This window comes from Streptomyces sp. NPDC037273 (genome assembly GCF_055603625.1).
In genome coordinates this window covers 111,844-167,599 of the sequence record NZ_JBVJVO010000015.1, presented here as the reverse complement: position 1 = coordinate 167,599, position 55,756 = coordinate 111,844, and the positions used below count along the sequence as shown (strand labels likewise).

At 72.9% G+C, this 55,756-nt stretch carries 50 protein-coding genes (1 of these 50 cut by a window edge); 32 read left to right on the top strand and 18 right to left on the bottom strand.

All coding sequences use genetic code 11. From position 1 onward, the window contains the following. Together ACZ7G1_RS31495 and ACZ7G1_RS31490 are read right to left on the bottom strand one after the other, a co-directional pair. Nucleotides 1-2,248, bottom strand: the 5' portion of a protein-coding gene (locus ACZ7G1_RS31495; RefSeq protein WP_470880549.1) for an HAD-IC family P-type ATPase. It extends 161 nt beyond the left edge of the window; 2,248 of the gene's 2,409 nt are visible here — the first part of the coding sequence; the start codon lies at nt 2,246-2,248; the stop codon falls past the left edge of the window. 88 nt (nt 2,249-2,336) lie between these two features. Beyond that, nucleotides 2,337-2,624 (bottom strand): DUF2530 domain-containing protein, encoded by a 288-nt coding sequence (locus tag ACZ7G1_RS31490; RefSeq protein WP_470880551.1) that lies wholly within the window; start codon nt 2,622-2,624, stop codon nt 2,337-2,339. A gap of 163 nt (nt 2,625-2,787) precedes the next feature. Here ACZ7G1_RS31490 and ACZ7G1_RS31485 point away from each other — a divergent pair, with 163 nt between their 5' ends. Beyond that, nucleotides 2,788-4,233 carry an NCS2 family permease gene (locus ACZ7G1_RS31485; protein ID WP_470880552.1) on the top strand — a complete coding sequence of 482 codons (1,446 nt, stop codon included), beginning with the start codon at nt 2,788-2,790 and terminating at the stop codon, nt 4,231-4,233. Here ACZ7G1_RS31485 and ACZ7G1_RS31480 read toward each other — a convergent pair. Further along, nucleotides 4,203-4,430, bottom strand: coding sequence for a hypothetical protein (locus ACZ7G1_RS31480; protein WP_470880554.1), 228 nt, complete (start codon nt 4,428-4,430; stop codon nt 4,203-4,205). The genes ACZ7G1_RS31485 and ACZ7G1_RS31480 overlap by 31 nt on opposite strands. Nucleotides 4,431-4,573: 143 nt before the next feature. Between ACZ7G1_RS31480 and ACZ7G1_RS31475 the strand changes: the two genes are divergently transcribed. The 3 genes from ACZ7G1_RS31475 (at nt 4,574) to ACZ7G1_RS31465 (ending at nt 8,019) form a co-directional block, all read left to right on the top strand. Then, nucleotides 4,574-5,035, top strand: coding sequence for a MarR family winged helix-turn-helix transcriptional regulator (locus ACZ7G1_RS31475; protein WP_402459514.1), 462 nt, complete (start codon nt 4,574-4,576; stop codon nt 5,033-5,035). A gap of 50 nt (nt 5,036-5,085) precedes the next feature. Then, on the top strand, nt 5,086-6,492 hold the full coding sequence (locus ACZ7G1_RS31470) for an MFS transporter (RefSeq protein ID WP_470880556.1): 1,407 nt from the start codon (nt 5,086-5,088) through the stop codon (nt 6,490-6,492). Between the two features lie 111 nt (nt 6,493-6,603). Continuing rightward, the gene (locus ACZ7G1_RS31465) at nt 6,604-8,019 is read left to right on the top strand and encodes a phage baseplate protein (protein WP_470880558.1); all 1,416 of its coding nucleotides are present in this window, start codon (nt 6,604-6,606) and stop codon (nt 8,017-8,019) included. A gap of 38 nt (nt 8,020-8,057) precedes the next feature. Here the strand turns inward: ACZ7G1_RS31465 and ACZ7G1_RS31460 are convergent, their stop codons facing one another. Next, nucleotides 8,058-8,558: a GNAT family N-acetyltransferase gene (locus tag ACZ7G1_RS31460; RefSeq protein ID WP_470880560.1), complete on the bottom strand. Its 501-nt coding sequence runs from the start codon at nt 8,556-8,558 to the stop codon at nt 8,058-8,060. A 215-nt stretch (nt 8,559-8,773) separates the two neighbouring features. On the opposite strand from ACZ7G1_RS31460, the gene thpR reads away from it, so the two are divergent. Continuing rightward, on the top strand, nt 8,774-9,364 hold the full coding sequence (gene thpR / locus ACZ7G1_RS31455; protein ID WP_470880562.1) for an RNA 2',3'-cyclic phosphodiesterase: 591 nt from the start codon (nt 8,774-8,776) through the stop codon (nt 9,362-9,364). Nucleotides 9,365-9,540: 176 nt separating this feature from the next. Next, nucleotides 9,541-10,530 (top strand): aldo/keto reductase, encoded by a 990-nt coding sequence (locus ACZ7G1_RS31450; RefSeq protein WP_470880564.1) that lies wholly within the window; start codon nt 9,541-9,543, stop codon nt 10,528-10,530. 25 nt (nt 10,531-10,555) lie between these two features. On the opposite strand, the gene ACZ7G1_RS31445 is transcribed toward ACZ7G1_RS31450, so the two are convergent. Further along, on the bottom strand, nt 10,556-11,086 hold the full coding sequence (locus ACZ7G1_RS31445; RefSeq protein ID WP_470880566.1) for a MarR family winged helix-turn-helix transcriptional regulator: 531 nt from the start codon (nt 11,084-11,086) through the stop codon (nt 10,556-10,558). A gap of 47 nt (nt 11,087-11,133) precedes the next feature. On the opposite strand from ACZ7G1_RS31445, the gene ACZ7G1_RS31440 reads away from it, so the two are divergent. Next, entirely contained in the window at nt 11,134-11,535 is a 402-nt protein-coding gene (locus tag ACZ7G1_RS31440) for a carboxymuconolactone decarboxylase family protein (protein WP_470880623.1), read from the top strand. 14 nt (nt 11,536-11,549) lie between these two features. On the opposite strand, the gene ACZ7G1_RS31435 is transcribed toward ACZ7G1_RS31440, so the two are convergent. Beyond that, nucleotides 11,550-12,239 (bottom strand): GDSL-type esterase/lipase family protein, encoded by a 690-nt coding sequence (locus ACZ7G1_RS31435; protein ID WP_470880568.1) that lies wholly within the window; start codon nt 12,237-12,239, stop codon nt 11,550-11,552. Between the two features lie 63 nt (nt 12,240-12,302). Then, on the bottom strand, nt 12,303-13,148 hold the full coding sequence (locus tag ACZ7G1_RS31430; RefSeq protein ID WP_470880570.1) for an alpha/beta fold hydrolase: 846 nt from the start codon (nt 13,146-13,148) through the stop codon (nt 12,303-12,305). Between the two features lie 71 nt (nt 13,149-13,219). Here ACZ7G1_RS31430 and ACZ7G1_RS31425 point away from each other — a divergent pair, with 71 nt between their 5' ends. Then, on the top strand, nt 13,220-14,206 hold the full coding sequence (locus ACZ7G1_RS31425) for an SdiA-regulated/phytase-like domain-containing protein (RefSeq protein ID WP_470880572.1): 987 nt from the start codon (nt 13,220-13,222) through the stop codon (nt 14,204-14,206). Nucleotides 14,207-14,299: 93 nt separating this feature from the next. Beyond that, the gene (locus ACZ7G1_RS31420) at nt 14,300-15,262 is read left to right on the top strand and encodes an AraC-like ligand-binding domain-containing protein (RefSeq protein ID WP_470880574.1); all 963 of its coding nucleotides are present in this window, start codon (nt 14,300-14,302) and stop codon (nt 15,260-15,262) included. A gap of 73 nt (nt 15,263-15,335) precedes the next feature. Here the strand turns inward: ACZ7G1_RS31420 and serC are convergent, their stop codons facing one another. After that, nucleotides 15,336-16,454, bottom strand: a complete 1,119-nt coding sequence (serC, locus tag ACZ7G1_RS31415) for a phosphoserine transaminase (RefSeq protein ID WP_470880575.1) — start codon at nt 16,452-16,454, stop codon at nt 15,336-15,338. 51 nt (nt 16,455-16,505) lie between these two features. Here serC and ACZ7G1_RS31410 point away from each other — a divergent pair, with 51 nt between their 5' ends. After that, nucleotides 16,506-19,268: an FAD-binding and (Fe-S)-binding domain-containing protein gene (locus ACZ7G1_RS31410; protein WP_470880577.1), complete on the top strand. Its 2,763-nt coding sequence runs from the start codon at nt 16,506-16,508 to the stop codon at nt 19,266-19,268. Between the two features lie 61 nt (nt 19,269-19,329). Here ACZ7G1_RS31410 and ACZ7G1_RS31405 read toward each other — a convergent pair whose 3' ends face one another. Continuing rightward, nucleotides 19,330-20,247 carry a LysR family transcriptional regulator gene (locus tag ACZ7G1_RS31405; protein ID WP_470880578.1) on the bottom strand — a complete coding sequence of 306 codons (918 nt, stop codon included), beginning with the start codon at nt 20,245-20,247 and terminating at the stop codon, nt 19,330-19,332. Nucleotides 20,248-20,458: 211 nt separating this feature from the next. Between ACZ7G1_RS31405 and ACZ7G1_RS31400 the strand changes: the two genes are divergently transcribed. The 3 genes from ACZ7G1_RS31400 to ACZ7G1_RS31390 all read left to right on the top strand — a co-directional run bounded on the left by ACZ7G1_RS31400 (nt 20,459) and on the right by ACZ7G1_RS31390 (nt 22,461). Beyond that, the gene (locus ACZ7G1_RS31400) at nt 20,459-21,424 is read left to right on the top strand and encodes an EamA family transporter (RefSeq protein WP_470880625.1); all 966 of its coding nucleotides are present in this window, start codon (nt 20,459-20,461) and stop codon (nt 21,422-21,424) included. 45 nt (nt 21,425-21,469) lie between these two features. Then, the gene (locus ACZ7G1_RS31395; RefSeq protein ID WP_470880580.1) at nt 21,470-21,847 is read left to right on the top strand and encodes a VOC family protein; all 378 of its coding nucleotides are present in this window, start codon (nt 21,470-21,472) and stop codon (nt 21,845-21,847) included. Between the two features lie 68 nt (nt 21,848-21,915). After that, nucleotides 21,916-22,461, top strand: coding sequence for a GNAT family N-acetyltransferase (locus tag ACZ7G1_RS31390; RefSeq protein WP_470880582.1), 546 nt, complete (start codon nt 21,916-21,918; stop codon nt 22,459-22,461). A gap of 61 nt (nt 22,462-22,522) precedes the next feature. Here ACZ7G1_RS31390 and ACZ7G1_RS31385 read toward each other — a convergent pair whose 3' ends face one another. Further along, nucleotides 22,523-23,116, bottom strand: coding sequence for a VOC family protein (locus ACZ7G1_RS31385; protein ID WP_470880583.1), 594 nt, complete (start codon nt 23,114-23,116; stop codon nt 22,523-22,525). Between the two features lie 206 nt (nt 23,117-23,322). Here ACZ7G1_RS31385 and ACZ7G1_RS31380 point away from each other — a divergent pair, with 206 nt between their 5' ends. From ACZ7G1_RS31380 to ACZ7G1_RS31365, 4 genes are all read left to right on the top strand, one after another. Continuing rightward, nucleotides 23,323-23,508 carry a DUF1272 domain-containing protein gene (locus ACZ7G1_RS31380; protein ID WP_470880585.1) on the top strand — a complete coding sequence of 62 codons (186 nt, stop codon included), beginning with the start codon at nt 23,323-23,325 and terminating at the stop codon, nt 23,506-23,508. A 101-nt stretch (nt 23,509-23,609) separates the two neighbouring features. Further along, entirely contained in the window at nt 23,610-25,370 is a 1,761-nt protein-coding gene (locus ACZ7G1_RS31375; protein ID WP_470880587.1) for an aminotransferase class I/II-fold pyridoxal phosphate-dependent enzyme, read from the top strand. A 59-nt stretch (nt 25,371-25,429) separates the two neighbouring features. Further along, on the top strand, nt 25,430-27,034 hold the full coding sequence (locus ACZ7G1_RS31370) for a class I adenylate-forming enzyme family protein (RefSeq protein ID WP_470880588.1): 1,605 nt from the start codon (nt 25,430-25,432) through the stop codon (nt 27,032-27,034). A 69-nt stretch (nt 27,035-27,103) separates the two neighbouring features. Further along, nucleotides 27,104-28,297, top strand: a complete 1,194-nt coding sequence (locus ACZ7G1_RS31365; protein ID WP_470880590.1) for a DMT family transporter — start codon at nt 27,104-27,106, stop codon at nt 28,295-28,297. A gap of 271 nt (nt 28,298-28,568) precedes the next feature. Here ACZ7G1_RS31365 and ACZ7G1_RS31360 read toward each other — a convergent pair whose 3' ends face one another. Next, nucleotides 28,569-29,171 carry a ScbR family autoregulator-binding transcription factor gene (locus ACZ7G1_RS31360; RefSeq protein WP_470880592.1) on the bottom strand — a complete coding sequence of 201 codons (603 nt, stop codon included), beginning with the start codon at nt 29,169-29,171 and terminating at the stop codon, nt 28,569-28,571. A gap of 120 nt (nt 29,172-29,291) precedes the next feature. On the opposite strand from ACZ7G1_RS31360, the gene ACZ7G1_RS31355 reads away from it, so the two are divergent. From ACZ7G1_RS31355 to ACZ7G1_RS31345, 3 genes are read left to right on the top strand one after another with little or no spacing between them, the layout of a single operon-like run. Next, the gene (locus tag ACZ7G1_RS31355; RefSeq protein WP_470880595.1) at nt 29,292-30,425 is read left to right on the top strand and encodes a ScbA/BarX family gamma-butyrolactone biosynthesis protein; all 1,134 of its coding nucleotides are present in this window, start codon (nt 29,292-29,294) and stop codon (nt 30,423-30,425) included. Nucleotides 30,426-30,484: 59 nt separating this feature from the next. After that, on the top strand, nt 30,485-30,751 hold the full coding sequence (locus ACZ7G1_RS31350; protein ID WP_470880597.1) for a LysR family transcriptional regulator: 267 nt from the start codon (nt 30,485-30,487) through the stop codon (nt 30,749-30,751). Beyond that, nucleotides 30,748-31,848: an HAD-IB family hydrolase gene (locus tag ACZ7G1_RS31345; RefSeq protein WP_470880598.1), complete on the top strand. Its 1,101-nt coding sequence runs from the start codon at nt 30,748-30,750 to the stop codon at nt 31,846-31,848. Before ACZ7G1_RS31350 ends, ACZ7G1_RS31345 begins: the two co-directional genes overlap by 4 nt. A 403-nt stretch (nt 31,849-32,251) precedes the next feature. On the opposite strand, the gene ACZ7G1_RS31340 is transcribed toward ACZ7G1_RS31345, so the two are convergent. Next, nucleotides 32,252-32,851 carry a TetR family transcriptional regulator gene (locus ACZ7G1_RS31340; protein ID WP_470880600.1) on the bottom strand — a complete coding sequence of 200 codons (600 nt, stop codon included), beginning with the start codon at nt 32,849-32,851 and terminating at the stop codon, nt 32,252-32,254. A gap of 127 nt (nt 32,852-32,978) precedes the next feature. Here ACZ7G1_RS31340 and ACZ7G1_RS31335 point away from each other — a divergent pair, with 127 nt between their 5' ends. Further along, nucleotides 32,979-34,193, top strand: a complete 1,215-nt coding sequence (locus ACZ7G1_RS31335) for an acyl-CoA dehydrogenase family protein (protein WP_470880602.1) — start codon at nt 32,979-32,981, stop codon at nt 34,191-34,193. A 447-nt stretch (nt 34,194-34,640) separates the two neighbouring features. Here ACZ7G1_RS31335 and ACZ7G1_RS31330 read toward each other — a convergent pair whose 3' ends face one another. Then, complete coding sequence (locus ACZ7G1_RS31330) at nt 34,641-37,298, bottom strand: FtsX-like permease family protein (protein WP_470880604.1); 2,658 nt, start codon at nt 37,296-37,298, stop codon at nt 34,641-34,643. A gap of 371 nt (nt 37,299-37,669) precedes the next feature. Between ACZ7G1_RS31330 and ACZ7G1_RS31325 the strand changes: the two genes are divergently transcribed. Genes ACZ7G1_RS31325 through ACZ7G1_RS31305 form a run of 5 tightly spaced genes read left to right on the top strand, consistent with a single transcriptional unit; the run spans nt 37,670 to nt 44,879 of the window. After that, nucleotides 37,670-38,458, top strand: a complete 789-nt coding sequence (locus ACZ7G1_RS31325) for a TIGR03084 family metal-binding protein (protein ID WP_470880606.1) — start codon at nt 37,670-37,672, stop codon at nt 38,456-38,458. After that, nucleotides 38,458-40,197, top strand: coding sequence for an acyclic terpene utilization AtuA family protein (locus tag ACZ7G1_RS31320; protein WP_470880608.1), 1,740 nt, complete (start codon nt 38,458-38,460; stop codon nt 40,195-40,197). The genes ACZ7G1_RS31325 and ACZ7G1_RS31320 overlap by 1 nt, the downstream gene beginning before the upstream one ends. After that, a complete protein-coding gene (locus tag ACZ7G1_RS31315) occupies nt 40,194-41,792 on the top strand; it encodes an acyl-CoA carboxylase subunit beta (protein ID WP_470880609.1) in 1,599 nt (532 codons plus the stop codon). Before ACZ7G1_RS31320 ends, ACZ7G1_RS31315 begins: the two co-directional genes overlap by 4 nt. 7 nt (nt 41,793-41,799) lie before the next feature. Beyond that, nucleotides 41,800-43,749: an acetyl/propionyl/methylcrotonyl-CoA carboxylase subunit alpha gene (locus ACZ7G1_RS31310; RefSeq protein WP_470880610.1), complete on the top strand. Its 1,950-nt coding sequence runs from the start codon at nt 41,800-41,802 to the stop codon at nt 43,747-43,749. Then, nucleotides 43,746-44,879: an acyl-CoA dehydrogenase family protein gene (locus tag ACZ7G1_RS31305; RefSeq protein WP_470880611.1), complete on the top strand. Its 1,134-nt coding sequence runs from the start codon at nt 43,746-43,748 to the stop codon at nt 44,877-44,879. Before ACZ7G1_RS31310 ends, ACZ7G1_RS31305 begins: the two co-directional genes overlap by 4 nt. Before the next feature lie 454 nt (nt 44,880-45,333). On the opposite strand, the gene ACZ7G1_RS31300 is transcribed toward ACZ7G1_RS31305, so the two are convergent. Further along, the gene (locus tag ACZ7G1_RS31300; RefSeq protein WP_470880612.1) at nt 45,334-46,206 is read right to left on the bottom strand and encodes a sporulation protein; all 873 of its coding nucleotides are present in this window, start codon (nt 46,204-46,206) and stop codon (nt 45,334-45,336) included. Between the two features lie 124 nt (nt 46,207-46,330). Between ACZ7G1_RS31300 and ACZ7G1_RS31295 the strand changes: the two genes are divergently transcribed. From ACZ7G1_RS31295 to ACZ7G1_RS31280, 4 genes are all read left to right on the top strand, one after another. Beyond that, nucleotides 46,331-46,954: an excalibur calcium-binding domain-containing protein gene (locus tag ACZ7G1_RS31295; RefSeq protein WP_470880614.1), complete on the top strand. Its 624-nt coding sequence runs from the start codon at nt 46,331-46,333 to the stop codon at nt 46,952-46,954. 133 nt (nt 46,955-47,087) lie between these two features. Further along, nucleotides 47,088-48,665 carry a 4-coumarate--CoA ligase family protein gene (locus tag ACZ7G1_RS31290; protein ID WP_470880616.1) on the top strand — a complete coding sequence of 526 codons (1,578 nt, stop codon included), beginning with the start codon at nt 47,088-47,090 and terminating at the stop codon, nt 48,663-48,665. Then, the gene (locus tag ACZ7G1_RS31285) at nt 48,662-49,405 is read left to right on the top strand and encodes an enoyl-CoA hydratase family protein (protein ID WP_470880618.1); all 744 of its coding nucleotides are present in this window, start codon (nt 48,662-48,664) and stop codon (nt 49,403-49,405) included. The genes ACZ7G1_RS31290 and ACZ7G1_RS31285 overlap by 4 nt, the downstream gene beginning before the upstream one ends. Then, on the top strand, nt 49,393-50,037 hold the full coding sequence (locus ACZ7G1_RS31280; protein ID WP_470880620.1) for a TetR/AcrR family transcriptional regulator: 645 nt from the start codon (nt 49,393-49,395) through the stop codon (nt 50,035-50,037). Before ACZ7G1_RS31285 ends, ACZ7G1_RS31280 begins: the two co-directional genes overlap by 13 nt. Nucleotides 50,038-50,204: 167 nt before the next feature. On the opposite strand, the gene ACZ7G1_RS31275 is transcribed toward ACZ7G1_RS31280, so the two are convergent. Next, nucleotides 50,205-51,242 (bottom strand): M36 family metallopeptidase, encoded by a 1,038-nt coding sequence (locus tag ACZ7G1_RS31275; RefSeq protein ID WP_470876710.1) that lies wholly within the window; start codon nt 51,240-51,242, stop codon nt 50,205-50,207. 435 nt (nt 51,243-51,677) lie between these two features. Here ACZ7G1_RS31275 and ACZ7G1_RS31270 point away from each other — a divergent pair, with 435 nt between their 5' ends. Next, entirely contained in the window at nt 51,678-52,721 is a 1,044-nt protein-coding gene (locus ACZ7G1_RS31270; RefSeq protein WP_470876712.1) for an isopenicillin N synthase family dioxygenase, read from the top strand. 7 nt (nt 52,722-52,728) lie between these two features. On the opposite strand, the gene ACZ7G1_RS31265 is transcribed toward ACZ7G1_RS31270, so the two are convergent. Beyond that, on the bottom strand, nt 52,729-53,829 hold the full coding sequence (locus ACZ7G1_RS31265) for a citrate synthase 2 (protein WP_470876714.1): 1,101 nt from the start codon (nt 53,827-53,829) through the stop codon (nt 52,729-52,731). A 221-nt stretch (nt 53,830-54,050) separates the two neighbouring features. Between ACZ7G1_RS31265 and pdxH the strand changes: the two genes are divergently transcribed. Then, nucleotides 54,051-54,677 carry a pyridoxamine 5'-phosphate oxidase gene (gene pdxH / locus ACZ7G1_RS31260; protein WP_470877091.1) on the top strand — a complete coding sequence of 209 codons (627 nt, stop codon included), beginning with the start codon at nt 54,051-54,053 and terminating at the stop codon, nt 54,675-54,677. A 288-nt stretch (nt 54,678-54,965) separates the two neighbouring features. Here the strand turns inward: pdxH and ACZ7G1_RS31255 are convergent, their stop codons facing one another. After that, complete coding sequence (locus ACZ7G1_RS31255; protein ID WP_470876716.1) at nt 54,966-55,472, bottom strand: hypothetical protein; 507 nt, start codon at nt 55,470-55,472, stop codon at nt 54,966-54,968. Continuing rightward, on the bottom strand, nt 55,469-55,702 hold the full coding sequence (locus ACZ7G1_RS31250) for an HNH endonuclease (RefSeq protein WP_470876718.1): 234 nt from the start codon (nt 55,700-55,702) through the stop codon (nt 55,469-55,471). The genes ACZ7G1_RS31255 and ACZ7G1_RS31250 overlap by 4 nt, the downstream gene beginning before the upstream one ends. Between the last annotated feature and the right edge of the window lie 54 nt (nt 55,703-55,756).

Genomic DNA, 55,756 nt, shown 5'->3' with positions numbered 1-55,756 from the left:
CGGCCATGGTGGCGACGAGGGCGAGGCGCCACCAGGTGTAGGGGCGGGCGATGATCGCGAGGACCCAGAGGGAGACGAGGAAGAGGGTGAGGGTGGCGGCGCTGGTCTCGGCTTCGAGGGCGCCTTCGCCGCTGTAGTGGTGGCGGGCGAGGAGGTAGGTGGCGAAGGTGGCGGCCGCGGCGATGACGCCGCTGGGGATGGCGTACCGCATGACGCGGCGGACGAAGTTCGGTTTGGCGCGTTCCTTGTTGGGGGCGAGGGCGAGGAAGAAGGCGGGGATGCCGATGGTGAGGGTGGAGAGCAGGGTGAGGTGGCGGGGGAGGAAGGGGTATTCGACCTGGGAGCAGACGACGAGGACCGCGAGGAGGACGGAGTAGACGGTCTTGGTGAGGAAGAGGGTGGCGACCCGGGTGATGTTGCCGATGACGCGGCGGCCTTCGGCGACGACGGAGGGGAGGGTCGCGAAGCTGTTGTTCAGCAGGACGATCTGGGCGACGGCGCGGGTGGCCTCGGAGCCGGAGCCCATGGAGACGCCGATGTCGGCGTCCTTGAGGGCGAGGACGTCGTTGACGCCGTCGCCGGTCATGGCGACGGTGTGGCCGTGGGACTGGAGGGCGGCGACCATGTCGCGCTTCTGCTGGGGGGTGACGCGGCCGAAGACGGCGTTGGCGTCGAGGACCTTCGCCATCTCCTCCTGGTCGGTGGGGAGGGTGCGGGCGTCGACGGTGTTCGCGGCGCCGGGCATGTCGAGTTTGCCGGCGACGGCGCCGACGGAGACGGCGTTGTCGCCGGAGATGACCTTGGTGGCGACGTTCTGGTCGGCGAAGTAGGCGAGGGTGTCGGCGGCGTCGGGGCGCAGGCGCTGTTCGAGGACGACGAGGGCGGTGGGCCGGGTGTCGGCGGCGACGTCGGGGGAGTCGAGGTCGTGGGCCGTACGGGCGAGGAGGAGGACGCGGAGGCCCTGCTCGTTGAGGTGGTCGATCTCGGTGAGGGTGGGGTCGCCGGACGGCAGGAGGACGTCGGGGGCGCCGAGGAGCCAGGTGGAGTTCTCGCCGTCTCCTTCGCTGAAGGCGGCGCCGCTGTACTTGCGGGCGGAGGAGAAGGGCAGTGACTCGGTGCAGCGCCACTCCACGGTCTCGGGGAAGGCGTCGATGATGGCCTGGAGCGAGGCGTTGGGGCGCGGGTCGGATTCGCCGAGGGCGCCGAGCACCTTGCGTACGTAGGCCTCGTCGGCGTCCTGGAGGGTACGCAGCTCGGTGACGTCCATGCCGCCTTCGGTGAGGGTGCCGGTCTTGTCGAGGCAGACGACGTCGACGCGGGCGAGGCCCTCGATGGCGGGCAGCTCCTGGACGAGGCACTGTTTGCGGCCGAGGCGGATGACGCCGATCGCGAAGGCGACGGAGGTGAGGAGGACGAGGCCTTCGGGGATCATCGGGACGATGCCGCCGACGGTGCGGGCGATGGCGTCCTTGAAGTTGTTGTCCTTGACGACGAGCTGGCTGATGACGAGCCCGATGGCGGTGGGGATCATCATCCACGTCACGTACTTGAGGATCGTGGAGATGCCGGTGCGCAGCTCGGAGTGGACGAGGGTGAAGCGGGAGGCCTCTTCGGCGAGCTGGGCGGCGTAGGCCTCGCGGCCGACCTTGGTGGCGGTGAAGGCGCCGCCGCCGGCGACGACGAACGAGCCGGACATGACGGGGTCGCCGGGCTGTTTGACGACGGGGTCGGCCTCGCCGGTGAGGAGGGATTCGTCGATCTCCAGGCTGTCGGCCTCGGCGACGACTCCGTCGACGACGGCCTTGTCGCCGGGCCCGAGCTCGATGAGGTCGCCGAGGACGATCTCGGAGGTGGAGAGTTCGGCGGCGACGCCGTCGCGCCGGACGGTCGGTTTGGCCTCGCCGATGACGGCGAGGCTGTCGAGGGTCTTCTTGGCGCGGAGTTCCTGGATGATGCCGATGCCGGTGTTGGCGACGATGACGAAGCCGAAGAGGCTGTCCTGGATCGGCGCGACGATCAGCATGATCACCCAGAGGACGCCGATGATGGCGTTGAAGCGGGTGAAGACGTTGCCCCGGACGATGTCGGCGGTGGAGCGTGAGCTCCGCAGGGGCACGTCGTTGATCTCGCCGCGCGCGACGCGCTCGGCGACCTCGGCGGAGGTGAGCCCGGCCGGGCGGTGCACGACGGGCGGCTCCACCGCCCCGGTTCCGCCGCCGCCCGTGTCGATCTTCGCCCGCTGAGTCATGTTTTCGACGGTACGACCGGTTCGGGTCGTTCACCTGCCGAGAAGGGTGAAGATCAGACCGGGGGAGGACCGGAATCCTCCCCTGGCACTACGCGTCCCCTGGCGCCTGCCCGGTCGCGGCCGCCGCCGTCGCCGCCGCGTGCCGCTTGATCGCCGCGTCGCGCTTCCGGACGTACCAGATGCCGATCAGGCCGAGGCCGGCGCCGGCCAGGCAGGTCCAGATCCACCAGGTGAGGTCCCGGTCGTCGAACCAGCCGTAGAAGGGGAGCTGGGCGAGGAAGAGGACGAACCAGAGGATCGTTCCGCCGGTGATGGTGGCGACGACGGGCCCTTCAAGGGGCTCGGGTGCCTCGTGCTTCGGTGTCCACTTCGCCATGGGGTCAGTCTAGGTGGCGCGAATTCGTACCCACGCATGGTCTACGCGCGGAGATGGACGCTCCCTCGTTCATGTGTTCATACTGAAACGGTTTGCCTCTGGCGGGTTCCCTTCGTATGAACCGCCAAGAAGGACTTCTCTGAACCTCCGAAGAGGAACCCCCATGAGCACGACGGCCACCGCCAAGGCCACGCCGCCGGAGACGCCTGGAACCCCCGTCTCGGCCCTCGACCGCTACTTCAAGATCTCCGAGCGCGGTTCGACCGTCGCCCGCGAGGTCCGGGGCGGTTTCGCCACGTTCTTCGCGATGGCCTACATCATCGTGCTGAACCCGATCATCCTCGGCAGCGCCAAGGACATGTACGGGCACCAGCTCGACAGCGGCCAGCTCGTCACCGCGACCGTCCTGACGGCCGCGTTCACGACGCTCCTGATGGGCGTCATCGGCAATGTGCCGATCGCCCTCGCCGCCGGCCTCGGCGTCAACACGGTCGTGGCGCTCCAGCTCGCACCGAAGATGTCCTGGCCGGACGCGATGGGCATGGTCGTCCTCGCGGGCATCGTGGTGATGCTGCTGGTCGCCACGGGCCTGCGCGAGCGCGTGATGAACGCGGTGCCGGTCGGCCTGCGCAAGGGCATCGCGATCGGCATCGGCCTCTTCATCATGCTGATCGGCCTGGTCGACTCGGGCTTCGTCTCCCGCATCCCGGACGCCGCGCACACCACCGTCCCGCTCCAGCTGGGCGCCGACGGCCACCTGAACGGCTGGCCGGTCCTGGTCTTCATCCTGGGCGCGCTGCTCACCCTGGCCCTGATCATCCGCAAGGTGCCGGGCGCGATCCTGATCTCGATCGTCGCGATGACGGTCGTGGCGATGGTCATCAACGCGGTGGCGACCGTCCCGTCCTGGGGCCTGACCACCCCGAAGTGGCCGGGCAACCCGGTCGCCTCGCCCGACTTCGGTCTGGTCGGCGAGGTCAGCGTCTTCGGCGGCTTCGAGAAGGTCGGCGTCCTGACCGGCGTCCTCTTCGTCTTCACCGTGCTGCTGTCCTGCTTCTTCGACGCGATGGGCACGATCCTCGGCGTCGGCGACGAGGCCAAGCTGATCGACAAGGACGGCAACTTCCCGGGCATCAACAAGGTCCTGCTCGTCGACGGCCTGGCCGTCGCCTCGGGTGGCGCGACCTCCTCGTCGGCCACCACGTGCTTCGTGGAGTCCACGGCGGGCGTCGGCGAGGGGGCCCGTACGGGCCTGGCCTCGGTCGTGACCGGTGGTCTCTTCTCGGTGGCGCTGTTCCTCACGCCGCTGGCGACGATGGTCCCGTCCCAGGCGGCCACGCCCGCGCTGCTCGCGGTCGGCTTCCTGATCCTGGCCGGTTCGGTCAGGGACATCGACTGGAGCGACTTCACCATCGCGGTGCCGGCGTTCCTGGCCATGGTGATGATGCCGTTCACGTACTCGATCACGAACGGCATCGGCATCGGCTTCATCGCGTTCAGCGTGCTGCGGCTCGCGACCGGCCGGGGCCGTGAGGTCCCGGTGGCCATGTACGTCGTGTCGGCGGTGTTCGTCTTCTACTACGCGATGCCGGCGCTCGGCCTGACCTGATCGTCGCGGGGCGCGTCGGAGGCCCCGTAGAACTTCTCCGTCTCCTCTACGGCGGTCTTGAACCGCGCGTCGAAGTCCTCCCGAATGAGCGTCCGGACGACATAGTCCTGGACGCTCATTCCTCTTTTCGCGGCGTGACTCCTGAGCCGGTCGAGCAGCTCACTGTCGATACGCAGGCTGAGCACTGTCGATCCCATGCGGAACAGGGTCGGGGCAGCAGGTGCCTCTTTGCGTCACTTTCCGGATCCGACTCACTCATTTGGGTGATACATGGATGCGTGCCCGTGACCCGCGTGGCGCGATTGGTCTTTAGCTAGAGTAATGAGTTAGGCTAAGAATCATGCCAGACCTGTCCCACGGCACCGCCGACGACGCCGCCGCCGTGAACGCGCTCCGCTCCTCCGTCATGCGACTGGGCCGACGCCTCAAGCACCAGCGCGTCGACGAGTCGCTGAGCCCGACCGAGATGTCGGTACTCGGCACCCTGTCGCTCTGCGGCTCGGCCACCCCCGGTGAGCTGGCCCGCAAGGAGCACGTACAGCCTCCGTCGATGACCCGCATCGTCGCGCTGCTCGAAGCCAAGGGACTGGTCCGGCTGGAGCCGCACCCCGACGACCGCCGGCAGAAGGTGGTCAGCCAGACCGAGCAGGCCACGACCATGCTCGAAGAGTCCCGCCGCAAGCGGAACGCCTGGCTGGCAGCCCTCGCCGAAGGCCTGGACGAGGACGAATGGGCCAAGCTGCGCGCGGCCGCCCCGGTCCTGGAGAAGCTCGCCCACCTACCCCCGGCACCCCGGGGGTAGCCCCAGGCCGGGGCACTCCCCGGACCGATGCGCCAAGGAGGCGACGCACTTTGAGTACGGGACACGGAGCAGACTCCGCACCCGTCCATAAACCCACCCTCGACACCCCCGGGCGAGGAGGAACCGCCCGACGACGAACCCTCCGGCGAGGGACCCCCCGCCGAGGGACTCCCCGCAACCTCTTCGGGGACACCTTCTCCTCGCTCCGGATCCGGAACTACCGGCTGTTCTTCACCGGAGCGATCGTCTCCAACACCGGTACGTGGATGGCCCGGATCACCCAGGACTGGCTGGTCCTGAGCCTCACCGGCTCGGCCGCCGCCGTCGGCATCACGACGGCCCTGCAGTTCCTGCCGATGCTGCTCTTCGGTCTGTACGGCGGTGTGATCGCCGACCGGTACCCGAAGCGGCGCCTGCTCCTCGTCAGCCAGGGAGCCCTCGGCCTGTGCGGCCTCGCGCTCGCCGTCCTGACGCTCTCCGGCTCCGTCCAGGTCTGGCACGTCTACCTGATCGCCTTCCTCCTCGGCATGGTGACCGTCGTCGACAACCCGGCCCGGCAGTCCTTCGTCTCCGAGATGGTCGGCCCGAAGCAGCTGCGCAACGCCGTCTCGCTCAACTCGGCGAACTTCCAGTCGGCGCGGCTCGTCGGCCCGGCGGTCGCCGGTGTCCTGATCGCCGGAGTCGGCAGCGGCTGGGCCTTCCTCCTCAACGGCCTCTCGTTCCTCGCGCCGCTCGTGAGCCTCCTGCTCATGCGGACCGGCGAACTCCACAAGGTGGAGCGCGCCCCGCGCGGCAAGGGCCAGCTGCGGGAGGGCCTGCGGTACGTGGCCGGGCGGCCGGACCTGATCTGGCCGATCGTCCTGGTCGGCTTCGTCGGCACCTTCGGGTTCAACTTCCCGATCTGGCTCACGGCCTTCTCCGGTGACGTCTTCCACGTCGGCGCCGGCGCGTACGGCTTCCTCAACACCCTGATGGCGGCCGGCTCCCTGGTCGGCGCCCTCGCGGCCGCCCGGCGCGGCTCGACGCGGCTGCGGATGCTGGTGATCGCGGCGGCCGTCTTCGGCGTCCTGGAGATCGCGGCGGCCCTGTCGCCGGCGTTCTGGCTGTTCGCGCTGCTGCTCGTACCGATCGGCATGATCGGCCTCACGGTCAACATCACCGCGAACTCGGCCGTCCAGATGGCCACCGACCCGGCCATGCGCGGCCGTGTCATGAGCCTCTACATGATGGTCTTCGCCGGTGGTACGCCGATCGGCGCGCCGCTCCTCGGCTGGGTCACCGACACGTACGGCGCCCGCGTCGGCTTCGCGACGGGCGGTGCGATCTCGCTGGCGGCGGCGGTCGGCATCGGTCTCGTCCTGGCCCGGGTCGGCGGCCTCAAGGTCGCCATGGGCTGGCGCCACGGCCACCCGCAGGTCCGCTTCGTCCCGCGCGAGCGGCTGGCGACGGCGGCGTAGGCGTCCGGCTGACGGGTAGGTGCCGGGCCCCCCTTGACCTTTCGCTCACGCGTGCGAGGATCGCCGAGCCGTGCAGGTAATGATCAAGGAAAAAGGGGGGCTTGCACGCCCATGCCATTGACCCGCCGTAACGTCCTGACCGCGATGGCCGCCGCGCCGGTCCTCGCCCCGGCCCTCACACAGGCCGGCACCGCCGAGGCGGCCGTCCCGCAGGCCGTCCCACAGGCCGTCCTCCCGGCGGCCGAGCCCGCCGTGTGGCCCGCCGCCGTCACGCTGCCCGCCGGGCACCGGTTCGACCTGAAGTCCCTGCCCACGGATCTGCTGGGCAGGGAGATCCTGCTCGACCAGACCAGGGTGCACCAGCAGGTCGCCTTCGACCCGGTGACCGGCCTGGCCTACGCCGTACAGCTCATGAGCGGCAACCGCCGGCTCTCGGACGAGGGCCCGGGCACCCCCCTGCTGTCCACGGAGGACCGCAACCGGCGGGGCGACCTGTGCGTCAACCAGCTCGCGCCCGACGGCACCGTCCTCGCCGCGATGTACCTGCGGGGCTTCGGCCACGGCGGCGGACTCGGCGTCGAGCACGTCGACGGCACGCCCTGGCTGTGGCTGGAGACCGACGCGGACCCCGTCAGCGAGCCGAAGAAGTTCGCCTACGGCAAGCACATCGGCCGGATCGCGTTCACGCCCGGCGCCGTCGTCGACGCCACGGACGGCGTCGCCGAGGTGTTCGACCCCGTCCCGGGCGCCGCCATGATCACCCCGTCCCTCGACGTCGACCACGGCCGCATCGCGGTACGCCACGAGACGTCCGGAGCCGCGGAGTACCGCGTCTACCGGCTCGACGACTTCAAGAAGCGCGTCTTCACCCCGGAGCACAGCTTCCCGGCGCGCTACACCACCCAGTCCTGGTGCCTGTACGGGAACCTGCTGTACCAGAACGAGGGCAACGCCTACAGCACGGCCAACCCGAGTCCCGGCAACTCCTGGTGGACCGTCTACGACGTCCTCACCGGAGCCGTCGTCGAGCGGACCTTCAACGGCACCGCCCTCGACCTGAGCCACCGCGAGACCGAAGCGCTCACCGTCCGCCGAACGCCCACGGGGCCGCAGCTCGTGTTCGGCTTCGCCACCCAGGAGACACGACACATGGCCCTCTACGGCATCTCCGCCACCACCGTCCCGTGGACCGACCTGGTCCTCGACCCCGCCGTCGTGCCGTCCTCCAGCGGCTACCGCACGCAGTACCGCCAGTCGGGCGACCGGGTCGACCTCCGCCTCCGGGTGTCCCTGGCCACCGCCGACGAGAAGGCGCCGTGGGCCAGTGGCACGACGATCCTCACGCTCCCCGAGCACCTCCGGCCCACCCGCACCCAGGGCCTGGTGGGCACGGGGACGGGCGCGAGCCCGACCGCCGGCCCCTTCACCGTCCGCTTCGAGGTCACCTCCGACGGCCGGCTGCGCGTCTACGACGAGCGCGGCCTGACCGGCTGGATCGCCCTGGACGCCGGCTACTTCACGAGCTGACACGCGACGGCGGGTCGTGGGGGCCTAGCCAGGCCCTCTCAGACCCGCCGCTCCAGGACCTGGCCCGGCCAGTCGCCGACCGTGAACGGTTCCGTACGGGTGAAGCCCCGGCTCTCGTAGTACGCGATCAGGCGGCCCTCGCTGCCCGCGAAGCAGTCGACGCGCAGCAGGGAGACGCCCTGGCGGCGGGTCTCGGCCTCGGCGTGGGCGAGGAGGGCGGCGCCGACCCCGTGGCCGTGGAAGCGGGCGTCGGTGGCGAGGAGGCGGACGTACACCTCGGGCTCGTCGGCGGGGGCGACGTGCCGGCCGGGGTGCGGGGTCAGCGTCATCGCGCCCGCCGGTACGCCGTCGATCTCGGCGATCCACGGGTCGCCCTCGCCCATCGTCCGCTCGACCTGCTCGACGGCCTCGGGGCGGCCGGAGAACGACTCCGTGCCCCACTGGGTGGTGATCCCCTTGCCGTTCAGCCAGACGACGGCGCTGTCGAGAATCGTGAGTATCGCGGGGAGGTCTTCGGCCCCGGCCTTGCGGATCTTCATGCCGTCGAGGCTAGGGGGTGTCTTGCCGATCAGGCCAGGCTCGCGACGCCTGGCACCGCGCCTCGCCGCGTTGTCGTCGGTCCACAACGCTCCGCGTTGCCTCCCTCCTCCGCCTTGCGATGCACGGCACCAGACGCCGCTCCCTGATCCGGCCTGATCGACAAGACACCCCCTAGGGCATGCCCGCACGGCCGGGTCGCTGCCAGACTTTCCCCATGAGGCTCTTCGCCGCCGTCCTGCCGCCCCCGGAGCAGCTCACCGAGCTCGCGCGCGTCGCCGACCGGCTGCACGCGCTCCCCGGGGCCGGGGGGCTCCGCTGGACCTCGCGGCCGGGCTGGCACCTCACTCTCGCGTTCATGGGCGAGGTCGACGAGGAGCTCTTGCCCGAGCTGCGAGTTCGGCTGGCCCGTGCCGCGCACCGGACCCCGCCGTTCCCGCTGCGGCTGCACGGGGGCGGGCACTTCGGGCGGCGGGCGCTGTGGACCGGGGTGGCCGGGGACCTGGACGAGCTGCGGCTGCTGGCCGAGCGGGCGGACGCGGCGGCGCGGCGGGCGGGGGTCGCGATGGAGGAGCACCGCAGGTACCAGGCGCATCTGACGCTGGCCAGGGCCCGGACGCGGGCCGACGATGTGGACCTGCGGCCGTTCCTCGACGAGCTGTCCTCGTTCGAGGGCACCCGCTGGCGGGCCGGGGAACTGGCGCTCGTCCGCTCGAACCTGCCGGTGAGCGGGGTGCCGGGGGAGCGGCCCCGGTACGAGAGGGTGGACGCCTGGCCCCTGGCCGGGAGGGCCGAGGGGGCGGGTTAACCTCAAGAGGTGGACCCGAAGACCCGAAACCGAATCATGGCCGGCGCGCTCGTACTGATGTTCGCGATCATCGCGGTGGCGTCGCTGGTCGGCCAGTAGCCCCTCGACCCCCCCCGTGCCCAGGCCGCGAGAAGTCCCTTGCTTCGAGTGCGCTCGAAGCAGTTGGCTTGCGCCTCATGGAGTACACGCAGCTCGGACGCACCGGACTCAAGGTCAGTCGACTCGTCCTCGGGACGATGAACTTCGGACCGCAGACAGACGAACCGACGAGCCACGCCATCATGGACACGGCGCTGGACGCGGGACTCAACTTCTTCGACACCGCCAACGTCTACGGCTGGGGTGAGAACAAGGGGCGGACCGAGGAGATCGTCGGCTCCTGGTTCGCGAAGGGCGACGGCCGCCGTGACAGGACCGTGCTCGCCACCAAGGTGTACGGGAACATGGGCGCCGACGGCGAGGCGTGGCCCAACCACGACAAGCTCTCGGCGCTGAACATCCGCCGCGCGGTCGAGGCCAGCCTGAAGCGCCTCGGCACCGACTACATCGACGTCTACCAGTTCCACCACATCGACCGCTCGACGCCCTTCGAGGAGATCTGGCAGGCCGTCGACGTCCTGATCCAGCAGGGCAAGGTGCTCTACGCGGGCTCCTCGAACTTCCCGGGCTACAAGATCGCCCAGGCGAACGAGACCGCGGCCCGGCGCGGTTCCGTCGGCCTCGTCAGCGAGCAGTGCCTCTACAACCTCTTCGAGCGGCGCGCCGAGATGGAGGTCATCCCGGCGGCGCGGGAGTACGGCCTCGGGGTCATCCCGTGGTCCCCGCTGCACGGCGGTCTGCTCGGCGGCGTCCTGAAGAAGGAGGCGGAGGGCAAGCGGCGCACCGAGGGCCGTGCGGCCGCCACGCTGGCCGACCCGGCGTCCCGCGCCAAGCTCCAGGCCTACGAGGACCTGCTCGACAAGCACGGTCTGGCGCCCGGCGAGGCCGCCCTCGCCTGGCTCCTCACCCGCCCCGGCGTCACGGGTCCGATCGTCGGCCCGCGCACGCCCGAGCAGCTCGCGGGCGCGCTCCGCGCTCTGGAGGTCGAGCTGAGCGAGGAGGTCCTGGCCGGCCTCGACGAGATCTTCCCGGGCCCGGGCCCGTCGCCGGAGGCCTTCGCCTGGTGATCCGGTCCGACCGGCGGGACGCCGTCTAGGGCGTGCCAAGCCAGCTCGTGGCGTCCAGGCGGAACGCCGTCTCTTCGGGGACGACGTTCCGCAGGGCCGCCTCCAGGTCGCGGACGCGGTCGGCGCCCAGGACGGCGGCCCATTCGGCGCGGAGGTCGTCGAAGATGGCGGCGGAGCGGGCGAGGGCGTCGTAGCCGCGCGGGGTGAGGCGGACGAGTTTGCGGCGGGCGTCGTCGGGGTCGTCGGTGCGTTCGGCGTAGCCGACGGCGAGCAGCCGGTCGACGGTCTTGCCGGCGGCCTGCTTGGAGACGCCGAGGCGGCGGCCGATGTCGCTGGCGGTGGCGCCGTAGGGGCCGATGGCCTGCATGGCGAAGCCGTGGGCGGGGCGCAGGTCGGGGTGGCCCTCGTCGGCGAGGCGGGCGTGGAGCCGGTCGATGAGGGTGCGGAAGCCGCCGAAGAGGAGCAGGGGGAGCTCGAATCCCGGTCCGTCGACGGGTGTCCCCTTGCCAGTATCGACAACCTGGTTTACTTTTTCTCCAGCGACATGGTCAACCATGTTGTCCATTCTAGTCTGGGGGAACAGCCTTGTCCGCACCGATCGACATGTCCGCCCGAGCCGCCGCCGCCGTCGCACTCCTCAAGGAGTCCCCGGAGACCCTCGACGGCTTCCTCAAGCTCAGCGCGATCTTCGAGTCCACCACCCTCGACCCGCACTCCCGCGAGACGGTCATCCTGACCGTCGCCGAGCGCAACCAGTGTCACCTCTGCGTCGACATGCACGAGGGCAAGATGGCCGCCCTCGGCCCGGCCCCCGACGCCGAACGCCTCGCCGCCGTCCGGACGTTCACCCTCCGGGTGCTCGCCTCCTCCGGCGCCGTCACCGACGAGGACCTCGCCGCCTTCCAGAAGGCCGGCTACACCCGCCGCAACGCCCTGGAGGTCGTCCTCGGCATCGGTACGTACACGGTGTCGACCTTCGCCAACCGGCTGACCCGGGCGGCCTGACGGGACCCGACGCGTCAGCGGGGGGCGTACGGCCCGCCGAGGCCCCAGGCCTGGTGCATCGCGTCGGCGAAGGCGGCGGCCAGCTTGTGCTCGCCGCTGGGGCCGGGGTGGGTGCCGTCGTAGGTGTCGGCGCCGAGGTCGTACGACTCCGGGACCGTGGCGAGCAGCAGTGGGGACGCGGCCGTGTCCAGGTCGGCGACCGCCTTGGCGAGGAGCTCGTTGAAGCGGGCGCACTCGGCCGCGAAGGGCTCGTCGTAGCCGGCGCGGACGTTCGGGATGACCGGCAGGAGCACGGCCCGGACGCGGGGGTTCGCGGCGCGCGCCGCCGCGAGGAACGCCCGGACGTTCTCCTCGGTCTGGTCGCTGTTCGTGTAGAAGCCCAGGTCGATCAGGCCCAGCGAGATCAGCAGGACGTCCGCGCCGGTGGCGGTGACCGTCTCGCCGATCACCGGCGCCATGTGCAGCCAGCCCTCGCCCCACCCGGCCAGATGGCGCCGGGCGGGGGCGGGGAAGTCCGGGTCGGCGTACGCCTCGACGCCGTCGGGTTCGTCGGGGGCCGTCGGGTCGTAGAGCCCGGTGCGCGGGCCCACGATCTCGTACCCGCCCGGAAGCGTGGCCTCCAGGTGCTGCCACATCCGGTGGCGCCAGGTCCAGTCGCCGACGCGCCCGATGGTCATGCTGTCGCCGACGAACAGAAAACGCATGGTCACATCATCGCGGACCGTTGAGCCGCGCTGATACGTGATCCCCGACACGAGCCCGAGCCCCTATCCGAGGAACGTGTCGACCGTCGTCGCGAACCACTCCGCGTCGTCGTGCCACGGGAAGTGCCCGGCCCCCGCCAGGACGGCGAGCTCGGCCTTGGGGAACAGCCCGGCGTACGCGGTGGCCGTCGGGACCGGGGTGTTCGCGTCGCCCTCGCCGGCGACGACGAGGACCGGGCGGTCGAAGACGGCGAACGCCGCGCGGGTGGCGGCCGGTTCGAAGGCGCCGTCGCCGCCGTACACCCCGGCGGCCTCGCCGTTCCGCTGGGTCACCATGTCCGCGTTCCGCCGCTGAGCGGCCTCGTCCCACGTCCCGTGGAAGAACGGCGCCACCGCCTTGAAGGTCTCCGGCCCGCCCCGCCCCGCCGCCAGATCCTCAAGGGCCGCGTACGCCTCCGGGAACCACGGCTCCTCCTCGCGCCACGGCTGCCGTGCCGCCGCGAGCCGCTCCTCGCCGCTCGGGTCGAGGCCGACGGCCGCCGTGCCCGGGGTCACCAGGACGAGCCGGGACACCCGCTCCGGGTACCGGGCCGTGTACAGCGCGGCCAGGTTCGCGCCCGCCGAGTGCCCGAGGACGTCCACCGTGTCGAGCCCGAGGTGGACGCGCAGCGCCTCGACGTCCTCCACCAGCCGGTCGCAGCGGTACGAGGACGGGTCCTCCGGCACCGCCGACGCGCCGGTGCCCCGCGGGTCGAGCCGGATCAGGCGGCGGTGGGCGTCGAGCCCGCCCAGGTCGCCGAGATAGCCGGAGTCCTGCATCGGGCCGCCGGGCAGGCAGATCAGCACGGGGCCGGAGCCGGAGACGTGGTAGGCGAGTTCCGTGCCGTCCGGCGCGGTGAAGGTAGGCATGCGCGCGACCATGACAGCGGCTTCGGCGCAGGTCAAGCGGGTTTCCATCGGGTCGTGGCAGGCTTGATCCCATGCGATCTGCTCTGTGCGCCCTCGGCGCGGCCGCGGTTCTGGCCCTGCTCCCCGCCGGCCATGCCCATGCCCAAGGGCAGGAACCCGACCGGGACTTCACGATCGAGGACGCCCGGATCACCGAGTCCAGCGGCCTCGCCGCGAGCCGCGCCCACCCCGGGATCTACTGGACGCACAACGACCAGGACGCGCCCCTGATCTACGGCATCGACTCCCGTACGGGAAAGACGGTCGCGACCCTGACGATGAAGGGCGTCGGCACGCCCCGCGACATGGAGGCCATCGCCGTCGGCCCGGACGGCGACATCTACGTCGGCGACATCGGCGACAACCTCGACGGCTCCTGGAACCACGTCTGGATCTACCGCTTCCCCGAGCCGAAGACCCTCGGCGACCGGACGGTGACGGCCACCCAGTACGACGTGAAGTACGCCGACGGGCCGCGCAACGCCGAAGCCCTGATGGTCCACCCCACGACCGGCCGGGTCTACATCGCCAGCAAGAACGAGGACGGCGGCGGCCTCTACGCGGGACCCGAGCGCCTCACCACCTCCGGCACCAACGTCTTCCGCCGCGTCGCCGAGGTCCCCTGGGTCACCGACGGCGCCTTCTCGCCGGACGGGCGACACCTCGTCCTGCGCGGCTACTTCAGCGCCCGCGAGTACGACTGGAAGGACGGCCGCCTCGACGGCGACGGCACCTCCGCCGGCGCCCCCTTCCAGGGGCAGGCCGAATCGGTGACGTACACGACCGACGGCTCGGCCTTCATGTTCGGCTCCGAGGGCAGGAACAGCCGCGTCGTCCGCGTCGACCGCCCCGAGTCCGACCGCCCGGCCGACAAGCCCACCCAGGCGCCGGGCGGCGCGGCCGAATCACCCACCGCGAAGGACCAGGGCGGTCAGGGCAACGCCACCGTCGGCTTCCTGGTCCTCGCCGGCGCCACCGTCCTCGTGTTCGGCGCCAAGCGGCTCTTCCGGCGCGGCTGAGCGAGGGCCCCACCACGCGGCGCCTCCGGTCGACTCCCCTTAGATTGAGGAGAGTTGACTGGTCGACCGGACACACAGCACCGGGGGGTGAAGGTGAGGACATCCGTCTCCACCACGAGCGTCAGCGCGCGCGAGGGCTACGAGTGGTGGGCGCAGATGGTCGGGGACCTGGTCATGCCGGTGTCGATCAGCAGCCCGTACGCGGACAGCTTCGAAGGCACGGCCACCGCGATCGACCTGGGCGACACGAGCATCGCCACCTTCGCGTTCTCCCCGATGTCCGCGCGGCGGGCCGCCGCGCACATCCGGCGGGCGGACCCGGAGCAGTACTTCCTGTTCCTCGTCCACGGCAGCCCCATCGGCATCGAACAGTGCCGCAACACCTCGCTCCTCACCGCGGGCGACATGGCGATCTTCGACACCTCCCACCCCCTGAGCTGCGAGTTCCACGACAAGGAACCGCAGCCCCAGGTCAGCCTGCTGCGCCTGCCGAGGTCGGCGCTTCCGCTGCCCCAGGACCGGGTGGACCGGCTGCTCGGCACCGCGCTGCCGTCCCGGACGGGCTCGGGGGCGCTGCTCGCCGCGTACCTCGACGGGCTGCGCCGGGAAGCGGACCGGTGCGGGCCCGCCGAACTGCGCAGGCTCGCCGGTGTCGCGGTCGACCTCGCCGCCACGTTCCTGGCCGCCGCGAGCGAAAGCCCGGCGCCGCTGCCCGCCGAGACCCGGCAGCGGGTCCTGCGCGCCCGCGTCCACGCGTTCATCGAGCACAACCTGGCCGACCCCGACCTCGGCCCGGCGGTCATCGCGGCCCACCACCACATCTCCGTACGCCTGCTGCACCTGCTGTTCCGCGAGGAGCAGGAGACCGTCGGCGCCACCATCCGCCGCCTCCGGCTCGAACGCAGCAAGGCGGACCTCGCCGACCCCGCCCTCGGCCACCGCACGGTCGGCGAGATCGCGAGCCGCTGGGGCTTCCGCCACCAGGCCGACTTCAGCCGCGCGTTCCGCCGCGCGTACGGCATGGCGCCCAGCGACCACCGGCGCGGGAACCGCTGACCCCCGGGCGGTACGCCGAAGGGCCCGGCGCGGACGGTGTCCGCTGCCGGGCCCCTCGTACGGAACCGGGGTGTTACAGCTTGTCGATCACGTAGTCGATGCAGGCCGTGAGCGCCCGCACGTCCGCCGGGTCGATCGCCGGGAACATCGCGATGCGCAGCTGGTTGCGGCCCAGCTTGCGGTACGGCTCGGTGTCGACGATCCCGTTGGCGCGCAGGACCTTCGCGACGGCCGCCGCGTCGACCTCGTCCGCGAAGTCGATCGTGCCGATGACCTGCGAGCGCTTCGCCGCGTCCGTGACGAACGGGGAGGCGTACTTGGACTCCTCGGCCCAGCCGTACAGCGCGTCCGAGGACTCCTTGGTCCGGGCCACGGCCCAGTCGAGACCGCCCTGGCCGTTGATCCACTTCAGCTGCTCGTTGAGCAGGAAGAGGGTGGAGAGCGCCGGGGTGTTGTACGTCTGGTTCTTCAGCGAGTTGTCGATCGCCGTCGGCAGCGAGAAGAACTCGGGGATGTGCCGGCCGGACGCGTGGATCCGGTTCGCCCGCTCGATCGCGGCCGGCGAGAAGGCCGCGAGCCACAGGCCGCCCTCGGCGGCGAAGGACTTCTGCGGGGCGAAGTAGTAGACGTCCGTCTCGGTGATGTCGACGGGCAGACCGCCCGCGCCCGAGGTCGCGTCGACCAGGACGAGCGCACCCTCGTCGGCGCCCGCGACCCGCTTGATCGGGGCGGCGACACCGGTGGAGGTCTCGTTGTGCGTGTACGCGTAGACGTCCACGCCCGCCTCGGCCACCGGCTCCGGGTGGGTGCCCGGGTCGGAGGAGACCACGGTCGGCTCGGCGAGCCACGGGGCCAGCTTCGCGGCCTTCGCGAACTTCGAGGAGAACTCGCCGAAGGTCAGGTGCTGCGACTTGTTCTCGATGAGACCGTGGGTCGCGACGTCCCAGAACGCGGTGGAGCCGCCGTTGCCCAGGATCACCTCGTAACCCTCGGGCAGCGAGAACAGGTCACTGATGCCGGTACGTACCTCGCCGACCAGGTTCTTGACCGGAGCCTGGCGGTGGGACGTGCCGAGGAGAGAGGTGCCGGTGGCGGCCAGGGCGTCCAGCGCCTCCGTACGCACCTTGGAGGGGCCCGCGCCGAAACGGCCGTCGGCGGGCTTGATGTCAGCGGGAATCTGGATATCAGCCACGAGGCGGAGAGTATCGGGTCGGGAAGGGGCCGGTCGCCCGATGTCCGCCGGATGAGACGAGGACTGAGACATCCTGGCGTTGTGGGAACACACCAGGAACACGCCTCCGGCCTCGCCGCCGACCTCCGCGCCGCCGTCGCCGGAGACGTCGACTTCTCCGCCTCCGCCAGGGCCCTGAACACCATGGACGCCTCCAACTACCGCCGCGTTCCCGCCGGTACGGTCGCCCCGCGCGACGCCGCCGACATCGCCGCCGCCCTGGAGGTGTGCCGCGCCCACGGCGTCACCCCGGTCGTCGCCCGCGGCGCCGGAACCTCCATCGGAGGCCAGGCCACCGGCACCGGCGTCGTGCTCGACCTCACACGGCACATGAACGGAATCGTCTCCCTCGACCCGGAGGCACGCACGGCCGTGGTCCGCCCCGGCCTCGTCCTCGACCGCCTCCGGCAGGCCGCACGCCCCCACGGCCTCACCTTCGGCCCTGACCCCTCCACCCACAGCCGCTGCACCCTCGGCGGCATGATCGGCAACAACGCCTGCGGGGCCCACTCCGTCGCCTGGGGCACCACCGCCGACAACGTCCACTCACTCGACGTGATGACCTACCGCGGTACGCCGCTGACGCTCGGACCCGACGGCCGGGGCGCCCCGCCCGGCCTCCTCGACCTCGTCCACCGCCACCTCGCCCTCCTCCGCACCGGCTACCCGGCCGGGCTGCCCCGCCGGATCTCGGGGTACGCCCTCGACGCCCTCCTCCCCGAGCGGGGCATCGACGTCGCCCGGTCCTTCTGCGGCAGCGAGGGCACCCTCGGCATCGTGACGGAGGCGACCGTACGGCTCGTCCCCCTGCCCGCCGAACCGGTCCTCGTCGTCCTCGGCTACCCCGACGAGACCGCCGCCGCGGACGCGGCGGCGGGACTCCTGGAACGGGGGCCGCTGACGGTGGAGGGGATGGCGGCCGACCTCGTGCGAGGCGCGGAAGGGCTGCCGCGCGGCGGGGCCTGGCTGTTCGTCGAGGTGGACGGCCCCGCGGCGGCGGCCTCACTCGTCCGCGCGGCCGACGCACTCGACGCCCTGACCATGACCGACCCCGCCGGGCAGCGCGCCCTCTGGCGCATCCGGGAGGACGCCGCCGGCACCGCGACCCGCACCCCCCAGGGCGGCGAGGCCTGGCCCGGCTGGGAAGACTGCGCGGTGCCCCCCGCCCGGCTCGGCGCGTACCTCCGCGAGTTCCGCGCGCTCCTCGCCGACTTCGGCCTCAGGGGAACCCCGTACGGGCACTTCGGCGACGGCTGCGTCCACGTCCGCATCGACTTCGACCTGTGGACGGAGCAGGGCGTACGGCACTTCCGCCGCTTCTCCGAGGCGGTGGCCGACCTCGTCGTCGCCCACGGCGGCTCACTCTCCGGCGAACACGGCGACGGGCAGGCACGGGCCGAGCTGCTCCCCAGGATGTACGGCGACGAGCTCGTCGCCCTGTTCGGCGCGGTGAAGGACCTCTGGGACCCGGACGGCGGCCTGAACCCGGGCATGCTGGTCCGGCCCCGCCGCCTGGACGAGGGGCTGCGGTTCCAGGGCCTGCCGCTCGTCGGAGTCGGGAGGGAGGCCGCGCGCTGCGTCGGCGTGGCCAAGTGCCGTGTCCAGGGCCCGAGTTCCGGCACGGACGTGATGTGTCCCTCGTACCGGGCCACCGGCGAGGAGAAGCACTCCACGCGCGGGCGCGCACGCCTCCTGCACGAGATGGCGCTCGGCGAGGTCATCACCGACGGCTGGCGCTCGGAGGAGGTCCGGGAGGCACTCGACCTCTGCCTCTCCTGCAAGGGCTGCCGCAGCGACTGCCCGGTGGGCGTCGACATGGCCGCGTACAAGGCCGAGTTCCTCGACCGCCACTACGCGGGCCTCACGGGCCTCTGGCGCCGACCCCGCTCCCACTGGACGATGGGCCGCCTGCCCGGCTGGCTTGCCCACTTCGGCCGGGGCCTCAACCCCGCCCTGCGCCTGCCGTTCGCCGCCCGCCTCGCCGGCGTGACCCCCGAGCGGCCCCTGCCCCGCGTCGCGGACCGCACCTTCGTCTCCTGGTTCGCCGAACGCGCCTCCAACCGCCCGCCCGCCCTCACCCTCTGGCCCGACACCTTCGCCAACCACCTCGCCCCCCACGTCGGCGAGTCCGCCGTCCGCGTCCTCGAAGACGCCGGCCTCGGCGTCGAACTCCCGCCCGGCCGCGTCTGCTGCGGCCTCACCTACGTCTCCACCGGCCAACTGGCCGCCGCCCGCAAGGTCATGCTCCGCACCCTCGACGTCCTCGCCCCGACGACCGGCCCCCTCGTCCTCCTCGAACCCTCCTGCGCCGCCACCCTCCGCACCGACCTCCCCGAACTCCTCCCCGACGACCCCCGCGCCGCCCACCTGGCCACACGCATCCTGACCTTCGCCGAAGCCCTGGAGACCCTCGCCCCCGACTGGACCCCACCCCGCCTCGACCTCCCGGTCACCGGCCAGACCCACTGCCACCAACACGCGGTCCTCGGCGACGGCCCCGACCGCCGCCTACGCGAACGCGCGGGCCTGACCGGCGACTTGGCCGGCGGCTGCTGCGGCCTCGCCGGCAACTTCGGCTTCGAACCCGGCCACTACGAGGTCTCCGTGGCCTGCGCGGAAGACCGCCTCCTCCCCGCCCTCCGCGCGGCCGACCCTGCGGCGGAGGTCCTGGCGGACGGCTTCTCCTGCCGCACGCAGATCGGCCACCTGGGCGAGGGGAAGCGGGCTCGGCACCTGGCGGAGGTGCTGGCGGAGGGCTTGGAGGAGGGCCGTTAGGTGGGTGGTGGGGGGAGAGAGCCGGGGGTGCGCTCGTCGGGTTCCGGGTGGCGGGACTCGATCACGTACGGGGTGCTGCGGGAGGAGTGGGAGGGCCGGGAGGGCCGGGCGGGTCGGGGTGGCTTGCTTCGGTGACGATCTCGCGGGCCATCGTGACGAGGGCGTCCGTCGCGGGGTGGGGGAAGGCGTCGCGCCAGGCGAGGAGGACGGGGAGCGGGGGAGCGTCGGGCAGGGGCCGGTAGGCGACGCCCGGGTGCGGGTGGAGGGCGGCGGTGGAGGCGGAGGAGACGCCGATGCCGCGGCCGGCGGCGATGGCGGTGAGCCAGTCGTCGGTGTTGGCGACGGTGAGGGTCGCGGCGGGTCGGGCGTCGGTGGGCCAGAGCGCGAGGGTGGTCGTGCCCGAGACGGTGTTGAGGACGACGGTCTCGGCCGTCAGCTCGGCGAGCGTCAGGGCCGGCCGGTCGGCGAGCGGGCTGTCGGCGGGCAGCGCGGCGACCCGGTGCTCGGTGGTGAGCTCCGCGGTGACCAGACCCGGCGCGTCGACCGGCCCCCGCAGCAGCGCCGCGTCGACCTCGCCGCGGGCGAGACCGGCGGTGCGGTCGTCGACGCGGAGGAGTTCGAGCGGGGTCTCGGGGTGCTCGCGCTGCCAGCGCCGCAGCAAGGGCGTGGTGTACGGGCCGAACGCCGACCACGCGTGCCCGAGCCTCAGCGGCCGGTGCCGCAGCCGCGCCGGGTCCACCGCGTCCTCGAACGCGGTCAGCGCCGCCGCCGCCCGGTCCCTGAAGGCGCGCCCCTCGGCGGTGAGCGCCACGTGGTGCGTCGAGCGGTCGACGAGCCGCGCCCCGAGGTGCTGCTCAAGGGCCGCGAGCGTGCGCGACACGGCGGGCTGCGTCAGGTGGAGTCTGGCGGCCGCCCTCGTCAGACTGGACTCGTCCGCGATGGCGAGGAAGCAGCGGAGGTGACGCAGCTCGATGCTCATGCGTCCGGAGCATAACCGCAGGGCAATCGGCATTTCCGATGACGCGCGGGGGCTCGTAGCGTGGGTGTCGGCCGGGTGCCGTCAGGGTCTCGGCAGAGTGTCGGCGGTGGGGGAGAAGTCGGAGGACAGGCCGACCGGGGGTGCATTATTCTGAACCAGTAGTTCATTGGAACGTACGGAGGAGTGCTCGGTGGACAGTCCGGTCAAGGATGTGGCCGCCCCGGCGCCCGTCACGGTCGTCGACCCGGCGCCCGCGGTGGCCCCGGTCGCCGGGTCGCCCGGCGCGGGTGCCGCCGCCGGGCGCGGGATCGCGGGCCACCGCCTCGGGCCCGTCGCGCTCGTCGTCGCGGGCGGGCTCTCCGTACAGTTCGGCTCGGCGGTCGCCGTCCTCCTCATGCCCCGCGCCGGGGCCCTCGGGGTCGTCACGCTGCGGCTCGTCCTCGCGGCGGCGGTCCTGCTGATCGTCTGCCGGCCGAGGGTCCGCGGCTACAGCCGCGCGGACTGGGGCACCGTCCTCGTCTTCGGCGCCGCGATGGCCGCGATGAACATGCTCTTCTACCAGGCCGCCGACCGGATACCGCTGGGCGCCGCCGTGACCCTCGAAGTCCTCGGCCCGCTGATCCTCTCCGTCGTCGCCTCCCGCCGCCTGATGAACCTCCTCTGGGCCGGGCTCGCCCTCGGCGGTGTCGTCCTGCTCAGCGGCGGCGGCTTCGACCGCCTCGACCCCGTCGGAGCCGCCTTCGCCCTCGCCGCGGGCGCCATGTGGGCGGCGTACATCGTCTTCAGCGCCCGGACCGGGCGGCGCTTCCCGCAGGCGGACGGCCTGGCGCTCGCCATGGCCTTCGGCGCGGTCCTGAGCCTGCCGTTCGGCATCGTGGAGGCCGGCGGCAAGCTCCTCGTCCCCTCGACGATCGCCCTCGGCCTCGCCGTCGCCCTCATGTCCTCCGTCCTCCCCTACACCCTCGAACTCCTGGCCCTCCGCCGCCTCCCGGCCCCCACCTTCGCCATCCTCATGAGCCTCGAACCGGCCATCGCCGCCGCCGCCGGCCTCCTCATCCTCAGCCAGGCCCTCTCCCTCCCCGACACCCTCGCCATCGCCCTCGTCATCGCCGCCAGCATCGGCGCCGTCCGCACCCAGTCCACCGCTACGAAGCGCGCGGCGAAGGCGGAGGCCTAGAAAAAGCGGGCTTACCGACGCGTCCGTCCCGCCTACACTCCGCGCATGATCGCCGAACTGCAGTGCCTCGTGGTCGACTGTCCCGCGCCGCGGGAACTCGCGGAGTTCTACCGGGCCGTGGTGGGCGGTGAGGTCGACCGCCCCGACCCCCGCTGGTCGCTGCACGAGAGCTGGTCGACCCTGCACACCCCGACGGGCCTGGTGCTCTGCTTCCAGGGCGTTGCGGACCACCGGCCGCCCGCGTGGCCGGACCCGGCCCGCCCTCAGCAGTTCCACCTGGACTTCGGGGTGGCCGATTTGGAGAGGGCGCATGAGGACGTGCTCGCCCTCGGGGCCACCGTCCTGGACGCCGGGGGCCCGGGGCAGAGCTGGCGCGTGTACGCGGACCCCGCCGGGCATCCCTTCTGCCTGGTACGGCACTGACCGCGACCGACAGCGAGCACCGACCGCGAGCGCTGACCGCGAGCATCGACCGCGATAGGTTCTCCGGCATGACTGAACTCGGTTCCGTTGTCTGGCCGCCTGCCCCGGTGGACACCGAACGGCTCGTGTTGCGGGAGTCGGAGGCGCGGGACAGGGCGGGGTTCGTCGAGGTGTTCTCGTCGCCGGAGGTGGGGGCGTACGTCGGAGGGGCGCAGCCGCGGGAGCGGTTGGAGGCGGTGATGCCGGAGGTGCCCGGGCGGCGGTGGGGGTTGTTCGTGGTGGAGCGGGACGGGGCGATGATCGGGATGATCACGCTGGACCGGCGGGACGCGGAGCGGCGGGGGCGGGTGCGGCCGGAGGGCGGGGAGGCCGAGCTCGGCTACCTGTTCCTGCCGGAGGCGTGGGGGCGTGGGTACGCCGCCGAGGCGTGCGGGGCGGCGCTCGGCTGGTTCGCGGGCGCGCATCCCGGGGAGCCGGTGGTGCTGACGACGCGGAGCGCGAACGGGCGGGCGATGCGGCTGGCGCGGAAGCTGGGCTTCACGGAGGTGGAGCGGTTCGAGGAGTTCGGGGCCGAGCAGTGGTTCGGCGTGTGGTCGGCGGTCGCGCCGGCCTGACGCGCGCGAAGACGGACCGACCGGGTCCGGGGGCGGAGGGCCCCCGGGCCCGGTCGTGCGTTCAGTGGGCGAGGTGGTACTCGTTGCCCGCGGTGTCGAGGAATTCGCCGGGTGCGCGGTCGGGGTGGGTGACTTCGAGGCGGACGCGGTTGCGGGCCGGCTTCGGGGCCGAGGGCGGGCCCATGATCAGGGAGACCGTGCTGGTGGGGGTGCGGCGGAGGCGTACGCACCCGGGGTGGGATTCGAGGGAGTGCCAGGCGGTGTGGGACTGCCAGAAGGCGCTCTGGCGCGCGAGGTCCTCGTCGGTGGTGTCGAGGCAGAGGGCGACGAGGCCGGAGTCGGCGAGGACGCCGGGGTGGCCGGGGCGCAGGACGCAGAACTCGTTGCCCTCGGGGTCGGCGAGGACGTCCCAGGGGACGTCGCCCTGGCCGATGTCGGCGCGGGTGGCGCCGAGGCCGAGCAGGCGGGCCACTTCGGATTCCCAGGCGGGGCCGCCGGCGAGGTCGAGGTGGAGCCGGTTCTTGAGCGCGGTCTTGGGCTCGGTGGTCGGGGTGAAGCGGAAGCGGAGGCCGTCGGTGCGGCCCTGGGTGGCGGCGAGCCAGAAGCGTTCCATGCGCGGGACGTCGAGTGCGTCGATCACGATGCCGGTGAGCATGCGGTTCCCCCAAGTCGTCGAATGCGTCGCGCCTGCGTGTGCATTGTGGCTGCCGGGGGTGGTGTGGCGGGGGGAGTCGGCGGCCTGATCCTGTCGCTCTTTGGCCGTGGGCCTGTTTCGGGAGGTGGGGGGCGGCGCCGACGATGGGGTGGTCGCCGGCCGCCGGCCGGCGGGCGTGCGTGGGATACGAGGAGGGGAGCCGGGTCATGGCGCTGGAGATGCGGGAGAAGTGCGAGCGGTGCGAGACGGCGGTGCTGACCGCCGAGGGGCCGGCGCGGATCTGCTCGTACGAGTGCAGCTTCTGTGTGGCGTGCGCGGAGGAGATGGCCGGGGTCTGTCCGAACTGTGGGGGCGAGCTGGTGGCGCGGCCGACGCGGCGGGCCGCCGGGTAGCCGGGGCGTTCTCGCAGGTGGGGTGAGGGGGTGCGCGGAGGGTTCATCAGGGTCCCTGATGTTAGTTGATACCTTCGCGAAGGTTTTTATTTCATGGGTGCATGACCGCATCCACCAGCTCCATTCCGGGGCCGGCAGCACTGCCGGCTCGTTCCGGGGCCTACCCGGACGGCAGGACCCCGCTCGCTGACGCCGTGCTCGCAGTGGCACGACGGGACATCGCCACGTTCCACGCGCTGCCGCTGTCGCACGGCCGGTCTATCCGCGACTCCCACATGAGGGAGACCTACGAGGCGCTGTTCGGCGCCGCGCAGCTCGCGGCCGACGTGTCGTACAGCGGCACGATGCTCGACTCCTTCTTCCGGCCCCGGGGCCCGCTGCGCGAGGCGCAGCGCCTCGCGGCCCGCAGCTTCGGCGCCGACGCGACCTTCTTCCTGTCGGCCGGCACCAGCACCGCCAACCGGGTCGCGCTCACCGCGCTCACCGAGCCCGGCTCACGGGTGCTCGCGGACCGGTCCTGCCACCAGTCGGTGCACTTCGCGCTCAACTCGCTCGGCGTCGAGGTCGCCTACGCGCCGATGCAGCGCTGCTGCGACAACTGCCCCCGGACGTACGCGGACCTGCCCCGGCTCCTGGAGATGTTCCGGGCGGCGGCCGTCGAGGGCAGGCCGTTCGACACCGTCGTCCTCTCCGCCGTCTCCTACGACGGCGTCCGCTACGACCTGCCGACCGTCCTCGCCGAACTCGCCGCCGTCCACCCCCGCGTCTCCGTCCTCGTCGACGAGGCCTGGGGCGCCGCGCACCGCTTCCACCCCCGACTGCGCCCGCTCACCGCCCTGCACGCCGTCGAGGCGCTGCGCGCCGCCGACCCCCGCTTCGCGATGAACGTGGCCGTCACCCACTCCGCGCACAAGTCGATGTCGGCCCTGCGCCAGGGCTCGTACCTCCACCTCATCGGCGACGGCGAGGCGCGGGAGCGCACCGCGCAGGCCCTGTTCCAGCACCACACCACCTCGCCGAGCTGGCCGGTGCTCGCCAGCCTCGACCTGGCCAGGCTCCAGGCCGAGACGGAGGGCGAGGCGCTCCTCGGCCGTTCGCTCGGCCTCGCCGGCACCCTGCGCGTCGAACTCGCCACCGACCCGCGCCTCTCCGCGTACCGCCCACTCGGCCCCGACGGGCACCTCACCGACCCCGCGCAGCTGGTCAGCGACGACCCGACCCGGGTCCTCGTCGACATCAGCGCGCTCGGCATCACCGCTGCGGACTTCCGCCGGATGCTCTTCGACGAGTACGCGCTGTACGTGGCCCGCGAGAGCGGCGACGCCGTCCTCTTCCACATCCACATCGGAGTGGACGAGGGCACGCTGCTCCGGCTGCTCGAAGCCCTCCGCACCATCCAGCGCACCTACCGCAGCGCCTCCGCCGCCCTGGCCACGGGCACCTCCGAGCACTTCATCATCGCCTACCCGCCCGGCATCCCCATCACCGTGCCCGGCGAGAAGCTCTGCGAGCGGACGCTCAGCCAGATCGACTCACTGCGGTCCAGCGGCTGCGAGATCTACACGCTGCGGAACCCGACGGTGTCGGTCGCGGAGCTCGCGGCTGCGGCGGCGTCTGACCGTGCGGTCGCGTCGGATCGTGCGGCGGTCGTGGCCGATCGTGCGGCCGTGACCGATCGTGCGGCGGTCGTGTCCGATCGTGCGGCCGCAGCCGACCGTGCGGTCGTTTCCGATCGAAGGCCCGTGGCCGATCGAAGGCCCGTGGCCGTCAGTGCCGAGCGCCTCGCCGCCAGCGCCGCCGCCGTGTCGGCTCCGGAGACCACGGCGGCGACCGTCTCGGCCGCAGCCGCCGCCACCAGCTGAACCACCCCGTACCCGTGCACCACCCCGTTTCCGTTCCCACTCCGAGGGAGATCAGTTCCATGATCAAGATCGCGGACATCCGCAAGCACGCCGCCCGCTGGCCGCAGCGCGTCGCCGTCGTCGACGGGGAGACCCGTATGACCTGGGCGAGCTTCTCCGACAAGGTGAGCCGGGTGGCGTGCGCCGTGGGGGACTTGCTGCCCGAGACGCGGCCGGCGCGGGCGGTGTTCCTGGCCGAGAACAGCTGGGAGCTGGTGGTGGCGATGGCGGCCGTCAGCTCGCTCGGCATCCCGTGCGTCGGGCTCGACTACACGGCGGGCCCGGTCGCGACCAAGGCCGCGCTCGACCAGCTGGAGCCGACGGTCGTCATCACCTCGCGTGCCCACCGGGGGCTCGTGGAGGAGTGCGGCTGGCCGGGCGGCCGGGACATCCTCGACATCCACATCGACGGCGAGCCCGTGGGGCTGCCGGACGGGCGGACGGTGGCCGTCAGCTTCACCGACCTGCTGGTGTCGGCACCGGGTGAACCGCTGCCGGTGGAGCAGCCGTTCGAGGCGTTCTCGTTCACGTCCGGGACCAGCGGGGTCCCGAAGATGGTGGTGCGGAGGACCTCGTTCGAGGCGCGCCGCTTCGCCGACCTGGTCGACCAGTACGCCTTCGACGAGGAGGACGTGCACCTGGTGACCGTACCGCTCTACCACGCCTCCGGGCCCGGCTGGGCGCGCATCTTCCTCACCCTCGGCGGCACGGTCGTCCTCGGCCCGCACGACGACGCCGAGGAGCTGATACGGATCATCCAGGACGAGGGCGTCTCCACCACCCTCATGGTGCCGCCGGTCCTGGCGCGGGTCGTCGCCCACCCGAAGTCCGAGCACCTGCACAAGACGTCACGCCTGCACTTCGTCCTCTCCGGCGGCCGCCACCTCAACCGGTGGGTGATCAACAACGCCTGGGACCGCCTCGGCCCCGTCCTCCACCTCTACTACGGCACCACCGAGACCGGCGTGAACGTCATGATCGGACCCGAGGAGCTGCACGTGGCGCCAGCCCGCTCCGGTCGCCCCATGCCCGGCAACACGGTCGTCGTCCTCGACGCCGACAACAAGCCGCTGCCGAAGGGCAGTCGGGGCCGGGTCGCCATCGCCAGCTACCAGCTGATGGACAGTTACGCGACGAGCGAGCCCGACTTCATGACGCTGGACTACGGCGGCCGCACCCAGCGGTTCCTGCTCACCGGCGACAGCGGGCTCGTCGACGAGGCGGGCCGGCTCGAACTCACCGGCCGCAACGACGGCGTGGCGAAGGCCGAGGCGGGCAAGCCGCTCGACGTCAACATATTCGGCCTGGAGGCCGACCTCATGGACCTCCCCTGCGTCCGCGAGACCGCCGTCCTGCGGACCAGCCTCCCCGGTGCGGGCGAGGTGCTCGTCGTCCCCTTCACCCCGGTCGCCCCCGAGCGCCAGGAGAGCGGCTACCGCGCGGTCAGCGCCGCCTGCGCGCGCCGCGTGCCGTGCCTCCCGGCGTACGTGGTCCCCGTCGACGCCATCCCGTACAGCCCGACCGGCAAGGTCCGCGCCGCCCAGCTCCTGGAGTCGGTGCTGCCCCTGCTCGACATCCGCCCGGCGGCGGAACCGGCCCGCGAGGCCGAGCCGGCCGGGGTCTGACCACCCCGGCCCGCGCCCCTCCGCGCCCGTCCCCCTCCACCTACTCGCCCAGGTCCGACAGGAAGAGTCATGAACAGTCAGAACACGTACACGCGAGGCGTCCTCCTCTGCCTCCTGGCCACGGTGTCCTGGGGAGCGATGTTCCCCCTCATGGACTCCACGCTGAAGCACATCGACCCGTTCACCTTCACCTGCATGCGGTACGCGATCGCCGGTGCGATGTTCCTCGTCTTCCTCCGGGTCCGCGAGGGCCGGGAGGGGATGCGCCTCAAGGGCGAACGGATCGGCCTGGCCTGGCTGTTCGGCACCGCCGGATTCGCGGGCTTCCAGTTCCTGGTGTTCTTCGGACAGGACCTCATCGGCGAGCGGGGCGCGCTGAACGCCTCGATCATGATGGCGACCATGCCCATGATGGGCTTCCTGGTGAACTGGGTGCTGAAGAAGGTCGTCCCGCCGAAGGTCTCGCTGGCCTTCATCGCGATGTCCTTCGTCGGCACGATCCTCGTGGTCTCCGACGGCGACATCGGCCAGCTGATCGCCTCCCCGAAGGAGGCCGGCGCCGACGCGCTGCTGCTGTTCGCCGCGCTGTGCTGGGTCGTCTACACGTCGGGCGCGAGCTTCTTCCCGACCTGGTCCCCGATCAAGTACACGGCGATCACCACCGTCCTCGGCCTCGCCAGCGCCACCGTCATCACGGCCGTCATCCTGGCCGCCGGCGGCGTGCCCGTCCCGACGGCGGACGCCGTGGGCACGATCCTCCCGCAGCTCGCCTACATGAGCGTCATCGCCGGCTTCGTCGGCGTCCTCGGCTGGAACTTCGGCAACCGCTACCTCGGCCCGCTCAACGGCGTCCTCTTCATGGACGTCGTCCCGATCACCGCCTTCGTCATCTCCGCCCTGACCGGCGTCGTCCCGGCCGGCATCCAGCTCCTCGGCGCCTCGCTCACCGCCGCCGCGCTGGTCTTCAACAACCTGTACCTGCGACGGGTCGCGGCCAGGGCAGCGACGGCGTCCCCGTCCCCGTCCCCGTCCTCGGCGCCGGTCACGGGCTCGGGGTCGGGGTCGGGGTCGGGGTCGGGTTCGGGCGCAGGGTCCGGTGCGGGCTCGGCTTCCGGGTCGGCCTCGGGCTCGGGTTCGGGCGCAGGGTCCGGTGCGGGCTCGGCTTCCGGGGCGGGCGCGGGTTCCGCTTCCGGTGGCGGTACGGGTTCCGGTACGGGCTCCGCTTCCGCCTCGGCGCCCGTCGCCTCGGGCAGCAGGTCCTGACTCGCCCGTACGCGGACGGCGTGGCCTCCCACCACCGGTGGGGGGCCACGCCGTTCTCCGGGTTCGGGACTTCCACGGTTCGGGGCTTCCCGGCCTCCGCGGGCTTCCCGGCCTCCGCGGGCTTCCCGGGGTCCGCTGGCTTCCCGGGGTCCGCGGGCTTCCTGGGTTCCCCGGGCTCCGCGGGTTCCCCGGGCTCCGCGGGCTCCCCGGGTTCCCCGGGCTCCCCGGGCTCCCCGGGGTCCGCGGGTGGTCACTTCGGCCGCGCGGCCGATCAGGCGCGCAGGCCGTCGATGAGGACGCTGCGCATCTCGGCGTACCGCTCGGCGAGGTCCTTGCGGCGGCTGAGGACGTCGGAGATGTGCTGCATGCCGAAGAAGGCGGAGACGAGGACGCGGGCGGCCGCGCGGGGTTCCACTCCCGCCCGCAGTTCGCCGGAGTCGCGGGCTTCCGAGATGAGCCGGGAGAGGTAGTCCTCCCAGCCGACGTACGGCTCGGGGAGCTCGGCGTCGATGAGGGCGCGCTCGATCTGGAGCCGGGCGCCGGCCTGGACGACGATGTCGCGCGCGAAGGCCGCGGTGACGGTGTCGAGCACGGCGGTGAGGGTGTCGAAGGGCTTCTCGTGGGTGCCTTCGGCGCCCTTGAGGATCCCGGGCCAGCGGGCGTAGTGCTCCTGGACCACCGCGACGGCCAGGGCTTCCTTGTTCGTGTAGTGGAAGTACACCGCTCCCTTGGTCATGGCCGCGCGTTCGGCCACGTCCTGGAGGGTCACCGTGGCGTAGCCGCGCTCCGCGAAGAGCTCGGCCGCCGACTGGAGGATGTGCACCTTCGTGCGCCGGGCGCGCTCTTGCTTCGGTTCGCTCCGGGGGGTCGCCATGCCTGTCCGCCTCTCTCGTCGTCTACGCCTTGCAATATACATTCTCGAAGGTATATTTCTTGCTGTCGGGGGCGGACCAGGCCCCTGACGGCACGATGTTTCACCTTGAGGGGGAAGAGGATGTCCATCGGTGTGCTGGGGAACGCGCTGTCCTTAGGGTCGCTCGACGCCGCGCAGGCGCTCGACCCCAGAGAAGCGCACGAGCCTCTCGGCTCGCTTGAGTCGCTCGAATCACTGGAATCACTTGAACCACTTGAACCACTGGAGTCGCTCGAATCACTCGAGTCGCTCGAATCGCTGGAGTCTCTCGTCAGAGAGGCCAAGGAGCGGCTGAGCTTCGACCGCACCATCTCGCGCCGGCTCGTGCACCGCGCCTCGGTGACGGAGGTCTTCCTCACCGACTCGGTCGTCGCCGGAGCGGACCGGTTCCTGGTCGGCGCCCAACTGCCCCGTAATCACGCCCTGTACCGCCCGGAGGAGACCGGGCAGTGCGACTTCATGCTCCTCGTCGAGACGGTCCGGCAGGCAGGCATCTACCTCTGCCACCGCTACCACGACGTGCCGCTCGGCCATCACTTCATCTTCAAGGCGCTGTCGCTGCACATCGGCGACCCGGCTGCCCTCCGGGTCGGCGGCGGACCGCTCGCCGTCGCCCTCGACGTGAAGGTCGTGACCCCGGAAGGGACCCGCAACCCGCGCCGCTTCGACGCCCGCTTCGAGATGGTGATCGAGGTCGCCGGCCGCGAGTGCGCCCGCGCCACCGCCGGGGTCGTCGTCATCGACGACGTCCGGTACGGGCGGCTGCGCAGGCGCGGGGCGCCCGGGACGCCGGGACCCGGCAAGGAGCCCGTAGGCCGGGAGACCGGGCGCGGGGAGGCCGGGCGCGGGCAGGCCGGGCGCGTCACCGGAACGAGGGGCGTGCTGCGCCACGTACCGGAGTCCGGCAGGAGGGTCGTCAGGCCCGCGGGCACGGGGGAGTGGCGGCTGCACGTCGACCCCACCCACCCCGGCTACTTCGAGCACCCCTCGGACCACGTGCCCGGGATGCTGCTCCTGGAGTCCTTCCGGCAAGCCGCCGAGCTGGTGGGCGGCGGCGGGGGCGCGCTCGCCTCCATGGAGGCCGAGTTCGCGGTCTTCGGCGAGCTGGCCGAGGACGTCGAGGTCCGCGCGGACAGGACCGCCGGCGGCCGGATCCGCCTCTCGGCCTCGCAGGGCGGACGGCTCCTCGCCACGGCCGGGGCCCGGTGCACGTGACGGCGGGACGGCGACGGCACGCGCACCGCACGTACGCACAGACGTAGAGAGGAAGAGAGATGGAACTCCAGCACTTACGGGCCTTCCGCGAAGTCGCCCGCGAACTGAGCTTCACCCGCGCCGCGCACAACCTCCACTACTCCCAGCCCGCCGTCACCGCCCAGATCAAGGGCCTCGAAGAGGACATGGGCGCCTCGCTCTTCCAGCGCCGCGGCAACCGCTCCGTGGAACTGACGCCGGCCGGCGCGCGCCTCCGTCCGCTCGCGGAACAGATCCTCGACCTCGTCGAGACGGCCCGCCTCGGGGAGAGAGGGGGCCGGAGATGAGTTTCGCCGCGACCCGGGCCGCGTTCTTCGACGTGGACGAGACCCTGATCACCTGCAAGAGCATGGCCGGTGTCCTCGCCCGGTTCTCTGGCCGCGGTGAGACGGCCGCCCGCAGGCTCGCCACGGCGCGCGCCTCGCTCCGGGCGCAGCTCGCGCAGGGCGTGCCGCGTGAACAGGTGAACCGTTCCTTCTTCCGCTTCCTCGCCGGCAGCCGCCTCGACGACCTGGAGGCCTGCGGCCGCGAGTGGTACGAAACGGCCCGCACCGGCGGACTCCTCCACACCCCCGTGTACGACGCGCTGCGGCGCCACGCGAGCGACGGCGACCTCATCGTCCTCGTCTCCGGCGCCTTCTCCGCCTGCCTCGACCCCCTCGCCCGTGAGGTCGGCGCGGACCTCGTCGTCTGCACCGTGCCCGAGGTGACCTCGGAAGGCCTCCTCACCGGCGAACTGACCGGCCCGCCCATGATCGGCGACGCCAAGGCCGCCGCCGCGCGCGGCATCATGACCGCGCTCGACCTCACCCCCGCGTCCTGCTACGCCTACGCCGACGACGAAAGCGACCTCCCCCTCCTCCGCTCCGTAGGCCACCCCGTCCTCGTCGGCGACACCCCCCTCTCCGCCCCACCCACCGAAACCGCCACCTGGCACCGCCTCCCGGGCCCCACCCCCGCGCCTGCGCCCGGCTCTTTGCCCGTCTCGCCGCCCGCGCCCGGCGCCTTGTCCGTCCCGTCGGCCGCGCCTGGCTCTTTGTCCGTCTCGTCGGCCGAGTCTGCCTCGGCGTCCGCCTTGCCGGCCGCGCCTGGCGCCTTGTCCGTCCCGTCGGCCGCGCCTGGCGCCATGTCCGCCTCGTCGGCCGCGCCTGCCGCGGGGTCCGTCTCGTCGGCCGCGCCCGGCTCGGTGCCCGCTTTTCCGGCCGCGCTCGGCTCCGCGCCCGCGCCCGCGCCCGGCTGCGTACCTTCGCGGCCCGTCACCGCGGGTCCCGCGGCCGCCTCTTCCTGTACCGCGTCCGCCCCGGCCTCCCCGTCGGCCCCCGTGCCGCCCGCCGCCCGGACGTCCCTGCCACCGGCGAGCGTCCTCGCGCCGCAGGCGGCCTGAGGCCTCCGCCTCACCTCCCCACGTACACGCGCCGGTCACGGACGCCCCGCCGCCACGGTGGCCCCGTCGGCCGACGGCACCGGCCCTCCGTCGTGAGCCGAGCCCTCCGACGGACGTGAACCGAGCCGCCGGCAGAACCACCGGCCTGGCCCTCCATCCGGGCCGACCAGTTGGGCCCGCCACCCACGCCTACCATCGGGCCCGCCACCCACGCCCACCATCCGGGCCCGCCACCGGGTGCCGCCACCCACGCCCACCACCCACGCCCACCGCCCGGGCCCATCACCCACGCCCATCACCCACGCCCACCACCCGGGGCGACGCCTCTGAACCACCACCCGGACGGCGGGCGGCTTCGGCAATCCCGAACCGCCGCCGAAGCCGGCCCGACGTCCTGCCGTGCTCAACCCAGGCCGGAGGTCGTCGCGGGCGAGCCCGACTCCGGTTCGGGTGAAGGGGGTTGGAGGAGGTCGCAGGCTTCGCGTACGAGGTCGGCGGGGGCGCCGATGAGGAGGGCGACGGCGAGGCGGGCGAGGAGGTCGGGGGGGTGGGGGGTGGAGAGGGAGCCGTCGGCCTGGCTCGTACGGAGGAGGAGGGTCACGACGCCGCGGAGGTCGGTGAGGTGGGCGGGGGTGGTGCCCTCGGCGCGGGCGGCGTCCATGACGAGGCGGAGACCGGCGGCGAAGGGGAGGTCGGTGTCGACCTTGCGGGCGAGGCCGACGAGGAGGGCGCGGAGGGCCGGGAGGGCGGGGCGGCCAGGTTCCCCCGCGTCGCGGACGGCGGCGGCGAGGGTGTCGGCCCAGGCGGACTCGAAGGAGCGGGTGAGTTCGCCGGCGAGGTCGGCCTTGGACGAGAAGTGTCCGTAGAGGGCGCCCTTGGTGAGGCCGGTGCGGGCCGTGATGTCGGCCAGGTTGGTCCCGGCGAAGCCGTGCAGGGCGAACTCGGCGGCTGCCGCGCCGATCACCAGGTCGTAGGTCATGCGGGCCCTGTCCTGTTGCCTCACCGAGCGTCCACCTTCCTTCCGCTGTCCATGGGTCCGCCGGAGTTCGCGTGACGGTTCCTCAGAAAATACCTTCCAGACCGAATTTTTTTCTACTCGCATCAGTACCGCCACTCAAGGAGCGCACGTCATGACAGTCGTCGAGACCTCCGTCGGCCGGACCTCTCCCGTCGGGACCTCCGCCGCGCGGACCTCTCCCGCCCCTGTCCGGGAGGACGTCCACGCCTCCCTCGCCGCCGGCCGCCTCTACGCCACCGCGGCGCGGTACGCCGGGGAGTCGGAGCGCGGCGGGCGGCTCCACCCCGAGGTGGTCGCCGCGATGGACGCGGCCGGCCTCGTCCGGCACTTCGTGCCGCGCCGCTGGGGCGGCGCCGCCGGGGGCTTCGCGGAACTCCTCGGCACGGTCGCGGGAGTGGGCGCGGCGTGCGCGTCGACGGCCTGGTGCGGGGTGCTGTTCGCCGCGCACGGGCGGCTCGCGGCGCACCTTCCGGAGGAGGGGCAGCGGGATCTGTGGAGACACTCGCCCGACACGCGGATCGCGGCGGCGGTCGTGCCCCCGGCCGGCCGGCTCGCGCGCGTGCCGGGCGGGTGGAGGCTGTCGGGGGAGTGGGGGTTCGCGAGCGGGGTCGAGCACGCCGAGTGGGTCCTGCTCGCCTCACTCGACCACTCGGGGCCCGGCGCCCCCGCCTACCGGGTGCTCGCGGTGCCGCGCGAACAGGTACGGATACGCGAGACCTGGGACGCGGTCGGCCTCCGCGCCTCGGGCGGCCACGGCGTCTCCGCCGACGAGGTGTACGTCCCCGAACACCGCACCTTCCTGCGCGAACGCCTGCTCACCGGCGTGCCCGACGCCGACGCGGCCCCCTGCCACCGAGTGCCCTACCAACTGGTCGCCGCCCTCCTCTTCGCCGCCCCCGCCCTCGGCGCCGCCCGTGGTGCCCTCGACGCCTGGACGGCGCTCCAGGGCCCCCGGCGCGGCCCCGACGGGCGTCCCCTCACCGCCGACCCGGCCGTCCAACAGACGCTGGCCCGCTGCTCCGCCGAAATCGACGCCGCCCACCTCATGCTCGACACGGCCGCCGCCCGCGCGGACGCCCCCGCCCTGCCGGCCACCGGCCTCATCGCCGCCGCCCTCAACCAGCGCGACGCCTCCCTCGCCGTCGACCTCCTCACCGGCTCCGTCGAACGCCTCATGCGCACCGGCGGCACCCGCGCCCTCATCTCCGGCAACACCCTCGAACGCTCCTGGCGCGACATCCACGCCATCGCCACCCACCCCACCCTCCAACCGACCCCCGCGGCGGCCGCCCACGCGGGGACGGTCTTCCCCCCGGCCCCCGCCTGAACGCGGCCGCCCCCCGGCCCCGGCCGGGCGATCGGCGGCCGCCGCCCCCCCCGGCCTGACAGCAGTCCGCGCGGCCGCTCGCCTGCCCACCGGCCGCCTCGTGGGCGGCCCGGGTGGCCCCGGGGGCTCGGGGCGGCGGACGCGGCGCCGCCGTCAGCCGCGCCGTCGCTGGGCCGGGTTGAACGGCGCACCGGGCCGGGCGATCGGCGTCCCCGCCTACCCCACCGACCGGCCGCACCGCCGCCGGGCGGGTGAGCGACGCACCGGGCGGGGTGAGCGGCGTCCCCGCCGCCCGCCGCGCCGCTCGCCGGCCCACCCGCCGCACCGCCCACCCCGCCGGGTGAGACGCCGGCCGGGTGGGACGGGCACCCCGTCGGGTGAGACCGGCACCCCGTTGGGTGAGCCGGGCACCCCGTCGGGGACCGGCACCCCATCGGCCCGCCCCCCTCACGCCGTGTGCAGCGCGTCCACCACCGCCATCCGGCGTACGCGGCGGGCAGGGAGGACGGAGGCGGCCACGCCGGTGAGGGTAGTGGTGGCGAGGAGGGTGAGGAGGGTGAGGGCGGTGGTGGGAGAGGAGGTGAGGGCGGTGAGGGGGGAGGTGTGGCCGGTGAGGACGGCGCGGGCGGCGAGGGTGCCGTAGAGGAGGCCGAGGAGGGTGCCGGAGAGGGCGCCGGTGAGGGAGAGGAGGACGGACTCCAGGGTGAGCATGCGGCGGAGTTGCTCGCCGGCGAGGCCGATGGCGCGGAGCATGCCGAACTCGCGGGTGCGTTCCTCGACGCTGAGCATGAGGGTGGCGGCGACGCCGAGCGCGGCGATGGTGATGGAGAAGCCGAGGAGGACGGTGACGACGAGCATCATCCGGTCGAGCATGGAGCGGATGAGGTCGGCGTCGGCGCCGGTGTCGGCGATGCGGATGTCGGGGTGGGCGGCGAGGGCGCGGTCGACGGCGGAGCGGGCGGCGTCGTGGCCGGTGTCGCCGGCCGGGTTGACGAGCACGGTGGAGAGGGTGGCGGCGCGGGGGGCGAGCCGGTCGAAGGTGGCACCGGTGACGTACACGGTGGCTTCGGGGTAGAGCGAGACGGGCAGGGTGGCGGCCCCGGGCACGGTGGTGAGCCGGGTGCCCGCGATGGTGAGGGCGGGCCGGGAGGAGAGGGCGATGGCCTCGCCGTCCTTGAGGGCGCGGGCCGCGCCGACGCCTTCGGCGGCAGGGTTGAGCCCGGTGGGGTCGGCGGTGGCGACGACCGTCCGGCGGCCGTCGACGGTGAGGGTCGCGGTGCGGACGGGGGTGACGGTCAGGCCGCGTTCGGCGCGCAGGGCGGTGACGGCGTCGGCGGGTACGCGGTCGGCGTCGGCGTCGAGGGCGAAGACGGCCGGCATGCGGTTCGCGAGCATGCTGTCCAGGCCGCCCTTGGTCGCGCCGATCGCGGTGACGGCGGAGACGGCGACGGTCACGCCGACGAGCATCGCGGAGGACGCGGCGGCGGTGCGGCGGGAGTTCGCCCGCAGCTGCTGTACGGAGAGCCTGCCGACGGTCCCGAACGGGCGCCGGAGCGCCGTCCCGAGCAGGCCGACGAGCGGTGGGAGGAGGAAGCGGGCGTAGCGGAGCGCGGCGAAGAGCGTGAGGATCGCGCCCGTCGTGACGGCGAGCAGGGAGACCACCGATCCGCCGAACGCGCCGAGGGCGAGCAGTCCGGCGCCGGACACCAGCATCAGTACCGAGACGGCCTCGCGGACGGCCCGGCTGCCGGGCTCGGGCAGGCTCGCGGCCCCGCTCGCGGCGAGCGCGGCGACCGGCGGCACGGCCGACGCGGCCCGCGCCGGCTTCCGTACGGCCCACAGGGTGAGCAGTACGCCGAACGCCCCGGCGAGGCCGAAGGTCCACGGGCCCGGCATGAGCGAGACCTCGATCGGCCCCAGGTCGGCGAACGTGCCGAGCAGTACCGTGCCGAGCGCGCAGGCCGCCGCGCCCACCGCGAGCCCTGCGGCGGAGGCGAGCGCGCCGAGCATCAGGCCCTGGCGGCGGATGATCCGGCGGAGCTGTTCGCGGTCGCTGCCGATGCAGCGCAACAGGGCGAGCTGCCGGGCGCGTTGGGCGAGGACGACGGAGAAGGTGTTGGTGACGACCATGCGGGCCACGGCCATCGCGATGAGTACGAAGGACAGCGCCGCCGTCAGGACGATGGCGTAGAGCGTCTTGGCGCCCTGCTTGGCGTTCTCGACCGCCCCGGCGTGCGTGTACGCGGCGACCTTCCCAGCGGAGGCGCCGGACGCGCCGGCGGAGGTGGCGGACGCGCCGGACGCGCCCGGCGCACCCGGCGCACCCGACCCACCCGGCGCACCCGACCCACCCGGCGCGCCGGCCCCGGTGCCGCCCGACGTGCCGGACGCCCCCGAAGTCCCCGAAGTCCCCCCTGACACCGCCTTCTTGACCGCCCGCGCCACCGCGAGGTCGTCCGCCCCCGCCGCCACGGACAGGTCGAGGTGTGTCGCCCGTACCGTCGCCGCGTAGGTCCTGACCTGGGCGTAGGGCACGCCGATCGCGGGCTGGGAGCCGAGGGTGGCCGAGGCGGAGGTGTCGAGGAGGCCGGTGAGGCGGACGTCCGCCGTGCCGCCGTCGGCGGTGGTGAGCCGTACGGTGTCGCCGGGCCGGGCGCCGGCGCGTTCGGCGCTGGTGTGGTCGAGGACGACTTCGCCGGGGCCCTGGGGCCAGCGGCCGCTGTCGAGGCGTTGCCAGCGGAGGGCGGGGTCGGCGGCGATGGAGGTGACGAGGGCGCGGTCGTCGAGGGGGCGGCCGGAGGGGGTGATGACGTTGGCGTGGCCGACGAGGCGCTCGGCGACCGAGGTCACCTGGGGGACGCGGGCGGCGCGGGCGGCCGCGCCGGCGGGCAGGGAGCCGTCGGTGCCGCCGGGGACGACGTGGACGGCGGCGTTGCCGACGTCGGCGGCGGCGGACTGTTCGTACGACTGGACGAGGGCGCCGGCGCCGCCGACGGAGAGGACCAGGAAGGCCACGCCGACGGCGACGGCCGCGCCGGTCAGCACGAGCTGGCGCAGCTGGGCCCGGAAGTCCTTGACGGTGAAGGCGAACAGTGACGACGACATGCCCTCCACGCTAGGAGGGGGAGGCGGTCGGGCACGGCCCCACCAGGCACGATTCGGGGTCATCCCGGAGTGGTCACCTGGCGGGGCCCGCCGTACCTCTCGGGGATGACCCCGGGGATGACCCCCGATGGGACGGCCCAGGTCGGAGGCCCCGGTCGGAGGTCCCCGTCGGAGGTCCCCGGCGGAGGTCCAGGTCGGAGGTCCCCGGCGGAGGCCCAGGCCGGAGGTCCCGGTCGGAGGGGCCCCCGTCCGAGGCCCCGCCCCGGCATCCGGCCGGCAAAATCTAAAGCAAGCACGCTTGATTGTTTCTGGTGCCGCTGCCATGCTCCTCGCGAAGGCCCGTGAACGCCCGTCCCCGAGGGGAGCGCACCGTGTCCGACCCCGTCGTCGTCCTCGACGACCTGCGCGGCGAGAGTGAAGAACTCGATCTGCTCGTAGGTGAGTTGAGTGAGGAGCAGTGGGCTGCGCCGACCCCCGCGCCCGGCTGGACCATCGCGCACCAGATCGCGCACCTCGCGTGGACCGACCGGGCCGCCCTGCTCGCCGCCACCGACGCGGAGGCGTTCGCCGTCGAGACCGAGAAGGCGCTCGCGGCGCCGGACCGCTTCGTGGACGAGGGCGCGGAGGAGGGCGCGAAGCTGCCGCCCGCCCTGCTCCTCGCCCGCTGGCGCGAAGGCCGCGCACTCCTCGCGGAAGCCCTGGGCGCGGTCGAACCCGGCGCGCGTTTCCCCTGGTACGGGCCCCCGATGAGCGCTCCCGCGATGGCGACGGCCCGGCTGATGGAGACCTGGGCGCACGGCCAGGACGTCGCCGACGCCCTCGGGGTCACCCGGACGCCCACGGCCCGGCTCCGGCACGTCGCCTGGATCGGCGTACGGGCTCGCGACTACGCCTATCTCGTACGGGGCGTCCCGGCGCCCGCCGAGCCGTTCCGTGTCGAACTGACCGCGCCCGGCGGCGAGTCGTGGACGTACGGTCCCGAGGGCGCGCCGCAGCGGATCACCGGGCCCGCACTCGACTTCTGCCTCCTCGTGACCCAGCGCGTCCACCGCGAGGACACGGCCCTGGTCGCCGAGGGCGCCGAGGCGGAGCGGTGGCTCGGCATCGCCCAGGCGTTCGCGGGACCGGCCGGTGACGGCCGCGCTCCCAGGGGGGTCTAGTGGTGCTGTGTATCGGAAACGCCTCCGGCTTCTACGGTGACCGCTTCGACGCCGTGCGCGAGATGCTCACCGGCGGCGAGCTCGACGTCCTCACCGGCGACTACCTGGCCGAACTGACCATGCTCATCCTCGGCCGCGATCAGCTCAAGGACCCGTCGGCCGGGTACGCGAGGACGTTTCTGCGGCAGATGGAGGAGGGCCTCGGGCTCGCCCACGACCGGGGCGTGAGGATCGTCGCCAACGCCGGAGGCCTGAACCCCGCCGGGCTCGCCGAAGCCCTCCGCGCCCTCGCCGCCAAGCTCGGCCTGCCGACGCGGATCGCGCACGTCGAGGGCGACCGGCTGCCGGCCACGGACGGAGTCCTGACCGCGAACGCCTACCTCGGCGGCGCCGGCATCGCCGCCTGCCTCGCGGCCGGCGCGGACGTCGTCGTCACCGGCCGCGTCACCGACGCCGCGCTCGTCACCGGGCCCGCGCAGTGGCGGTTCGGCTGGGGGCCGGAGGAGTACGACAAGCTCGCGGGCGCGGTCGTCGCCGGGCACGTCCTGGAGTGCGGCACCCAGGCCACCGGCGGCAACTACGCCTTCTTCGCCCGCCACGACCCCGCGCTCTTCCGCCGCCCCGGCTTCCCGCTCGCCGAACTCCACGCCGACGGCAGCGCCGTCATCACCAAGCACCCCGGCACCGGCGGCCTCGTCGACGTCGGCACGGTCACGGCACAGCTCCTGTACGAGACGGCCGGCGCCCGCTACCCCGGCCCCGACGTGACCGCCCGCCTCGACTCCGTACGCCTCACCCAGGAGGGCCCCGACCGGGTCAGGATCGACGGGGTGCGCGGCGAGGCCCCGCCGCCCACGCTGAAGGCCGGGTCCTGCCGTCTCGGCGGCTTCCGCAACGAGGTCGTCTTCGTCCTCACCGGCCTCGACATCGAGGCCAAGGCCGCGCTGATCCGGACCCAGATCGAGGACGCCCTGACCGGCGAAGGCCCGGAGCGGGCCCACGGCGCCCCCGCCGCGCCGCGCCCCGCCGAGGTCCGCTGGGAGCTCGCCCGCACCGACCACCCCGACGCCGCCACCGAGGAGACCGCCAGCGCCCTGCTCCGGCTCGTCGTCCGCGACCCGGCGCCGGAGCCGGTGGGACGGGCCCTGACCGGGGCCGCCATCGAGCTGGCGCTCGCGAGCTACCCGGGCTTCCACGTCACGGCCCCGCCCGGAAAGGGCGCCCCCTACGGGGTGTTCGAGACGGTGTACGTGCCGGCCGCCGAGGTCCCGCACACGGCGGTGCTGCCCGACGGGACCCGCAGGAGCATCGCCGTACCGGCGCGGACGCTCGACCTGGAACCCGTACCCGACCCGGAGCTTCCGCCGCCGTACCCCCAGGGGGAGACCCGGTCGGTGCCGCTCGGGCGGATCGCCGGGGCCCGCAGCGGCGACAAGGGCGGGGACGCGAACGTCGGGGTGTGGGTGCGCACGGACGAGGAGTGGCGGTGGCTCGTCCACGCCCTCACCGTCGACCACTTCCGCGAACTCCTCCCGGAGACCGCCGACGCGGAGGTCGTCCGGCACGTCCTCCCCAACCTCCGCGCGGTCAACTTCACGATCGCCGGAATCCTCGGCGAGGGCGTCGCCTCCCAGGCCCGCTTCGACCCCCAGGCCAAGGCCCTCGGCGAGTGGCTCCGCGCCCGCCGCACCGACGTACCGGAGGAACTCCTGGTGGACCGACTGGAGGAACAGCAGTGACCGTCCTCGCCTCCGCCCTCGACACCGGCGGACCCGACTACGCGGCGGCCCGCGCCGCGATGCTCGACAAGCTCGCCGCGCTCGACGCCGAGCACGCCAAGGCCCTCGCGGGCGGCGGCGAGAAGTACACCGAGCGGCACCGGAAGCGCGGGAAGCTGCTGGCCCGGGAGCGGATCGAACTGCTCGTGGACCGGGACTCGCCGTTCCTCGAGCTGTCCCCGCTCGCCGCCTGGGGCAGCGACTACGCCGTGGGGGCCTCCCTGATCACCGGCATCGGGGTCGTCGAGGGCGTCGAGTGCCTGATCACCGCCAACGACCCGACCGTGCGCGGCGGAGCCTCCAACCCGTGGACCCTGAAGAAGGCCCTGCGGGCCAACGAGATCGCGTTCGCCAACCGGCTGCCCGTGATCTCCCTCGTGGAGTCCGGCGGCGCCGACCTGCCCTCGCAGAAGGAGATCTTCATCCCGGGCGGCGCGCTCTTCCGCGACCTCACCCGCCTCTCCGCCGCCGGCATCCCGACGGTCGCCGTCGTCTTCGGCAACTCGACGGCCGGAGGCGCGTACGTCCCCGGCATGTCCGACCACACCGTCATGATCAAGGAGCAGTCGAAGGTCTTCCTCGGCGGACCGCCGCTCGTGAAGATGGCGACGGGCGAGGAGAGCGACGACGAGTCGCTCGGCGGCGCCGAGATGCACGCCCGTACCTCCGGTCTCGCCGACCACTACGCCGTCGACGAGCCCGACGCGATCCGCCAGGCCCGCCGGATCGTCGCCCGCCTCAACCACCGCAAGCGGCACGCCGATCCGGGCCCGGCCGAGCCCCCGAAGTACGACGGGGACGAGCTCCTCGGCATCGTCCCCGGGGACCTCAAGACGCCCTTCGACCCGCGCGAGGTGATCGCCCGGATCGTCGACGGCTCCGACTTCGACGAGTTCAAGCCGCTGTACGGGACCTCCCTCACCACCGGCTGGGCGCGCCTCCACGGCTACCCGGTCGGCGTGATCGCCAACGCGCAGGGCGTCCTGTTCTCCGCCGAGTCGCAGAAGGCGGCCCAGTTCATCCAGCTCGCCAACCAGCGCGACATCCCGCTCGTCTTCCTCCACAACACCACCGGCTACATGGTCGGCAAGGAGTACGAGCAGGGCGGCATCATCAAGCACGGCGCGATGATGATCAACGCGGTGTCGAACTCCCGCGTCCCCCACCTCTCCGTCCTCATGGGCGCCTCCTACGGCGCCGGCCACTACGGCATGTGCGGCCGGGCCTACGACCCCCGCTTCCTGTTCGCCTGGCCGAGCGCCAAGTCCGCCGTCATGGGCCCGCAGCAGCTCGCCGGCGTCCTCTCGATCGTCGCGCGGGCCTCCGCCGCCGCGAAGGGGCAGCCGTACGACGACGAGGCCGACGCCGGGCTCCGCGCGCTCGTCGAGGCACAGATCGAGTCCGAGTCCCTGCCGATGTTCCTCTCCGGACGGCTCTACGACGACGGGGTCATCGACCCCCGCGACACCCGCACGGTCCTCGGGCTGTGCCTCTCCGCGATCCACACGGCACCGGTCGAGGGCGCGCGCGGCGGCTTCGGCGTCTTCCGAATGTGAGGCACTGATGATTTCGACCGTACTGGTCGCCAACCGGGGCGAGATCGCCTGCCGCGTCTTCCGCACCTGCCGTGAGCTCGGCATCTCCACCGTCGCCGTCCACTCCGACGCGGACGCCGACGCCCTCCACGTCCGCGAGGCCGACGCGGCCGTACGACTGCCGGGGGCCGCGCCCTCGGAGACGTACCTGCGCGGCGACCTCGTCGTGAAGGCGGCGCTCGCGGCGGGCGCCGACGCCGTCCACCCCGGCTACGGCTTCCTCTCCGAGAACGCCGACTTCGCGCGGGCCGTCACCGACGCCGGCCTGCTCTGGATCGGCCCGCCGCCGGCGGCGATCGAGGCGATGGCGTCCAAGACCCGCGCGAAGGAACTCCTCGGCATCGCCCCCCTCCGCCCGGAGGACGTCACCGCCGCCGACCTGCCCGTCCTCGTCAAGGCGGCGGCGGGCGGCGGCGGCCGGGGCATGCGGATCGTGCGGGAACTCGCCGCACTCCCCGACGCGTTGCGGGCCGCGTCCGCCGAGGCCGTGAGCGCCTTCGGCGACGGCGAGGTCTTCGTCGAGCCGTACGTCGAGAACGGCCGCCACATCGAGGTCCAGCTCCTCTGCGACGCCCACGGCACCGTCTGGGCGCTCGGCACCCGCGACTGCTCCCTCCAGCGCCGCCACCAGAAGGTCATCGAGGAGGCCCCGGCGCCCGGCCTGCCCGCCGCCCTCGAAGCCTCCCTCCTCGACACGGCCGTCCGCGCGGCCAAGGCCGTCGGCTACACCGGAGCCGGCACCGTCGAATTCCTCGTCGCGGAAGGCCGCGCCCACTTCCTGGAGATGAACACCCGCCTCCAGGTCGAGCACCCCGTCACCGAGGAGATCCACGGCGTCGACCTCGTCGCCCTCCAGCTCGCCGTCGCCGAAGGCCACGCCCTGCCGCCCGAGCCCCCGGCCCCCCACGGCCACGCCATCGAGGCCCGCCTCTACGCCGAGGACCCGGCCCGCGCCTGGGCCCCCCAGACCGGCACCCTGCACCGCTTCGAGGTCCCGACCGAGGGCCGGGGCGGCGTCCGCGTCCGCGTCGACACCGGATTCGCCTCAGGCGACACCATCGGCGTCCACTACGACCCGATGCTCGCCAAGGTCATCGTCCACGCCCCCACCCGCGCCGAGGCCGCCCGCAAACTCGCCCACACCCTGGAGCGCGCCCGCGTGCACGGCCCCGTCACCAACCGGGCCCTCCTCGTCGCCTCCCTCCGCCACCCCGAGCACACCTCCCCGGCCGCCCTCGACACCGGCTTCTACGACCGCAACCTGCCCGCCCTCACCACCGCCCCCGACGGCGAGCGGTACGCGGCCGTCGCCGCCGCCCTCGCCGAAGCCGCCGCCAACAGGGGCCGTTTCGGAGGCGGTTGGCGCAATCTGCGCTCCCAGGACGAGGCGAGGACGTACGGCGAGCACGAGGTCCGCTACCGGCCCACCAGGGACGGCGGCTTCGAGGTGACAGCCCCCGACGGCGTACGGGTGGTGTCGGCGGCCCCCGATCGCGTACGGCTCGAAGTCGCCGGAGTCGTACGGGACTTCACCGTCGACGCGTACGACGACGGCACCGTCCACTGCGGCCCCCACCGCCTCGCCCCCCGCCCCCGCTTCACCGACACCGCCGGGCAGACCGCCCCCGGCTCCCTGCTCGCCCCCATGCCCGGCACCGTCGTGCGGGTCGCGGACGGCCTCGCCGTCGGCGACCGGGTCACCGCCGGACAGCCACTGCTCTGGCTGGAGGCCATGAAGATGGAGCACCGCGTCACCGCTCCCGCCTCCGGCACGCTCACCGCGCTCCACGCCGCCCCCGGCCGCCAGGTCGAGGTCGGCGCCCTGCTCGCCGTCGTACAGACCGAAGAACGGCCCGTCGCACCGACCGAAGAACGGCCTGCCGCACCGACCGAAGCAACGGAGGAACACCCCGTATGAGCACCGACATCGAGCCCCAGGAACACACCGAACTCCGGGCCGCCGTCGCCGCCCTCGGCCGCCGCCACGGCCCCGGCTTCGACCGGGCCGCACTGTGGGCCGAGGCCGGGAAGCTCGGCTACCTCGGCGTGAACCTGCCCGAGGAGTACGGCGGCGGGGGCGGCGGCATCGCCGAACTCTCCCTCGTCCTGGAAGAGGCCGGCGCCGCCGGGGCACCGCTCCTGATGATGGTCGTCTCGCCCGCCATCTGCGGCACCGTGATCGCCCGCTTCGGCACCGAGGAACAGAAGCGGGCCTGGCTCCCGGGCCTCGCCGACGGGTCCAAGACCATGGCCTTCGGCATCACCGAACCCGACGCGGGCTCCAACTCGCACCGCATCACCACCACCGCCACCCGCACCGAGGACGGCTGGGTCCTGAACGGCCGCAAGGTCTTCGTCTCCGGCGTCGACATCGCCGACGCCACCCTCATCGTCGGCCGCACCTCCGACGCCCGCACGGGCAACCTCAAGCCCTGCCTCTTCGTCGTCCCGCGCGACGCCCCCGGCTTCGGCCGCCGCCACATCGAGATGGAACTCGCCGCCGACGAGAAGCAGTTCGAGCTCACTCTCGACGACGTCCACCTCCCCGCCGACGCCCTCGTCGGCGACGAGGACGCCGGTCTCCTCCAGCTCTTCGCCGGCCTCAACCCCGAGCGGATCATGACCGCAGCCTTCGCGATCGGCATGGGCCGCCACGCCCTCGAAAAGGCCGTCACCTACGCGAAGGAGCGCCAGGTCTGGAAGGCCCCCATCGGCTCCCACCAGGCCATCGCCCACCCCCTCGCCCAGGCCCACATCGAGCTCGAACTCGCCCGCCTCATGATGCAGAAGGCCGCCAGGCTCTACGACGCCGGCGACGACCTCGGCGCCGGCGAGGCCGCCAACATGGCCAAGTACGCCGCCGCCGAAGCCTGCGTCCGCGCCGTCGACACCGCCGTCCACACCCTCGGCGGCAACGGCCTCACCAAGGAGTTCGGCCTCGCCCGCCTCGTCACCGCCGCCCGCGTCGCCCGCATCGCCCCCGTCAGCCGCGAAATGATCCTCAACTTCGTCTCCACCCACTCCCTGGGCCTCCCGAAGTCCTACTGACCCCGGACCCGGGCGAGCGGATCACGAGGTCAGCGGGCGTCCTCGTCGGTCCCCGTCGGGCACCAGCCGTCGCCGTCCCCCATCGCCACGACCTCGCCGACCCAGCGCAGCGCCTCGGCCGCGAAGTCGACGCGGCCGACGTCGTGATGGGCGGCGACGAAGCGGAGGGCGGGCTTCTTGTCCTTCCAGTACTGATGGCGGGGGGACGCGTGTCCAACAGGCGTGGCAGAGGTGGTACTCGGAGCGCGGGATCGTGCCCGTCACGATCCGTGAGGTGTCGCAGTCGTAGCCGGCGGCGGCGAAGGCCTCGAACACGGCGTCGTGCAGGGGGGTGCCTGTGACGCGCACGAGGTCGTTGTCCGTCTGGGACTTGATGCCCTCGGCCTCGACCTCGGTGTGCAGGGTGAGGAGGGCACCCTCAAGGGCCCGCCCGCCGATCTCCGACACGCAGCGTCTACGTGTCGAGCCACCGCCTGGGGAAGTCCAGGTGGTAGTCGACCCGCTCGCGGTCGTCCACGGCCTTCTCCGGCAGGGCGCGGACCTCGTCGATCCACTGGCGGACGTTCGCCTCGAAGTCGACGTGGCCGACTTCGTGGTGGGCGGCGACGTAGCGCAGGGCGGGGGGCTTCTGCCACCAGTCCTTCTGCGTCAGGCCGGCCTTGCGGAGGTAGATCTCGGCGCCGACCGCGTTGGAGTGGAAGTAGAGCTCCATGTTCTGGGGGCGGTCCGACCCGTGGACGGCAAGGGAGTCGACGAGCCGGAAGGCCTGCCGCATGTAGAGGATCTCGCGCTCGGTGCGCGGGATGAAGTCGTCGTCGACCTGTGCGCTCCGGCAGGTGTACCCGGCGGCGGCGAACGCGTCGAGGACCGTCTCGTGCAGCGGTGTCGCGGTGATGCGGACCGGGTCGCTGTCCGTCCGGTCCTCGATCCCGTCGGCGTCGACCTCGGTGTACAGCGCCAGCCGCATCCCGTCGAGCGGCGTCCCCCGCACCTCGGAGACCGGCGTCTCCCACCGCAGCCTGTACCGCAGCGGCACCCGCACCTCCTGTCCCTTCGGGACGGTGAAGAGCTCGGTCACGATGAAGTGCGCGATGGTGTCGCCCGACTCCGTGTCGACGTCCTCGTCCTTCCCGACCGCCCGCGAGGCGTTGGCCACGAACCGCGCGTTGACCCTCCGCACCCGCACGTCCCGGTCCAGCGCGCGCAGCACCACCTCGCCCTTCAGCAGGCCTCCCGGTGTCACCGCCTCATCGGGTATCACGGTGTCGACCTCCAGCGGGATCCCGCCGCTTCCCTTACCGCTGCCGAGCAGCCGCTTGAAAACCATGCGCGCAGGCTAGGCCCTTTCCAGGTCTCAACTCGGCGAATCCCGCCTCCGATTGTGAAGACCGCGTATACGATCCCCCCATTTCGTTCACGATTCACCGACTTGAGCCAGGGAAGAGACGCGCGTGTACCAGCAGCCGAACCCGTACCAGTCGCCGCCGCAGTGGGTGCCGCCCCGTCGCTGGTGGCAGCATCCCGCGCTGGTGATCACGCTGTTGGTGCTGTTCCCGCCGGGGGGTATAGCGCTGGCGTGGCTGAGCCGGTGGAGCGGGCGGACGAAGATCGTGGCGACGGTGCTGGCGGCGCTGTGGTTCGTGATCGCGCTGGCCGTGGACGACCCGGAGAAGGGCGGTACGGACGACCCGAAGCCGACCACGACGGCGACGGCCTCCATCGACCCGACGCCGACGCCGACGCCGACGCCGACCGAGCCGAGCCCGACGCCCACCACGCCGGAACCGAGCCCGACCACCGAGCCGCCCACCCCGGAGCCGACCAGCGCCCCGCCCCGGACGCCCACCCCCACCCCCACGCCCACGCCGGAGCCCACCCGCACGCCGGCGCCGAAGCCGACGACGCGGGCGCCGGAGCCGGAGCCCGTGCGGACCACCGAGGACGCGTCCGAGTCGGTCTACTACCGCAACTGCACCGCGGTCCGTGCCGCCGGGGCGGCGCCGATCCATCGGGGGGAGCCCGGGTATGGGAGTCATCTGGACCGGGACGGCGACGGGGTGGCCTGCGAGGGCTGAGCCCCTCGGGGGGCCTGAGGAAAACCATGCAGGCATGCTTGATTGTTTTTTAGGGGGCTGACAGGGTCTCCCCAAGTGCCGCTCGCGGCGGCGATCCTGGCGATCACCTTTCACCTCTCCTGGGGGTCAACGCATGGTGTTCCACAGCGAGTACGAGGCCGTTCCCACGCTCTCCCTGCCCATCCACGACGCCGTGCTCGGCCGGGCGGCCGAGTTCGGGGACACCCCGGCCCTGGTCGACGGGGCCGGGGAGTTCACGCTCACGTACGGGCAGGTCGACGCGTTTCACCGGCGGGTCGCCGCGGGGCTGGCGGAGGCGGGGGTGCGGAAGGGGGACGTGCTGGCGTTGCACAGCCCCAACACGGTGCTGTTCCCGGTGGCGTTCTACGCGGCCACGCGCGCGGGTGCGGCGGTGACGACCGTCCACCCGCTGGCGACGCCGGAGGAGTTCGCCAAGCAGCTGAGGGACTCGGCGGCGCGGTGGATCGTGACCGTGTCGCCGCTGCTCGCCGCCGCGCGGGCGGCGGCCGAACTCGCGGGCGGCATCCGGGAGATATTCGTCTGCGACCAGGCGCCCGAGGGGGAGGGCGTCCGGTCGCTCCAGGCCTTCCTCGGCTCCACCGGGCCCGTCCCGGAGCACGTGACCGACCCCGACGAGGACGTCGCGGCCCTGCCGTACTCCTCAGGGACCACCGGTGTCCCGAAGGGCGTGATGCTGACGCACACGTCCATCGCGACGAACCTGGCGCAGCTGGAGCCGCTGATCCCGATGGGGCCGGGGGACCGCATCCTGGCGATCCTGCCCTTCTTTCACATCTACGGCCTCACGGCTCTGATGAACGCCCCGCTGCGGAAGGGCGCCACCGTCGTCGTACTGCCCCGGTTCGAGCTGGACACGTTCCTCGGGGCGATCCAGAAGCACCGGATCAACGGGCTGTACGTGGCGCCGCCGATCGTCCTGGCGCTGGCGAAGCACCCGGCGGTCGCGGAGTACGACCTGTCGTCGCTGGAGTACATCGTGAGCGCGGCGGCGCCGCTGGACGCGGCGCTCGCGGAGGCGTGCTCGGCGCGGCTCGGGCTGCCGCCGGTGCGGCAGGCGTACGGGATGACGGAGCTGTCGCCGGGGACGCACGTGGTGCCGCTGGACGCCGAGAACCCCCCGCCCGGGACCGTGGGGCGGCTGCTGCCGTCGACCGAGATGCGGATCCTGTCGCTGGAGGACCCGGCGAAGGACGCGGCGCCGGGCGAGGAGGGCGAGGTGGCGATCCGGGGGCCGCAGGTGATGAAGGGCTACCTGGGGCGGCCGGAGGCGACCGCCGAGATGATCGACGCGGACGGGTGGGTGCACACCGGGGACATCGGCCGCGTGGACGAGGACGGCTGGCTGTTCGTCGTCGACCGGGTGAAGGAGCTCATCAAGTACAAGGGCTTCCAGGTCGCCCCGGCCGAGCTGGAGGCGCTGCTGCTCACCCACGAGGGCATCGCCGACGCGGCCGTCATCGGCGTGACGGACGCCGAGGGCACGGAGATCCCGAAGGCCTTCGTCGTACGCCAGCCGGCGGCGGCCGGACTCACCGCCGACGAGGTCATCGCCCATGTGGCCGCCCGGGTCTCCCCGTACAAGAAGGTCCGCGCCGTGGAGTTCGTCGACACCGTCCCCCGGGCAGCGTCCGGGAAGATCCTCCGAAGGGAACTGAGGGACCGCGCATGACCCTGCCCACCCTGTCTCTGATCGACGTCACCGAGGAACGGGGCATCACCACCCTCGCCCTGGACTCGCCCGACACCCGCAACGCCCTGTCCGCGCCGCTCGTCGCCGAACTCTCCGACGCGCTGACCGCCTGCGGCAAGGACCCGGCCGTCCGCGCGGTCGTCCTCACCCACACCGGCGGCACGTTCAGCGCGGGCGCGGACCTGAAGGCGCCGCCGAGCCCGTACGCCTTCGTCGACCTGCTCCGGCAGATCGTCGAGCTGCCGAAACCCGTCGTCGCCCACGTCACGGCGGGCAGCCACACCCGGGCCGGCGGACTCGGCCTGCTCGGGGCGGCCGACATCGTGCTGGCGGGGGAGGGGGCGGACTTCGCCCTCACGGAGGTACGGATAGGGGTCGCGCCGGCCGTCATCTCGCTCACCCTGCTGCCGCGCCTCGAACCCCGTGCCGCCGCTCGCCACTACCTCACCGGGGAGCGCTTCGGCGTGCCCGAGGCGATCGCCATGGGCCTGGTGACGGCCGGCGACGAGGACCTCGGAACGATCCTCGACGCCCTGCGCGCCGGCTCTCCGCAGGGCCTGCGGGAGGCGAAACGACTGGTCACCGCTAGAGTCCTGGAAACCTTCGAACGCGACGCGGAGGACCTGGTCCGGAGATCGGCCACGCTCTTCGCCTCCGCCGAGGCACGCGAAGGGATGACGGCCTTCCTCGAACGACGGGACCCCGCATGGCGGCTGTGACCGCACCCAAGCCGGACCGCGACCGCGAGCCCGCCACGCCCGCCACGCCCGCCAAGGCGGACCGGAACCCCAAGCAGGACAGGAGCCGCGCCACCCGGCAGCGGCTCCTGGAAGCCGCGGTGGCCTGTCTGGCCGAGCGCGGCTGGGCGGGGTCCACGGTCGGCGTCGTCGCGGAACGGGCCGGCGTCTCGCGCGGCGCGGCCCAGCACCACTTCCCGACCCGCGAGGACCTGTTCACGGCCGCCGTCGAGTACGTCGCCGAGGAACGGTCCCAGGCGCTGCGCTCCCTGCCGTCCCGCGACCGCAAGGAGGCCGTCGCCGCCCTCGTCGACCTCTACACCGGGCCGCTCTTCCGCGCCGCGCTCCACCTCTGGGTCGCCGCCACCGACGAGGAGCAGCTCCGCGAGCGCGTCACCGACCTGGAGGCCCGCGTCGGCCGCGAGTCGCACCGCATCGCGGTCGAGGTGCTCGGCGCGGACGAGTCACGCCCCGGCGTCCGCGAGACCGTCCAGGGCCTCCTCGACATGGCCCGCGGCCTCGGCCTCGCCACCCTCCTCACCGACGACCGCGCCCGCCGGGAACGCGTGGTCTCCCAGTGGGCGCGGCTCGTCGAGGAGGCACTGACCCCCTAGGGGGTGTCTTGTCGATCAGGCCGGGCTCGCGGCGTCTGGCACCGCGCCTCGCCGCGTTGTCGTCGGTCCACAACGCTCCGCGTTGCCTCCCTCCTCCGCCTTGCGATGCACGGCACCAGACGCCGCTCCCTGATCCGGCCTGATCGACAAGACACCCCCTAGGCGTGTCAGACGCCCGGGATCGCGCGGGCGCGGAAGGCGTCGCGTACGGCGTCGGCGGCGGCGGTGCCGTACATCTTGCGCGCGGTGGCGATCGTGGTGAGGGCGGCGTCGCGGAAGCTGGTGTCGGCGGCGAAGCCGAACTGGGCGTTCACGATGATCCGGTCGGCCGTACGGGCGCCGAGCTTGCCGCGGATGTCGAAGAGGGCCCGCGACCAGATCTCGCCGTCGGCGTGCACCTCGCCCTCGATGTCCGCGTACGTCTTGGTGCCGTCGACGCGGCGCAGGCAGTGCGGGGCCGCGCTGTAGCCGGTCGAGTCCCAGTCGGCCACGCAGGCCTGGTCGGCCTTCATCGGCCAGCCGTACTTCGTGACGGCGTGGGTGCCGACGGCCACCGCGAGGTAGTCGCCGAACGCCTCGCCGATCGCGCCGGCCTCGGGGGAGCTGCCGAAGCCGGGGACCTGGGCGTCGTGCACGGCGTGGCCGTACTCGTGGACGATCACCTCGGCGTCCTCGGCGTCGTCCACCCCGCCCTTGCCGAAGCGGATCTCGTCCTTCTTGTCGGTGAAGAAGGAGTTGTCGGCGCCCCACTGGTTGAGCCGGACCGGCTGGACGCGGTCGTTGGCGCCGGGCAGTTCGGTGCCGAAGCCGAGGCCCTGCAGGTACTCCTGCGCCTCGTTGACCCAGAAGTACGCCATGACCTGCTCGAACCCGTCCTCCGAGCGGTCGAAGGAGGCGGCGTCGGCGGCCTTCGCCGGCTTGCCGGTCTCGGAGCGGACGGCCGCCCACTTGCCGGACAGGCCGCCGCTCGCGTCGAGGTTGCGCAGCACGACGGAGGCGTACGCGGAGGCGGGGACGTCGCTCGCCGCGTCCTTGTGGTCGGCGAGGGACTGGTCGCCCGTGGACTGCACCGGGTTCACCATGAAGACGCGGGCCGCCGGCGCGGCGGCGGCGGAGGCCCCGGCGGACGGGAGCAGCGCCGCGGTGGCGGCGGCCACGGTGACGGCGGCCGCGGCGGCCAGGCCACGAGAGGTGCGGCGGGTCATGGACATCCTCCTGCGATGGGATGCTGCGACGGGAAGCTTGGCGTGTACTCAACACGCAGTGGCGGCGATCTTCGCGTACCCCCACCGTTTTGAACAGCCCCCGGACCGCGCCCCGGCCCTCCGAGCCACCCCGGGACCACCCGCCCCCGCCCTCCGGACGGCCCCCGGGACCACCCGCCCCGGTACGTGAGCCGCACCACTGCCACTTCCGCCCGCCCGCAGTACCCTGGTCGCATGCCTACGCTCGTACGCCGCCGTCACGTGGACTTCGTCCGCGTCACGAGCATGAGCTGTCGCCGCTCCGCCTGACCCTTCCGGGGCACCACACACCCCCCGGCGGGTCCCTCGATCGAGCCCCAAGCCGACCGGCACCCGTGGCCCCCGCACCACCCCTCGCGGCCGCCCCGGGCACCCGTACACCCCGCGGATGCGCACATGACGAACAGCTCGTACCCCTCCCAGCTCCCCATCGTCGACCTCTCGGCCGCCGACCGGAGCCCGCAGGCGCGCAGGCTCCTGCACGCGCAGCTCCACTCGGCCGCCCACGACGTGGGGTTCTTCCAGCTCATCGGGCACGGGATCACCGAAGCCGAGACACGGGCCCTCACCTCCGCCATGCACGCCTTCTTCGCACTGCCCGAAGCGGACCGGCTCGCCCTCGACAACATCAACTCACCGCACTTCCGCGGCTACACCCGCATCGGCGACGAGCGCACCGCCGGCGCCCGCGACTGGCGCGACCAGCTCGACATCGGCGCCGAGCGCCCCGTGCACGTCCCCGCCCCCTGGGAAGCCCCCTACTGGTGGCTCGAAGGCCCCAACCAGTGGCCCGCCGTGCTCCCCGAACTCCGCACCGCCGCCCTGCACTGGATCGACCGCCTCAGCGGCGTCGCCGAGCGGCTCCTGCACGAACTGCTCGCCTCCATCGGCGCGCCCGAGGACTTCTACGACGACATCTTCGGACCCCGCGCCCACCCGCACCTCAAGCTCGTCCGCTACCCCGGCAGCAGCGGCGAGGGCGACGACCAGGGCGTCGGCGCGCACAAGGACTACGGCTTCCTCACCCTGCTGCTCCAGGACCAGGTCGGCGGCCTCCAGGTCCAGCGCGAGGACGGGAACTTCCACGACGTGCCGCCGCTCCCCGGCGCCTTCGTCGTCAACCTCGGCGAACTCCTCGAAGTGGCCACGAACGGCTACCTCGTCGCCACCAACCACCGGGTGGTCTCCCCGCCCGGCGCCACCGAGCGCTACTCCGTGCCGTTCTTCTACAACCCGCGGCTCGACGCCCGCATCGCCCCGCTGGACTTCCCGTACGCGGACCGCGCCCCGGGCGTCACCGCCGACCCGGCGAACCCCCTGTTCGCCGAGTACGGCCGCAACGAACTGAAGGGCAAGCTCCGCGCCCACCCGCTGGTGGCGGCCCGCCACCACGCGGAGCTCCTCCTGCACCCGGAGGCACAGCCGGCCCAGCTCGTCTAGCCAGGGCCTAGCCGACGATGTCCGCGAACCCCTCGATCTCGCGCGGGTCCCGCTGGCCGGGACCCACATAGCGGGCCGAGGGGCGGACCAGGCGCCCGGTGCGCTTCTGCTCCAGGATGTGCGCCGACCAGCCGGCCGTACGGGCGCAGCTGAACATCGAGGTGAACATGTGCGCGGGGACCTCGGCGAAGTCGAGGACGATGGCCGCCCAGAACTCCACGTTCGTCGCCAGGATGCGGTCCGGGCGGCGGTTGTGCAGCTCGTCGAGGGCGGCCTTCTCGAGCGCGGCGGCCACCTCGTAGCGCGGGGCGTCCAGCTCCTTGGCCGTACGGCGCAGCACGCGCGCGCGGGGGTCCTCGGCGCGGTAGACGCGGTGCCCGAAGCCCATCAGACGCTCGCCCTTGTCGAGGGCCTGCTTCACGTACGCCGTCGCGTCGCCGGTCCGCTCGATCTCCTCGATCATGCCGAGGACGCGGGAGGGCGCGCCGCCGTGCAGCGGCCCGGACATGGCGCCCACCGCGCCGGAGAGCGCCGCGGCGACGTCCGCGCCGGTGGAGGCGATGACGCGGGCGGTGAACGTGGACGCGTTCATGCCGTGCTCGGCGGCCGAGGTCCAGTACGCGTCGACGGCCTTGACGTGCTTCGGGTCCGGCTCGCCGCGCCAGCGGATCATGAACCGCTCGACGACCGACTGCGCCTTGTCGATCTCGCTCTGCGGCACCATCGGCATGCCCTGGCCGCGCGCGGACTGGGCGACGTACGACAGCGCCATCACGGCCGCGCGGGCGAGGTCGTCGCGGGCTTGCTCGGCGGAGATGTCGAGGAGCGGTTTGAGGCCCCAGACGGGCGCGAGCATCGCCAGCGCGGACTGCACGTCGACCCGGATGTCACCGGAGTGCACCGGGATCGGGAACGGCTCGGCGGCCGGCAGGCCGGGGTTGAACGCGCCGTCGACGAGCAGGCCCCAGACGTTGCCGAACGAGACGTGACCGACGAGGTCCTCGATGTCGACACCTCGGTAGCGGAGGGCGCCGCCCTCCTTGTCGGGTTCGGCGATCTCCGTCTCGAACGCGACGACTCCCTCGAGCCCGGGTACGAAGTCGGACATCAGGCGGCTCCTCTAATCGATGATCGATCAAGCGTGCGATCGATGGGGGGAATCAACAGTCATCCAGCGGAAGAGTCTGTACGGTTTCGATGATGCGGGGAAAGGTGACATCCGGCACACTGCGCCGACCCGGCGACAAAGGATTGGTCCCACGCCGTGCCGGGCAGACTCGGCCCCTGCGGCAGGATGACCCTGTGACCGACGCCCTGGACCCCGCCGACATGCGCGAGCAGTACCGCACCACGGAGCTCCTCGCGGCCGACCTCGCACCCGAACCGATCGACCAGTTCGGCCGCTGGTTCAAGGAGACCGCCGCGAACCCGGCGATCCACGAGCCCAACGCGATGATCGTCTCCACCGCGACCCCCGAAGGACGCCCGTCCTCCCGGACGGTCCTCCTCAAGCACTACGACGAGGCCGGCTTCGTCTTCTTCACCAACTACGGCTCCCGCAAGGGCCAGGAGCTCGCGGCCAACCCCCACGTCTCCCTGCTCTTCCCCTGGCACCCGCTCGCCCGCCAGGTCATCGTGACCGGCCGCGCCGTCCACACCGGCCGCGACGAGACCGTCGCCTACTTCCGCACCCGCCCCCACGGCTCCCAACTCGGCGCCTGGGCCAGCCCCCAGTCCACCGTCATCCCCTCCCGCGCCGATCTCCTCGCCCGCTACGACGAACTCGCCGCCCGCTACCCCGACCCCGAACAAGTCCCCGTCCCCCCCGACTGGGGCGGCATCCGCGTCATCCCCGACACCGTCGAGTTCTGGCAAGGCCACGAAAACCGCCTCCACGACCGCCTCCGCTACACCCGCCACGGCGAAACCTGGACCGTCGACCGCCTCGCACCCTGACGGAAGGGTCCTGACGGGAAGGGTCCGGCGGGAGCTCCGGAAACGCAGACGACCGTGAGTCTGGTCCTGTCCGCCTAGGTTCGGACAGGAGCCGGCCGGACTTACCGGCGACTCACGGTCGGGTGACTGCGTTGTTCTTCGGCAGTTCGGCCTGCCGAGGTGCACAGAGTGCGACGGCAGGCCTTAGCCCGCAGTCACCTCGCTGGTCCGGTAAGAAATCACTTCCGGATCACCTCCTTTCATGCGTGGCTCACACGTTACGAACGCCGGGTGGAGAGCTCAACCGATTTATCCGGTGGGTTCGGCTTCGGGCCGCCACGCGTACGTGAACCCGTCGGCCCGCTGGAGCAGGCGTAGGTTCTCGTGCGAGGCGTTGAACCGCCCGAGAGGCGTGGCGACACTGTGCCGCCCTGTACTGCGGACCGAGACCCGGCCGGTCCAGACCCCCGCCCAACGCCCCTTCGCCACGGTGGCCCGCACGAGATCCCCGCTCGCGAACCCCTGGTGCCGCTTCTTCCGCGGCCGGACCAGCCGCGGAAAGCCGTACCGGTCCGGGGTCGTGCGGGCGTAGGACCCGCGACCCGCCGCCGTGAAGACGTAGACGGAGGCCGGGTGGCGGACCACGGCGTGCTCCGCACCCGGGTCGAGTGGCCCGACCGAGAGCGCGTCGAGTGTGTGGGACTTCGGCAGAGCCGCGGAGACGCGGTTGGCCGAGGTCACGGACGCCGGCCAGAAGTACACCGGCAGGCCCGTCTCCACGAGCAGGGCGGCAAGCCGCGCCCGCGTCGCGTTCATGGCGGCCGCGTCACCGCAGGAGGGCGCAGCCGGGCGAGGACACGGGCCAGGACCTCGGGCCGGTCGGCCAGGAACTCCTCGACCGGGCGGGCGGCTTTGGCCTGATTGCAGGGTACGCAGGCGAGGAGCAGGTTCGAGGTGCGATCGGTGCCGCCCCGGGCGCGCGCCCGGACGTGGTCGACGGTCAACGGGACCCCGTCGGTGCCGCAATAGGCGCAACTCCCGGTCACAATCCGAGATGGGGTGGTGGTTCTGGCGGTGGGTTCGAGGGTGTGGGCGGCGTC

Coding starts and splice junctions, on each gene's coding strand:
- ACZ7G1_RS31490 (WP_470880551.1), bottom strand. CDS start 2,624: ATGGCGAAGTGGACACCGAAGCACGAGGCACCCGAGCCCCTTGAAGGG.
- ACZ7G1_RS31485 (WP_470880552.1), top strand. CDS start 2,788: ATGAGCACGACGGCCACCGCCAAGGCCACGCCGCCGGAGACGCCTGGA.
- ACZ7G1_RS31480 (WP_470880554.1), bottom strand. CDS start 4,430: ATGGGATCGACAGTGCTCAGCCTGCGTATCGACAGTGAGCTGCTCGAC.
- ACZ7G1_RS31475 (WP_402459514.1), top strand. CDS start 4,574: ATGCCAGACCTGTCCCACGGCACCGCCGACGACGCCGCCGCCGTGAAC.
- ACZ7G1_RS31465 (WP_470880558.1), top strand. CDS start 6,604: ATGCCATTGACCCGCCGTAACGTCCTGACCGCGATGGCCGCCGCGCCG.
- ACZ7G1_RS31460 (WP_470880560.1), bottom strand. CDS start 8,558: ATGAAGATCCGCAAGGCCGGGGCCGAAGACCTCCCCGCGATACTCACG.
- thpR (WP_470880562.1), top strand. CDS start 8,774: ATGAGGCTCTTCGCCGCCGTCCTGCCGCCCCCGGAGCAGCTCACCGAG.
- ACZ7G1_RS31450 (WP_470880564.1), top strand. CDS start 9,541: ATGGAGTACACGCAGCTCGGACGCACCGGACTCAAGGTCAGTCGACTC.
- ACZ7G1_RS31445 (WP_470880566.1), bottom strand. CDS start 11,086: ATGGTTGACCATGTCGCTGGAGAAAAAGTAAACCAGGTTGTCGATACT.
- ACZ7G1_RS31440 (WP_470880623.1), top strand. CDS start 11,134: ATGTCCGCCCGAGCCGCCGCCGCCGTCGCACTCCTCAAGGAGTCCCCG.
- ACZ7G1_RS31435 (WP_470880568.1), bottom strand. CDS start 12,239: ATGCGTTTTCTGTTCGTCGGCGACAGCATGACCATCGGGCGCGTCGGC.
- ACZ7G1_RS31430 (WP_470880570.1), bottom strand. CDS start 13,148: ATGCCTACCTTCACCGCGCCGGACGGCACGGAACTCGCCTACCACGTC.
- ACZ7G1_RS31425 (WP_470880572.1), top strand. CDS start 13,220: ATGCGATCTGCTCTGTGCGCCCTCGGCGCGGCCGCGGTTCTGGCCCTG.
- ACZ7G1_RS31410 (WP_470880577.1), top strand. CDS start 16,506: ATGAGACGAGGACTGAGACATCCTGGCGTTGTGGGAACACACCAGGAA.
- ACZ7G1_RS31405 (WP_470880578.1), bottom strand. CDS start 20,247: ATGAGCATCGAGCTGCGTCACCTCCGCTGCTTCCTCGCCATCGCGGAC.
- ACZ7G1_RS31395 (WP_470880580.1), top strand. CDS start 21,470: ATGATCGCCGAACTGCAGTGCCTCGTGGTCGACTGTCCCGCGCCGCGG.
- ACZ7G1_RS31390 (WP_470880582.1), top strand. CDS start 21,916: ATGACTGAACTCGGTTCCGTTGTCTGGCCGCCTGCCCCGGTGGACACC.
- ACZ7G1_RS31385 (WP_470880583.1), bottom strand. CDS start 23,116: ATGCTCACCGGCATCGTGATCGACGCACTCGACGTCCCGCGCATGGAA.
- ACZ7G1_RS31380 (WP_470880585.1), top strand. CDS start 23,323: ATGGCGCTGGAGATGCGGGAGAAGTGCGAGCGGTGCGAGACGGCGGTG.
- ACZ7G1_RS31375 (WP_470880587.1), top strand. CDS start 23,610: ATGACCGCATCCACCAGCTCCATTCCGGGGCCGGCAGCACTGCCGGCT.
- ACZ7G1_RS31370 (WP_470880588.1), top strand. CDS start 25,430: ATGATCAAGATCGCGGACATCCGCAAGCACGCCGCCCGCTGGCCGCAG.
- ACZ7G1_RS31365 (WP_470880590.1), top strand. CDS start 27,104: ATGAACAGTCAGAACACGTACACGCGAGGCGTCCTCCTCTGCCTCCTG.
- ACZ7G1_RS31360 (WP_470880592.1), bottom strand. CDS start 29,171: ATGGCGACCCCCCGGAGCGAACCGAAGCAAGAGCGCGCCCGGCGCACG.
- ACZ7G1_RS31355 (WP_470880595.1), top strand. CDS start 29,292: ATGTCCATCGGTGTGCTGGGGAACGCGCTGTCCTTAGGGTCGCTCGAC.
- ACZ7G1_RS31350 (WP_470880597.1), top strand. CDS start 30,485: ATGGAACTCCAGCACTTACGGGCCTTCCGCGAAGTCGCCCGCGAACTG.
- ACZ7G1_RS31345 (WP_470880598.1), top strand. CDS start 30,748: ATGAGTTTCGCCGCGACCCGGGCCGCGTTCTTCGACGTGGACGAGACC.
- ACZ7G1_RS31335 (WP_470880602.1), top strand. CDS start 32,979: ATGACAGTCGTCGAGACCTCCGTCGGCCGGACCTCTCCCGTCGGGACC.
- ACZ7G1_RS31330 (WP_470880604.1), bottom strand. CDS start 37,298: ATGTCGTCGTCACTGTTCGCCTTCACCGTCAAGGACTTCCGGGCCCAG.
- ACZ7G1_RS31310 (WP_470880610.1), top strand. CDS start 41,800: ATGATTTCGACCGTACTGGTCGCCAACCGGGGCGAGATCGCCTGCCGC.
- ACZ7G1_RS31305 (WP_470880611.1), top strand. CDS start 43,746: ATGAGCACCGACATCGAGCCCCAGGAACACACCGAACTCCGGGCCGCC.
- ACZ7G1_RS31300 (WP_470880612.1), bottom strand. CDS start 46,206: ATGGTTTTCAAGCGGCTGCTCGGCAGCGGTAAGGGAAGCGGCGGGATC.
- ACZ7G1_RS31290 (WP_470880616.1), top strand. CDS start 47,088: ATGGTGTTCCACAGCGAGTACGAGGCCGTTCCCACGCTCTCCCTGCCC.
- ACZ7G1_RS31285 (WP_470880618.1), top strand. CDS start 48,662: ATGACCCTGCCCACCCTGTCTCTGATCGACGTCACCGAGGAACGGGGC.
- ACZ7G1_RS31280 (WP_470880620.1), top strand. CDS start 49,393: ATGGCGGCTGTGACCGCACCCAAGCCGGACCGCGACCGCGAGCCCGCC.
- ACZ7G1_RS31275 (WP_470876710.1), bottom strand. CDS start 51,242: ATGACCCGCCGCACCTCTCGTGGCCTGGCCGCCGCGGCCGCCGTCACC.
- ACZ7G1_RS31270 (WP_470876712.1), top strand. CDS start 51,678: ATGACGAACAGCTCGTACCCCTCCCAGCTCCCCATCGTCGACCTCTCG.
- ACZ7G1_RS31265 (WP_470876714.1), bottom strand. CDS start 53,829: ATGTCCGACTTCGTACCCGGGCTCGAGGGAGTCGTCGCGTTCGAGACG.
- pdxH (WP_470877091.1), top strand. CDS start 54,051: ATGCGCGAGCAGTACCGCACCACGGAGCTCCTCGCGGCCGACCTCGCA.
- ACZ7G1_RS31255 (WP_470876716.1), bottom strand. CDS start 55,472: ATGAACGCGACGCGGGCGCGGCTTGCCGCCCTGCTCGTGGAGACGGGC.